We start from the raw sequence: 55,115 nt of genomic DNA on the forward strand, positions 1-55,115 counted from the left end.
AGCCGATTTGCTGCCCGATATAATGCCCAAAACGATAAAGAAAACATGGTGACAGTGTATTCGACATCACTTCTCTTTATGCTGAGTGTTGGCGTCTTCTTGTCCGTCATCTTCTTATTTTGGGCACTGTTTTTTCCTGGCAGCATTGCAGCACCTGAAAGTGACCATGCACGTTATGCACTGCTGCTCCTCATATTAGGAGCACAACTACTTGTTGTCTTTCCAGGGTATGTTGCAGTTAGCTTTCTTGAGGGGTTACAGCATTATCATGTCATGAACAAGGTGATGCTTGTTAACTCTTTGATTGGTGCTGCCGTGATCTATTCTGTCATCACACCAGAGAATGGCCTGATAGCACTCGCGCTCATTAATGCTATCGGCACCATGACAAAGTTTTTAATCTACTTTTGGCTTCTGTCTAGGCCTAAATATGGTCAAATCAAGTTTTCACCTAGTCATTGTAAGCTTGAAACGCTGAGAGAACTGCTTGGCTTTGGTATTAAGTCATTTATCCAAGGAGCAGCGACGCGCATTAGCCACAATGCTGACAATTTCGTCATCGCTGCGTTTATGGGGCCGGCAACCATTATTTTCTATGCGTTGCCTGCAAGTTTGATTCGCCATATACGTATGCTCACGATGAGCATAACCCATGCTTTTTTGCCTCTTTTTAGCGACTTACAAGCTAGAGACGACAATGAAAAAAGCCAACAATATTATCTCACCGCGTCCCGTTACGTGGTGGCTATTGTCTTGATGTTAAGCGTATGCAGTGCAGGATTAGGGCCTGACTTTATTTCGGTATGGATTGGACCTGAGTACCGAGAGCCAGCACGATATATACTTTACCTGTTGCTAGCTAACGTGATGTTACAACTACTAAATCCACTAGCAAGTCGCTATCTTACTGCGTTAGGTGAACACGGTATTTTGGCCAAGCTTGCTGTATGGTCTGCATCTATCAGCCTTTGCCTTAGCTTGGTTTTGGTTAATATTTGGGGGTTAGAAGGTGTCGCTCTTGCCGCAGCAATACCAACCGTTTTTATTCAGTGGCGAATTTTAGGTAAAACTTGCGAACAACTTGAGCTGTCCCGCTCCAGCTATGTAAGAATGGTTATTTTACCCCATCTATGGCCCGTGTTAGGTGCAGCCGGAATGATATATTTCATTCACTCCATTTGGGCATTTGATAGCTTCGCAAACATTGTGATAACAGGGGCCATCGGAAGTGTTGCCTACATCGCCATCATGGTGTGTTTTTTGCCCAGCCAAGATCGACAAATGATGGTGAATTTGATTAAACGGAAAGTTGTCAACAAGGGATAGACAATGTGTGGGATAGCAGGTTTTATAGATCCTAGTGCGACAAGAGTATCGGCAGAGTCAACCATTAAGCAAATGGTTGGCCGGTTGCATCATCGAGGACCGGACAGTGCTGGACACTGGTTTTCTGAGCATTCAGGTGTCGTACTTGGTCATGCAAGGTTAGCTGTTGTCGAATTGAGTCCCTTGGGTGCGCAGCCCATGCTTTCTTCATGTGGCCAGTACTCATTGGTGTTTAATGGTGAAATATATAATTTTCAGGAGCTTAGGCAAGAACTAGAGGGGGTGGGGGTCAATTTCATTGGCCACAGCGATACAGAAGTTCTACTCAATGGGTTTATTCGTTGGGGCTTTGAACAGACATTAAAGAAAACTGTCGGCATGTTCGCTCTGGCGCTATACGATCAGATGGAAGGGCGCCTTAAACTAGCTCGAGACCGCTTTGGTGAGAAGCCATTATATTATGGCGTTCAGCAGGGAGTGTTCCTCTTTGCGTCTGAATTGTCATCTATTCGCACGACGCCTTACTTCAACGCCCCTATATGTGAACAAGCCTTGGCTGAATACCTCGTTTACACTCGGGTCAATGCACCACGCTCAATTTTTCGCGATATCTATAAATTGAATCCGGGTCATTGGTTGAGTGTCGATGTGGGTACATCGGATCAGCAACCCACGAAACACTGTTACTGGGATGTGCACCAGGTGGCGCATGAAGCGAGAAAGCGCCCCGCTGCATCACGCCAAGAAGCTATAGCTAATGTTGATAGTTTGTTGCTTCAGTCCGTCAAGCAACAAATGGTGGCAGATGTACCACTTGGTGCGTTCTTATCTGGTGGTATAGATTCTTCATTGGTTGTTGCGGCGATGCAATCCGTTTCCACTAAACCAACAAAAACCTTTTCTATCGGTTTTCATGAACCAGACTTTAACGAAGCCGAACACGCTGCCAAAGTAGCAAATCATCTTGGCTGTGAGCACACTGAGCTATATGTAACAGCAGAAGATGCGCTGGCATTGGTGCCGAGAATGGCTCAAGTGTACGACGAACCTTTTGCAGATTCTTCACAGCTTCCTACTTTTTTGGTCAGTCAAATGGCGAGAAAGCATGTCACTGTTACGTTATCTGGTGATGGTGGTGACGAGCTTTTTGGCGGGTACTCGAGATATGAAACCCTTGCCAATCGCTGGCGGAGTATCAATAAGATCCCTCCATATGCAAGAACTATACTGGCGTCGCTATTAGGAGGCGCGGCCGCAGTAACAGGTTCCAATAAGTTTGACGTGCGCAAACAATGGCTGCAGATGCCTAATCTTATCACTCTGTATGAAGAAAGTGTTTACCCTAAGCAGATGCTATCGTTGATGGAGAATCCTGTTGCGCTGTCACCTGCCCTCACCCACCTTCCGCTAGATGAAAGCGCTATGCTGTTGCACGACATTGACAGTTACATGGTTGAAGACATTTTGGTCAAGGTCGATAGGGCAGCGATGGCTAATAGCTTGGAAGGACGTATTCCGCTTCTGGATCATCGCCTAGCTGAGTATGCATTCAGTATTCCTTATCAAATGAACCAAGCTGACGGTGTCGGTAAACAAGTTCTCCGCCAATTATTATATCGCTACGTGCCACAAGATCTTGTAGATAGGCCAAAACGAGGATTTGCTGTACCAGTCGCTAAATGGCTTCGCGGTCCCCTCAGAGAGTGGGCTGAAGCGCTTATTCACTCACCTGACGCACATTTAAATCAAACACGCGTGATCCAACTTTGGAAGTTACACCTTTCAGGGAAAGATATGAGTCGTGGATTGTGGACTGTGCTGATGTTTAGAGATTGGCTGCGATCTAGTACTGGGAGTGATGAACTTGCAATATCCAATGCCTGACATCATTCAAGTCCCCTATTCAGATGAACATATAGACGGTGTTACTGATCTCCTCGGAAATGCAGACTTTAAAAAGATCATATGGCGTTGGCAGTTTCAAGATAGGTTGAATTTTTCTCCCATCGTTTTGGTAGACCGTGATCGTCAGGTAACCGGATTTAACGGGGTCATGCCCGTTAAAGTCTCAATCGATGGTGAGATCACTGCAGCGGCTTGGAGTTGTGATTTTGTGGTCTCTCCAAAAGCCAGAAGAAAAGGTGTAGGGAAACAAGTTAAACTGGCATTGCAAGCTGAATATTCAAGAGTTATGTCTTTAGGGATCAGTGACTCTGCAGTGAAAGTCCTTAAACGAATGGGCTGGCGCAATGGTGGTCGTGTACTGGCGATGAGGCGTTTATCCCGCAAACGGCATAGCCGTGATCTGGTATGGCTTGCACTGCAAAAAGCGCTACAGTTCCTTTTTAAACGCGTTAGCAAAATAAAAGGTCAGATGGAATGGCTTGCACAACTGCCAGAAAAATCAGAAGTTGATTCGCTTAATGAAAAGATCCTGCCTGACTACCAACGTTGTGTTATTCGAGATTACGAATATTTAAACTGGCGTTATCAGCAGCACCCTTTGGCCTCTTACCAGTTTCTTGCACTTCGAAATGAGCAAGAGCTTGCTGCATTACTTGTCTTAAAAGTAGACAAAGAGCATGTGCGCATTGTGGACTACTTGGGGCCCGGTAATGAGCGCAATATTCGGCGACATTTACTGCGTGAAGTTGATGTGCGTTTTGGCAAAAAACATATGCTTAGTTGTACATCCAGTGATGTAGATTGGCTGATTGTACTTGCGCAGTCAGGCTTCTTACCCACAGGAAAACAACGTTTTTATATCTACAGCGAAACAGATTCTCAATCTAAGGGCTGGTATTTAATGGCGGGTGACTCTGATGGAGAGTTACTACAAGCGGCAAAAGGAGCAATGCGGCAGTGATAGAGTCTAAGTCACCTAAAGTTTCAGTCATTATCCCAACATATAATCGAGCTGAGTTCATTCTTGAAGCGATCCACAGCGTGTTCGCCCAAGACTACACAAACATAGAGATTATCATTATTGATGATGGCTCAACGGATGAAACCGCAGAGCTACTTGCCCCCTATATAGAGCAAGGCAAAGTGCTCTATAGATACCAAGAAAATCAGCGCCAATGTGTCGCTAGAAATAACGCGATGTCTATCGCAACGGGGGAGCTCTGGTGCTTCCTTGATTCAGACAACCGATGGTTGCCCGGAAAGCTTAAAACGCAAGTCACCTATATGCAGACTAATCCCTCTGTCGATATTGTTTATGGCGACAACCAACTTATTGATGACGAAGGCAAGATCACTAGCCAAAAGAATATGCGCCGACATAGTGGACGAATTTATCCCGAAATGCTTCGAGATAACTGCGTATCTATGAATACGGTAATGGCACGGGCTGAGTGCTTTAAACGACATGGTACTTTTGATCCTAGCTTTAAAGTTGCAGATGATTATGAGCTTTGGCTGCGGTTGTCTGCCCATTATGAGTTCATCTACTTGCCGATTTTTTTCGCACAGTACCGAGTCATGGAAGATCAAATTTCATCGGACAAAGAACGCCGTTTTCTTTCTAACGAACGCGCACTGATGAAGTTCCAACAGCAAAACCCTAATTTGTTGCGCCAATCAGAGTGGGATGCAGTATTCGCTTTCTTTTATACTCGCTGGGCGAGAGTACGTTATGTCAAATCTGATGTGTCAGGCATGAAGCAGATGCTAAATAAAGCTCTTCATTATCAGTGGCATAATAAGTACGTTTGGCGTGCCATTTTAAAGTGGCTTCTAAGAAGGTGAATAAATTCAACGACTCCTCCTATTTGTTGGTAGAAACTATAGATGAGCCCAGCTTTCATCAGTTAAGGGATGAGTGGGAGCGCTTGCATCAACGTTCTGATGCAGACCCTCTATTTTTGAGCTGGGCATGGAATTGGAGTTGGTGGGAATCTTGGAACCAAGCTTTAAAGCTCGAGCTCTTATTGATCACTGTTCGGACGATTGAGGGAGAATTAGTTGGTATTGCGCCATTGTATCGGCATAGCGTCAACTATATGGGAGTTTCTGGAGTCACCCGAATTCAAAGTGTTGGCAATGCATGGGGCATTTCTCCAACGGTAAGAAGTGAGTATATGGGGTTAATAGTTGACCCAGCACTTGAATTACAAGTTTACCAGTCAATCTGGCGCTACCTGCTATCAGAAGTGCACTGGGATGAACTGATTCTGTGTGATCTTGACAAAGAAACCCGCGGCTATCGAATTTTTGCCGCATTAGCACGAATGAATGGAATGGTATTTGAACAGGCCTCAGAGGACGTGGGGGTGAAGGTCAATATAAGTGGGACTTTCCGTAATTATTTACAGCAGTTAGGAAGGAATACCCGGCTTAAGCTATATAACCGCCGCAATAGACTCGAAGAAAACAGCATAACCGAGCATATTCGCGTCAAGCCAGAGCAATATCCTCAATTTTTCGAGAAGCTCAACGAGTTGCATGCTACTCGCTGGAAAAAAGGTTGTTACACGGGACTAAGTGAGCAATTTCATCTCAAGCTGCTATCGTTTTTACCTGATAGCAATGTACATTGTATGTTGATGAAACATGATGGTCAGATGATATCGGCACTATATGACCTTGAATGCAGAGGCAAGCGTTACAACCTCCAAGCAGGATATTTTGAAAACTATCACTCTAAGGTTTCACTCGGTACTTTACATTTGGGCTACGGAATTGAAGAGGCTTGGAACACTTCGAGCTGCGTTAGTTATGATCTCTTAGCAGGTTCTGGCAAACACTCTTTTTACAAAAAGCACCTTAGCAAAAAGCTAACCCAATTTGCGACCGTCAGGATAACTCGTCTAAAAAAACGGTTTGCGTTGTACAAATTTTTTGAACGCTTACCAGCGAAATTACGTAAAAAATTGCTCTGGCGCTAGAGTAGATCTGTACTGTTTAAGTCCAATTGAGCAGGATTTTGTAAAAAACCCTGGAGTATCATCCCGCCACACTTGTCATCATGTAGCTGTTCTTGGCTTAGCTGCAGCGCGATTTCAGATAATAAGTGCAACGTTTATGGTTGAACGGCGAGAGGTAGCCAACTGCTAACAGTGGTACGCTTCTCATCGCCAAAATCAAAGCAGTTGTACCATGAACTATCAGCAGTTGACTGAGGGCAAACGATACCAGATTTCAGCCCTCTTGGCGCAAGGTTGCTCACAAGCAGTTATCGCCAGAACAATTAGTGTTTCAGCATCGACCGTGTCTCGAGAACTTCAGCGCAATCGGACGACCGATGATGAGTATCAACCGGCAGAGGCTCAACAGCAGTGTCAGTCCAGACGTACTGGCGCGGCTAAGTATCGGATCCCCGTTGAGACGATCGACTTCGTTGAGTTGATGCTCTCGCAAGAGTGGAGTCCAGAACAGATCAGTGCTGTCAGTTCCCGTGTTGATATGCCAGTCAGTCATGAATGGATATACCAGCATGTGGCTAATGACAAAGCCCATGGCGGTAAGCTTTACAAGTCATTACGTCAGGGACACAAACGTTACCGAAAAGGGAAGAACAGCAAGCGCTGCGTTATCCCGGAGCCAGTATCGATAGATGAACGACCTTCAATTGTGGGTACCAGAGAACGATTCGGTGACTGGGAAATAGACACCGTATTGGGCAGACAAGGAACGGGCGCCATGGTCACTATTGCTGAGCGAAAAAGTCGGTTCTACCTAGTGAAGAAAGTTCAAGCTAAAACAGCCGCAGAGGTTCGTGATGCAACGATCGACATGCTTAAGCCCTATGCTGCTTTTGTTCATACCATTACAGCGGACAACGGCTCTGAGTTTGTTGAACATCAGGCGATCGCCAACGCATTGGATGCTGATATCTACTTTGCTCATCCCTACTCATCTTGGGAGCGGGGACTGAACGAGAGCTTCAATGGCCTGCTACGTCAGTACATTCCGAAAGGAACAGACTTACGGCTAGTGACAGATGAGGATGTGCTGCGAGCGCAGACGCGATTAAACGAGAGACCGAGGAAATGCCTCGACTTCAAGCAGCCCAAAGCAGTGTTTGAATCACTGTGTCAGGCTGCATAGGCGAACGTTGCACTTCGGAGTTGAATTCGCGCAGTACCTAGTTAAATCGCTACGGACAACGGCTTTCATCGCCGCAGTACCCCTGCACAGGACGCTCTGCGCAACAACAAGCTAAGATTGCTCAGGCGAAATATCAGGAGAATAGCCTTTACCAACGTTCATCAACTGCATTTCTCGCGGCGTATCACTTCAAAGCAGATAACGAGAATTAGTGCGCCGGCCTAAGCATTATCGGCAAGAAAATCAATTAGACAAAAAAATAGAAGGTCCCGAATAGGAAATTAGTGAGTTCAGTGTCTAAACTAAAACTTATGTATGAAAGCAAAAGGCCCTATTTAGATGGGAGTGCACATGAAATTTTTTCAACAGATTGGTTTAGTGCTGTTGTTAGCTACGCTAGCTGGGTGTGCTACTACAGATAGTGGAGCTCTACCACCAACGGCTTCAGGCCATGAGCCTACCGGAAAAGCCCAAGCCGAAGTTTGGGAGAATATAAGCGGGGGCCAATTACCTACACTCTATAGTGCACCAGACTACCCCGACGCCCCCACTCGTAATGTCGAAATAAGTCGACTCGAATACAAAGCCGCTATAGCGAATCACGGTGTTAGGGTCCGCGCTTACATTTATCCGCCAGAGGATGGGGAATACCTTTTCAAACTTTATGGAACTAAAACTGCAGAGCTTTGGGTATCAAAAAGTGAACTGAGCAATGACAAAGTCAAACTAGTTCAACTTCCTAGCCCAGAAGGGAGTACGGCTGAAGCAAAATGGAAGGTCAAACTAGAGGCCGAAAAGCGCTATTACATAGAAATTTTGCAATCGGGCACAACTAAGTACGAATCTTTTACTGCACGCTGGATCATACCTAGCAAAGGATATTGGACCAAAATCAACGAAATTTCTCCATATGTTCCCGAGTTAGAGCCCGAACTGGATGAAGAGTTTATTGCCGCATACAAAATGGGATACCAAGAAGGCTATGGCGACTCTGCAGAGGGGCTAGACTTTGATGATGATTATCCACCGATGGATACAGATGGTGATGGCGTTCCTGATAAGTGGGAGCTAATGTTCGGGTATGATCCAAACGACTATTACGATATGGGTTATGACGATGATCAAGATGGCTTGACTGGATATGAAGAATATTCATTCGGCACCTCACCGCTTAACGCAGATAGTAATGGCGATGGAAAGTTAGATGGCCAGCATGTGGCTGACGGAACCGACCCCACAGCCGGTGGTGATAGCCCTATACTCCCCACTGACCCAGTAGATCCCACTGAACCGGTAGATCCCACGGATCCCACCGAACCAGTAGACCCGCCCAGTGAAGAGGAAGCATCAATGCTTGTCTCTTGGGTTACGCCAACGACTAGAATTGATGGCTCGGACCTCCGTCCAGATGAAATAAAAGAATTTGTTATTCGTTACGGTACCTCAGAAGACACACTAACTAACGACGTAACAGTTCCAGATCCAGCAGCAACAAGCCATACAATTAAAGAGTTGACACCTGGAACGTACTATATCTCGATCACTGTCTATGATATCGAAGGTAATTCGAGCGTAGCATCTAATGTTAAAATGCTACAGGCTGAGTAACTGATCACACAGGCGAATAGAAAGGGGAATATTCCCTTTCTATTCTGTCAGTCGAAGCGATAAGGCTGCAGTATTGTTGGCAATGATCAATCTTTAGAACGACCAGAATAGAGAATTATACAGCTTAGTACTCCCCTAAGTTTAGTAGTCAACAGAGCTGAGAATAAAAGGTGTTAATCAATTAAGAGCAAAAGAATTTGGGGATAGGGGCCTTTGAAGTAGCTTGGCTTTCTGACTAGGCCAGCTTGAACCGCAAACAGCATCATCGTAAATAAACGTCGTTGACCCTGCTTTTCCAAACATAAAAATGATCAGCTCAAGCGCTAACCAAAAGAGATTTGATTATGCTCTTAATACAAACGCCACTACAACGAATACCTCTATAGTTCCAAGCTACCGCTGTCTACTTCGCTACTGCCAATATATTAGGCCCCACGTCGTAAGTGTCCTGCACAACTTTAGCACCATAAGGAGACAAGTGCCCCCAGTCCCGATAGACAATATCACCATTAACAAACATTGAGCATATATCGTCGCCGTCGCAAAGCACTTCTCTGAAATCAAAGACTCCCGCTTCCGAGCCCTTTATGACTTTTTCTAGAAATACATCTACTCGATTCTGAGGATGAGTGAAATTACAGTGCGATGTAGTTAAATCTCCATGTGCAGTATCTTCACTGCTAGAAACAAGCACTTTTTTTGCACATCTAAGTGTCTTGCTAGTTGAAGAGGGCATCGGACTAACGATCACAACCTTCTTTCCTGCCGCTCGTAAGCGCCTAACATCTTTCGATATAGCGTCTATATATTCTGAAATAGATACCTGTCGAACCGTTTCTCCATCATAAGTTAACCTCTGATTAAAAGGCCAACTGAATGTTGAAGAGATCACAACATATTCAATACTATCTGTCTCTAATACATATTTATAAGCGTCATTTGAAAATTTGTTACAACTTTCCGCCCATGCCCTATTATAAACTCCTGAGCTTTCAAAAGGAGTATAATTAGTATTAGGGAAACAAGAGGACATCGTTGCTTGAACTAGCCCTTTCTCTCCTTCAGAAAAGAACTGCGTCAAATGTGCTGCGAAAGAGTCTCCCCACAAGAATACTTGTGCATCCGGCTTTGTTCTACAAATAGAAAACTTATTATCAAAAGCATTACAACCTGGATATGGCAAACCGTAATTTGGCTCCAAGGCCCCTTTATTGCTTGAAAACTTAGAATAAAGCGTACCTTGCACTGAAACATTTGGATTAAAATGAAACATTAACCCGATAGCTATACAAGCAAATATACCTGATAAAGACCATGAAAATATTGCTTTTCTTTTTACTTTTTTCTTATCCCGAAAAGGAGCCTCAACATAACGCCAGCTAAGATAAGCCAATAATAGACTCAATCCAATACTTGCCACTTTCAATAAGAATGATTCTTCATTTAAGTCAGAGATTCTAAGAAATGCAAAAATTGGCTGATGCCAAAGATATAAGCTGTAAGAAATTAATCCTATGCTGACAAAAAACCTCGATGATAAGACGCGAGTAGTGATCGAGTTCTTACTTGAGAAACAGATGACTAAGCATGTCCCAACCACAGGGAGAACTGAGTAAAGACTAGGAAACGGCGTATTTTTATCATAAACGAAGACTGAAAGGAGGATAGCTAAAAGTCCAAATAAGGCCAAAATGCTTGACATCATACTGTCACGACAGTGTGATTTTATATTTGGGAAGGCTAACGCAGCACCAAGTAATAGCTCCCATGCCCTAGTAGGCAATAGATAAAAATTTGCTGTCGGATGGTATCGCCATAAATATTCAGAAGATAAAATAGACAAAATTATCATTATAAATATGACTATCAATATTTTGTCTTTAAATAACCGCCAAGCAACAGCTAGAAAAACTGGAAATATAATATAAAACTGTTCTTCTACAGCCAAACTCCAAGTATGAAGCATTGGCAACTCTTCAGCAGAATTAGAGAAATAATTGGTGGTAAGCCAAAAGTATAAATTTGAAGAAAATGTAGCGACAGAGAAAACACTTTGGCCAAACAGCTTAATCTCATCTGGCAACATCAAGTGCCAAGCTAAAGGAATACTAACTAGTATAACAAAGAATAGTGCAGGTAATATTCTGCGAGCTCGTCGTTCATAGAATTTAAGTATCGAGTACGTTCCTTGTTGATGCTCTTTAAGAAGAATCGAAGTTATTAAATAACCAGATATAACAAAAAAGACATCAACACCTATAAATCCACCAGAAAAAATATCAAAACCTGCATGGAATAAAATAACAGGGAGAACAGCAACAGCTCTTAAACCGTCAATCTCCGGCCGATAATCTATCGTATTTTTAGTATGTTCCTTCACTACTCACCTTGCTATCTATAAATACTACATAAGTCAGTCTTATAGTGGGCTTACCTATGCCTGCTTTAGCGAACTACTGATTGGCGCTTTGGAATGATGAGTCGTTTAACTAGATATCAGCACAAATGTCCTTATAAAATAAAGTCATCATTCTTCTTCCCGTACAACTTTCTGAGAACTAAACAAGCGACGAGAATAATTTTTTATCAAACCGATCATACGCCCAACGAAATAAACTTGATAAAGAACATAACGCTGAGTTGTGATTGCGATACCAGAATGGTTACTTTCACTGCGTGTGTTTTTTACCATAGTAGCTAGCGCCGGGATCCCCAAAATAGCGGCAAGTGCAGCGACTACGAAAAACAGCGATGGATAGCCAAATATCAAGCTAATAAGGAGTACTGGCAACACAAAGACAGCAAGACTATATATATGCACTAACCAAAGTAGCTTATCGGTCTTAGTTCTTGCAGATTCTATCTGATAACTACCATGCCAAATCTGACGTTTCATCGTTGCCATTAGCGTTTTAGGATAGCCCAAGTGTACAACTGCGCATTCCTTTAACTTAACAATGGTGTAGCCCGACAGTTTAACCCGATTTGATAGATCGTCGTCTTCACCCGCTGACATCGACTCATTAAATCCACCCAAGTCGTCAAAAATCGACTTTCGAACAATAAAACAGCTACCAGCTAGCGCTTTCACCACTTTACGTGGCACTGATTGGCTTGATGCCCATGCTTTCTCTACCCAACAGGCATCTTGAGCTGCCAAGCAGGCACCACCAACAGCACCAGTAGATTCATTCTCAAACTCTTTTACCGCGCTAAGCAGCCAGTTAGTGCCTACTTCACAATCACTGTCTACAAAGGCCAAAATATCACAGTCGCTCTTTAAAGCGCCGTAGTTTCTAACAGCTCCAACACGCACACCTGATTTCACCTCAACGTCAACGCCAAGCTTGCGACAGACTTTCACCGTATCATCGTCAGAACCATTATCAATCACACGGACATCGAACCTATCTTTCGGATAATCCAATTTTTCCAATGATAATAAGCATCGACCTATATATTCTTCTTCATTGAAAGCTGGAATAACAATAGAAACAAAAGGCAACAAAATGCTTAACTCCCTTTAATTTTTACAAGCTGCAAAGATCATTTTATAGACGCAAAGACTATACTGGCCTTATTGATGCCAATGTCTAAAGCTACGCCGAAAATAGCATTGGTGACTAATTAATTTCCGAAATCACAGTTTTAAACTTCCCATTCGCGTTCTTCGGAATACTATCTAGGTACTCAAATCGAATCAGCATATTTGGTCCAGTACGTTTCGTGATTTCATAACGCAGCGCATCTTCTGTGACCTGGTCGTATTCATCATTTTTCACTAGTCGAAACAGTAACTGGTTAGGTGCCTGCTGCACAATTTGAGTTTCATAGATGCCACGTAGCCCCTTAAATATAGAGCCCATACGTCCTAACGGTCGCCCCTCCGGCGAGACTAGAGCGTCGTCGACCCTCCCTTCGAGCCGCTCCAACTTAGGAAATGCCCGACCACAGTCACATCTACTGTCACTCGGGACCAAGCAGTCGCCTAAACGGTAACGAATTAGCGGCATCGCTCGATTAACTAAACCAGTACAGATGGCCTCACCAGTTTCCCCGGCATTGACCGGTACGTCGTCTGCGCCAAGCACTTCAAGGATCCCATGCTCGGGATGCACGTGCATATTTCCCTGTTCACACTGGGAGACAAATAGAGCCATTTCGGTGCAGCCATATTGATCAATCACTGGTGCGTCAAAACTAGCCTCAATCAAACTACGCTGATGGCATAAGAGAGTTTCCGCGGTCGTAAACACGACCTTTGCCTTAACTCGTGGAAGGTTGTTCTGCGCAATATACTTGGCGATCGGATAGATACTCGACGGATAGCCAATAATTTCATCCGGTTGATAACGGATCAATTGCTCATAATAGGCAGGTAGATTAGCGTCAGCGAGGTGATGTGAGGACATTAACAGGTTGTGCTGGAACCGATCATAGCGCCAAAAAGGTCCTGACGTCGCCGTTGGAGACATGATCACACGGCCAAACAGCGTCGCCCTGCGGCCAAGCGGTCCAACACCGAACCAATGTCTTAAACGACTCCAAAAAGCATAATGTTCAGTCCGGCTATCAATATCAGAATAGATCGTAATCGGCGAACCGCTACTTCCGCTAGTATTTAGAGTAAAGTAACGACCACTAGCCAATATCCGCTCATCCACCAAAGATTGTGGATTTTCCCTCAATACCGATTTTTCCAGTACAGGAAACCAACTAAGTGCTGTGAGATCTTTAATATCATCTGCATGGATCCCTTCAGCTTGGGCCCATTGCCGATAGTGGGGAACATGGGCAATTGCCATCCTTGCTAGTGCGACAAAGCGTTCACTCTGTAACGCTCGAACACCATCAGCATCAAGCTTTTCACTAGTAAGTAAATCCTGAAGGTGCTGTTTTGCGGCGGGACTAAAGCGCTCTTGGCGGAGCTTCAACCCATAAGCAGTGACCAGCAAATTTTGGCACCATACAGGCGCCTGATAATAGAGCTTTTCCATCCAGGGAGACACGTCAGTTACCCCTAACCATGTTTCGATATAAACGGAGATACGCGGTCCCCATGGCGTCAACGCTATAATGACGCTGCTGCCTTTCTCGGCCACACTCACCCAACAACGCAGCTTCTTCTGAATCGGCCAATAATAGCTGCATTGACTTGGTCAGTTCTGATACATTAGCCGCAGGCACTAACTTCCCACATCTGCCCTTATCTAATACCTGCGGTATGGCACCCACTTCAGATGCTATAATCGGCACACCCACCGCCATCGCCTCCAACAGGGCCATTGGCAACCCTTCAGTCAATGAAGGCATAACAAATAATTTTGCCTGTTGCAGTAGTAACGACACCTGCTTGCAGAAACCAGGCAACATCACCACATCCTTTAACCCCTGCTCAGCGATAAGTGACTCAAGCTCGGCCCGTTTTCCGCCTTCCCCTACGATTAGAATACGACAACCCGTATCGTTTCGGTAAACATCGGCAAATGCCTTAAGCAGCGTATCAAAGCCTTTCTCTCGCGATAGGCGCCCAACAGCGACAATTAGCTTATTAGTGGCACCAACAAAATCTTTAATAGCACCACTTTCCAACTCAGTATCTAAAGTGAGACGAGTAGACGTATCTAGGCCATTTGCGATCACCTGCGAGTGCGCCAAACCCAAGTTTTTCACTCTTGGATGAGCCAGAGTTTGCTCACTCACAAATACCACTTGTTCTAATCGAGAAAGCATTTTTCGGTCTAGCCACTCATAACACCACATACGGCTGCCGACAGGAGAGTGCACATAGCCGTGCACCGTCGTTATACAAGGCAAACGCCAACGCGTTGGTATAAGACCCATCAGAATATTGAATTTGTAGCCATGGCTGTGCAGCAAGTCCGCTTGCTCGGACTTGGCTAACTCGATAATTTTTCTTGCACCGGACAAATTAAGTCCGTTCTTCATTCGCAAACAAATCAACGGTAAGCCCGCGTTTTTAGCCGCTAGCTCCAATGCTTTTTCAGGCACACCGGTATCACCAACACTGACTATCGTTGCCTTGGTATCATGTTGATTGCAATAACGAACCAGCCCAAGCAACACCTGCTCGGCACCATACAGTCCGCCACTGTCTATCAGGTGCATTACATGCATCGGCTATCCTACCCTGGGCTTCCAAAGCACCACTTTTTCACCCTTAGCAAAACGCAAAAAAGCATGCGCTGAAGCCACGTTGATCAGTGAAAAATAGTAAGGAATACTAAATAGGGCACCGCTTCCAGGCCGATAATGCCCTAGCAAGGCCAAGCCATAAAAGCCAAGCTGTAACAGCAACATCATGGCAAAGAACCCACCTTGCGATGCTAGCGGTAGATTGACTAGAAGTAACAGTACTTGCGGAATAAACGCTAAATAGCGTAGCAATTTATGGCTAAATAGCTGCCATCTAAACAAACCGTCTTGACTGCCGCTAAAAAGTTGCCGCATGTCCCACAAGCCCCATAATGCGCGTAACCCAACTCTGACACGCATTCTGTACTCTCTTCCACTGTCGTCGAGAGCGTCTTCGCCGAGTAAGGCCCGAGCCTCATACACCACCCGATATCCTTGCTCCACCACTTTGAGCGGCTGCACAAAGTCAGGCAACTGGTCGGCATTCATCGGCAGGTATAATTCTCGACGCATGCAATCAATGCCGCCATCAACACCAACCACAGAGCCGATATCAGTTTCCCACTGGCGCAGCGCATTTTCATATTTCATGTAGGCGCTGCAACCTTCCCCTGTCATACTACTTTCTGGATTACCGTAGATCATCTGACCGGTGACATAGCCGACATCAGGATCGGCAAAATTTCTCACCAAGTGCGCAATCGCATCCTGCTTGTAAACGGAGTTGGCGTCAGAGAAAACAATGATTTCTCCGGTGGCTTCTGGTATGGCCATATTCAATGCCGACGTCTTCCCCGCCCTAGGGGTTTGTACCAATAACTTAACGCGACTATCTTCGGCAGCGAGTTTCAACACCAGCTCATCAGTACCATCATCAGAGCCATCAGAAATCACTATCACTTCCAGCTTTTCAGCCGGGTAGGTTTGCGCAAGCTTGTTAGTAACGGTGGCCTCAATATGCTCCGCTTCATTAAATGCAGCGATGAGGACCGTCACTGTCGGTTCGTTATCGTCTTTAGCTACCGGCCTCTGCTTTAACTGTGCCATCCAAGCAACAACCGTTGGATAACCAAAATAGATATAAAATAACAACGCCAGTAGTAACCAAAATATTAATATCATTCTCTACTTATCTCTCTAATATTCAGGTTGACTGATGACCTGCCAACGCCCTGAATTTTGCTGTTGTAGGCGTGCACCACTTTCTGCCAACAGCTGATCTAATGCTTGCTGAGCTCGTTCACAATCTATCATGCAAGGCAGTTGCACGGAGACCAGAGCTGCATCATAGCGACGCGCCAGCAGAGCCGGAAGTTCAGCTAGCTTAGCCAAATAAGCACTGGTAAACCCTTTTCCCCCAACACTCATCCAATAAGCGACTAACCAGACTTGGCGGCGTCCCGCTCTCGGCTCCACCTCCTGCACCCAAATCTCAGTGCCATCAGGCAACTGGCGCCGTTGACTTTCCAAAGTCACCCAATGCTGACGGGCATACAGCCAGCGGTAAGGCATAAAGTCTTGCTTTACTTCCTGTTGCCAATAGAAAAAGCGTTCAATACGTACTGGTTGTCCTTCAATAGACAACAGTTGCTGATGATGTTCAGCACGCTCAATGTCCCGAAAATAGGCAGGGGTCATCTCGGGCACCAATGTCTCCTCTACATTATCAAAATGACGTAATTCTTCAGGAGGAGAAAACTGAGCCGCCGGCGGAGCCGACAATAGGTAGCCGATGGATGCTGGCGCGGATATAAGCAGCACAGCACCCACTACTAAGGGTCCAAATGTATAACGGTTTTCTGGGGCAAGGCCTTTTGGCGCGACAGGTGCGCTGTTATCTCCCCGCCAACGAACTAAGAAGAACATCGCACTAAAAATGATGCCAAAGAGGACAAAACCATAAAGCTCGTGGTCCGAGAGCAAGCTACTTTGCATTTCTGAGAAATAACCTATCAAGACCAATGAATAGACACGTAGCCAGTTAGTTATCAAACCTAGCGCAACCCCCAATAACAGCAAGGCCAAACGCCATCGCCAATCTCGGAAGAAAAGCTGCCCACTCAGAAATGAAAACGCAACACCGATAATCAGATAGCGCAAACCAGAACAACCATCCGCAACAGTAATAATCCCACTAGGGATATGGATTTCATTTCCTTGAATCAAGATCGGCATCGACAAAAGCGACAGCAGCTCTGTGGTGACATATACCGTCAGCTCAATCAAGTAATCATTAAGATGATCCCAAATCGGAACAGCAAAACAAAACAACAGGGCAGCAAAGAAGGTGTAACGAGCTAGCGCTTTACCTGCAAATAGCGCGACAGAAAGCCACCATATCCAGGCAATCAACACTTGTTGCACAACAAGAATATCCGTAGCTGCTGCTACCCACCACAGACCAAGCATCAAAAGTAAAGGGAACGCTGCGGGCAACCATGGCCCTACTGGCAACGAGCGAAATACAACACGTTGATCATGAAACCACCAGAGGATAACGGCCATTAATAGCAAGCCGTGACCATAACTCTCATCAAACCGCAACCAGCGATGCAGTAGCGTCCCAAATGTCGACCAATACAGGGCGGCTACCAACAATGCTAAGGCGCCCGGTACGAGCAAACCTAAAGGTAATTTTTTTGCCGTCTCCATGACCGCACAACTCCATTTGTCACTTTAATTAAGGCCAATGCCACGCATTGACCTACGAAGCCTGTTTGACGCTGCGCCAATCTACCACCGGATAGGTTTTATCTGGCGTTAGATATAAGTCAGCCATGCTCTGCCACTGCAAACTATTGAGCAGTTTGGATAAGCGGGGCTCCATCCGGTCTAGGTTTAGGTAGTGCCTGAATTTAGATTTTCTAGAGGCGTCAACCATGCGAGGCTGTTCTGTATCCAGCTCCCACGGATGAAAATAAAACACCACTTGCCCATGGCGCTTAGCATGTTGCTTCAGTGCCCATTGCGAAATCATTAACGGCAATAAGCGAAAATAACCGCCACCTGAAATGGGCAGGTTTTTTCCGCCCAAGGGCAAGGTGCTCGCAGGTATCTCAAGCAGCCCATTAGGCAACCGAAATGGTTCAGTCGGCGCGTTTGGCACACCATAGAGATCATGCTTAATCGGGTAGATGCTTGAACTGTATTGATGACCCGTCTCCATGATGATCTCATGGGCCCAATGATTGTCCTGGTCAATAGAGAAGCAGGGCGCGCGGTAGCCTTGTACCGCGCAGCCGCCAATATCCTCTAGGATCCCCTTGGCGCGAACAATATCTTCACGAAATTGCTCGGGCGTTAACCCGCAAACATGTTGATGGGCATAGCCGTGACTGGCCACTTCATGTCCCGCAGCAAGGATATCTCTTACCAGCTCAGGTTCACGTTCAGCCACCCATCCTAAAATGAAGAATGTTGCTTTCGCATCATGCTGCTGAAATAGGCTGAGCGCCTTGCGCGTGCTACCCGCCACCCTGCGCTCATAGCTATCCCACTTGTTACGATCAACGAGCTTAGCAAAGGCTTCAACCTGAAAGTAGTCCTCGACATCGATGGTCATCGCACCCTGTAACTTAGACATCAAGCTATCCTTTGCCACGCACTTTTTCGAGCAGAGCCAACGCATCTTCTCGCTGGGCAAATTGGGCTGCCGCAGGCTTAGCAAGCAGATTATCCAACACTTTTTCCGCATCCGGATTCTGCTTATTCGCTGCTAACGCTTTCGCATAATTAAACTGTATGCCTAAATCGTTCGACGCCGTTGTCGCAGCCTTCGCTAACAACTCGACCGCTTCAGCATTTTTGCCTTGCGCCAATAAAACAGATCCCAAGGTATCCTGTACCATAGGGTTATTCTCGGCCTGGGCTAACGCTTGACGGGCAAACGATTCTGCCTCTTCTAATTGCCCTTGTTCAGAAAGCAGCCAAGCCAAGTTATTCAATGCGATCACATTTGCCGGGTTCTGTTCAACCAAAATTCGATACTGCGCAATCGCTTTGTTTTGATCTTTTGCCAGGTAAATTTGCGCCAACAAACTACGAGGCCCCTGATCTTTTTCGTGCTCTTTCAACCAGGCTTCCAGGTGACTCTGACCCTGCTCACTGTTGCCAGAGCGAACATAAGCGTGACCAAGATAAAGTGCTCTCTGCGTTGACGGGTGCTCCCTTTGCACATTACCTAATAATCTAATGGCAGTGACCCACTGCCCCTGATGCATCGCCAGCCGTCCTTCCAGCTCAGTTAGATAGGGTGTATCAAGACCATCCGCTTTTAATGACGCAATCTCCTGCTCAGCAACCGCGATCTTGCCTGCTTTCAACTGCAAGTTCGCCATCATCATGCCGAGTAACGGTTCATTAGGTGCCTTAGTCATGGCACCACGAGTGACGTTAATCGCTTTATCAAACTGCTGCTGATACTCATAAGTTTCAGCCACAAACAGTGCGGCACGGAAGTCGTCTGGTTTCTCTTCCAGCCACTGCTGATAGAGTGCAAGCGTCTCATCAAGCTTACTGGCTCTGGTTAGCATGCGCCCTTTGGTCATGACCGCATCAGCGTAGTAGGGGCTGTCTGGAGCGTAACCATCAAGTAAAGCTAATGCTTGATCAGTTTTACCTTGTGACAACAAGAACTGTGCTTTAACCAAAGGACCTTGAGTAAGTTCAGGATTAGCGGCGATAGACTCGTCTAGATATTTACCAACCAAAGTTGGGTCGCCACCTTCCCGCTCCACAAGAAACCACTCACGTAATAAGCGCAAGTTCAGTGGCGCATCAACCAACAGCCGCTGATACATATCGCGCGCCTTCAACACATCCTTTTGTTCCGCAGCAATCAACGCCGCTTGGTAATAAGTATTGCGTTTATCCCCTTCCAGCAACAACGCACGATCTAATTCAGCAGTGGCCTTATCAAACTCTGACATACTGCGATACACCGTAGCCAACAGGTTGGCGGCGTCTATCGATTCAGGCTCTTCTTGCACCCACTTTTGGGCGACTTCTAACGCTTCTGCCTTGCGCTCGCGTTTGATCAGATTTAATGCCAGCAGCAGCTTGGCGCTCTTCATATCTGGATTCTCATTGAGCACGGCTTCAAGGTCAGCCAAGCCCCCGGTATCATCCATTGAGAGTTTTGCCATGCCTAACCGCAACATATTGGCCGGATCGCTGCTGTTTCCTAATGCCCGCTCAAACAACTCCTTTGCCTGCGCGTGCTCACCACTTTTCATAAACTCGTCTCCGAGTTGGGAAAGCAAAGCAGCGCCTTTCTCATCGTCAATTTCTAGACCACGCAGGGTGTCAGCGGCTTGCTCGTGGTAACCCAGGCGGAACTGAGTGATAGCCAAAGTTTTGCGCGCTAAATGATTCGCTGGTGTTAACGGCGCGATAGCGCTTAACAGTTGATAAGCTTGCTCATTGTTGCCATCGAGGAAATGACAATAGCCTGCAATCATTCGACTATTAAAATGTTCAGGAAGCGCTTGTAACACCTCGGATGTGCGTTCCAGCGCTGTTTTGCAATCTTTGCCCTCAAACGCGATCACGGCCTGGTAATAGACAGGTACCGGATGATTTGGCAAAACTTTGCGTATTTTAGTCAGTACCTCTGTCGCCTGATCGAACTGCTTCGCCGCAATCAAAGCTTCGCTTTGCAGCAAGCGATAGCCCATAATATTGGGCTCAACCTGCACTAACTGGGTAAAGATATCTGCCGCCGCTTGTGACTGACCATCGGCCAACAACAGACGGCCTTTTAGCAGCAACGCCTCAACAAAGTCAGGTTGCTCCTTTAACAGAGCATCCAGGCTGCCAAGCGCCGCAGACATCTGATTGTCCAGAGTCTTTAGGTAGGCATCACCCAGCTGCCCAAACGGGGCACGCGGATCCATCTCATTCGCCAACTCGAACTCAAGACGAGCATCTTCCGGCTTATTTTGATTAATCAGCGCCTGGCCGCGAAATATATGCAGGAAGAGACGTTTATCTGCGGGAACCTCCGACAGATCTCGGGTTAACTCCAGTAGCTCATCAATTTTTGCGGTTTGATTAAGCACCTTGGCCAGCGGAATTAACACATCATTGCGATCCGCACCCAACTCCAACGCACGCTTTAGCTCTTTCTCTGCACCTTGAGCGTTTCCTTCAGACAGATAAGCGAGTCCTAACGCTAAACGAATATTGGCATTTTTAGGGTTCAGCTTCAGCGCGTTTTTATACTCAATAATGGCCGCTGCAGCTTGGCCTTCATTTAAGTACGTTTCCGCCGATGTCAGATACTCAGCCTCTGTTCTGTTGTCACCACAACCGGCCAACAGCACCGCTGTGGTCAACACACCCACGCGCCATAAATTACTCTTACCCATACCTAACCAAGCCGCCATTATCTTCCCTCGTTATTATTCGTTATCTGCTCTGCCTACTGAGCTCTTTTATTCCGTTCATCAGTGATGTTGTATTTGTCCATCAAGGAGTAAAGCGTTGGACGGGTGACTCCCAGCAATTCAGCCGATCGTGAAATGTTGTAATCGGTGTAACTAAACGCTTTAAAGATAAGTTTCTTTTCTGCCTCTTCACGAACCGCTCGCAGATTAAATGCCATATCTTTCTCAGCTAACAGATCCAAGCCAAGATCTTCGGCGCTAATCAGCTTGCTATCAGCCATGATGGCCGCGGACTTCACCTTATTCTGTAATTCACGGATATTACCCGGCCAGCTGTAACTACAAATCGCTTTAAGCGCGGTTTCATTGAACCCCAGCAAATTGCGTCCCAGCTCGCTGTTGTAATTGTGGAGGAATGAACGGGCAAGCAGGACAACATCGCCTTCACGCTCACGTAGGGCTGGCAATTGGAAAGTAATTTCAGAGATCCGATAGAACAGGTCTTCTCTAAACTCGCCGCTCTCGACCATCTCTTTTAGATCACGGTTGGTGGCACAAACGACCCGAACATCGACGGGGAGTTCTGTCCTGCCGCCGACAGGCTCAATCACCCGCTCCTGCAAGAATCGCAGTAGCTTGGCCTGCAAGGCTCCAGGCATGTCACCTATTTCGTCGAGAAACAGTGTGCCACCCTGAGCACACTCAATTTTTCCCTGCGTCTTCTTGTGAGCGCCAGTGAACGCGCCTTTTTCAAAGCCAAAAAGCTCACTTTCTAATAGATTTTCAGGGATAGATGCACAGTTAATTGCGATAAAAGGCGCATTACGACGAGGGCTCAGCTGATGGATCGCTCGGGCAAAAACTTCTTTGCCGGTACCGCTTTCACCAAGCAGCAATGCCGTCGCTTCGGTCGGAGCGACACGCTCGATTAGGCGCAACACCCGCGTCATTTCAGGGCTATTGCCAATAATTCCTGCTGTTGCAGGAGATTTCGACTCAACCAAACGACGATTTTCATCTTCAAGACGATGAAGTTGGAACGCACGATCGATGATGATCTGCAAAACATCCGGGTCAATTGGTTTGTGATAGTAATCGTAAGCACCATCAGCCACGGCTCTAAGCGCATTGTCTTTATCATCATTACCGGTAACGACAATCACCTTAGTCGACGGTGACAACGCTAGAATCTCTGACAAAGCCATGAGACCTTCAGAGGCGTTTGCGGGATCAGGCGGTAAGCCTAAATCCAAGGTCACAACCGCAGGTTCAAAGCGGCGTAACTGCTTAATTGCAGACGCTCTGTCTTCCGCAAAGACTAAGTTATATTTATCCAGGCTCCATTTAAGCTGCTTCTGGATGCCGGGATCGTCGTCAACGATCAACAGATATTCTTTTTTAACCACCAAAGCCTGTACTCTCCATGTCTACTGGGCAAAGTTAGTATGACAGATCCACACTAGCTGTGAAGGGGCAAACGCAGGGTAAAACAGCTACCTTCCCCAAGCTCACTTTGCACCGTTAAATTACCACCACAGTTCTGCACAAACTGGCGAGCATCGTATACCCCGATACCCATACCAGCGTTACCCTTAGTCGTGTCAAAGGGTTTAAACAATCGCTCGTTTATAAATTGAGCAGACATGCCGGAGCCAGTATCACTGACGCAGATATCCACCCAATCGTTATTAGTTGTAAGGCTCACCGTCACGCTACCGCTTTTGTCGGTAGCGTCTTGCGCATTTTGGATCAAATTACCAATAATGGCGGAAAAACGCTCGCTATCTACTCGAATTGTGGCATCAGTTACACATGATAATTCAGGTTGCGGTTGTTGTGACTGATGCCGTGCGACTTGTTCTTTTAGCAAGGCGCACAAAGCGACCTGTCGCCGAGACTCAGGGGAGGGCGCACTCTGCTTCAATTGATTCATAATGCGCTGCATCTTTGACACCGCATTGGTCAATGTATCCAGGCTGTCATCAATAAACTCGGGATTATGTTTATGCCTGACAGCGTTAACCACAATGAGATTTAGCTGCGCCACAATGTTTTTCAAATCATGCACTAAAAAAGCAGACATGCGGTTAAACGCATCAAACTGTTTGGATTCTGCTAAGGCTTCCGACGCTTCATGCAGACTAAGAAAAGTCGCAAGCTGATGGGTCACCGTGTTGAAGAGATCCCTGTCTTCCCAATTGATTTCAGGTTCCCCCTCTAGCCGACCTAAGGCAAAAAATCCGGTCAGCTCTTCCCCCTCGATCATCGGCACTAAGGTTTTGATTCCGTACTTGTGCAGCAACGGTACATCGAGCGTCAGTTCCGGGTAACGTTCAGGGTGCTCGGAAAATTCATGCAGGTCGATAATCCAGCGACTTTGCAAACAAAACGCTTCCGCACGGATCACCTCGCTAGCAATAAGTTGCGCTTGTTCCGCAGTAATTGTTCCCAAATGGGCCTGAATAGACAACATACGGTCTGAACGACGTAAAAGGATGCCGGCAGGTGCCTTGGCAACCGTGGCCATTGCATCAAGGGCAGTCTGGTAAATACAAGCGTCATCCGCTCGCTCTGCCAATTTCTGGTTAGTTTTCAACCACTCAATTCGATAATCATAACGGTTGGCATAAAAATGTTTGGTTATAAACACTTGCACTTGGCGGCGCAGTGATTCAGACAAGAACAGAGAAGCCAGCAGAAGCAAAGCTAAAGCAAAAAACAGCACTTGCCCGAGTGTTCCCCACTCACCACCAAAAAAGCGAATGTAATAGCCAACAGCAGCCATCAACAGCAGATACAAACCGGCGCCAAACAGCAAGGTGCTGTGATAAACCACCTGACGAGATACGAAGATCCGCAACGATAGCTGCTTGATGCGTCGAGCAGAGATAAGTAGAAACGGCACAGTAAGGGCAAAGACGACACCTCGTCCGACCCACATCATGAGATCGAGATGATTAAACAGTGTCGCTTCCGCAAACATGGCAAAATCAAATGCAAACTGTGCCCCATAGGCCAAACACAGTGGCTTTAATGCCCACTTTTGCTGCCGATCACCAAAGCGAAAGACTTGCTCAACAATCATTAGACCAACCACAGCAAGTGACAGATGTGCACTAAACAGCACGGTCACTGGCGGAAAACCTAGCTCAGGCATAAAGAGATCCATCACCACCAGCAACAAAGCTAATGGCACAAATATCCGCAATAGCCGACTTTGGGCAATCAGTTGATTCAAATTATCAGACGTTTGTAACAGGCTGCCCAAAAATAAAATGCAGGTAATATAGCGAACGGCGTCCAGCGCTAACATCAAGTGATAGGGAGGGCTTGCAGTCAAACTGGCCACCGCGAGCACTAATGACCAAATCCCGCTAACCAGCGTTGCAACCACCAACAATCGTGCTGGCAACCCCTCTCTACGAGCGGTCAGCTGAAGCCCAAAAAAGAGCAGAAATGCCAAGGCGGCAAAGAGATAGCTGGCTAAATTAATATGAGCCATATCCATGCTGTCATCAACCTCCGATGTATCACAGCAAAACAGCAACGTTAAACGACGTCGATACTAACAGTAATTACTTACCAGCAATATGAGAGCATCTTAGAAACGAGAAGCAATCGTAAATAAACCACAAAATACGTGATTCGAGCGCCGAACCAATAGGTTAGCTAATATCCCATAGCGCCGAAGTCTGCACTACACTGGATATATCGACAAAAAACTGCAGGCATTCTGTGTCGCTCCCACTGTCAAATATCGCAAAAATTGCCATTTTTCTATGCGGTTTACTGTTAATCGCATCTTTGCGTTCAGATGACTTCCTACAAATTTTTTCACCAGCACTGTTTACCAAAGTCAGTGAAGATTATGGTGACGAAGCAGCAGCACGGGTGCGAAAGTTAAAGCGTTTGTTAGAAAGAGGGCAAAATTTAGCCGAAAGGGATAAATTGAAGCTGATTAACAAGCATTTTAACAAAATTGAATTTCGCAGCGATCAAAGCCATTGGGGGAAAGTCGACTACTGGGCCACCCCTATTGAGCTGATTGCGACAGGGGCAGGGGATTGTGAAGACTACTCCATCGCCAAATATTTTTCTCTCCGTGCACTTGGTGTCGCCCCGGAAAAACTGCGGCTAATGTATGTAAAAGCCGTGCGTATTAATCAAGCACATATGGTGCTCACCTATTATCCTGAACCCGACTCAATGCCACTGGTTCTGGACAATTTGACCGATAGTATTTTACCCGCCTCAAAGCGTAAAGATCTTATCCCTGTGTACAGCTTTAATGCGGAAGGGTTATGGCAAAGTAAAGCTTTAAACCAAGGTAAACGTGTTATTGAGAACAGTCAGGCTCCCTGGCACGAATTATTAAACCGAATAGAATCAGGTTATTAAGAGGAATACACCATGTCAGCCACTCCATTAATCAAACGGTTGTTCCTCGGCCCGACTTTTCGCGGTCAGGTGATACGCCTGCTTATCGCCACCAGCTTGCTTGGTTCCGTTGCTTACTTTGCTGTACAACTAAACCAAACCCAACAGTACCTAAAAGCACAGCTCAGCACCCATGCTCAGGACACCGCATACTACTTCGGTATGTGGTGCCGTGACTATGTGGCTGCGGGGGATCTGGCGATGGTAGAAACGCAAGTCAGTAGCTTGGTTGATTCGAACTATATCGTTGAGTTCACCCTAACCGACAAAGCTGGCAAAGAGGTATTAAAAAGGGTCGGAAGTAATCAAATAGAGGGCGTCCCCAGTTGGTTTGTGAATTGGTATGTACTTGAACCCGGCGTAGGTACATCAGAGCTTTACGCCTGGGAAAAACTGGGAGCGATTGAAATAAAAAGTAATACTGGTTTGGCTTACGAATACCTATGGAAATCAGCAAAAAAGAGTTTGTTAGTCGCCCTACTCATCGCCGCTGTTGCATCGCTGATTGGCTACGCTTTGTTGTTTTTCATTGTTCGTCCACTGCGTGCAATCGAAGCTCAAGCCAATGCCATTGCGGCACGCGATTTTTCAAAAATTAGTCAGCTCCCTGGCACGGAAGAGCTTAGAAGTGTCGTTGTAGCGATGAACCGCATGGCGAAAGCGATAGAGAAGAACTTCAAAGCAGTCAGCGAACGTGCCGATAAACTACAAGCCGAAGCCTATATTGATGGCTTAACCCAATTAGGTAATCGTCGCGCCTTTCTCGCTCACCTCAAACAACTACTGAATGATCCAGAGCAACCCAGTGGCGCTTTATGGTTCGTTCACTTAACCGGACTTGAAAGCTTGCAGCAAAGAGCTGGAGCCCCTATTGCCAAAGATCAGGTAAAACGAGTCTGCGAACTGTGTCGCGAGCTCGCTGAGCATTTCGAAGGCATGGCATTTCGCACATCAGAAAGCGAGATAGCAATGGTTGTACCCAGACTCCATCAGCTAGACCAAGACGCCAATAGCCTGAGCACTTCATTGGATGCGCTAGCCCACCCAGAACAGACACAGGGCGTCGCCATCCTTGGTATCTGTGAATATCGTCCCGGTATGGAGTTGAAACAACTACTTGCCAACGCCGACCATGCATTAACACTGGCGGGACAACCAGGCGAGCAGCGATTCCATATACTTGCACCGGAAGAGAATCTGGCGACTGACCAACTGGATATTAGTCAACGACGGGCCAAAATGAGCAGGCTCATCACACCGCCGCAGCTAAAGCTAAGCTGTCAGCCAATTCTTGCTAAAGATGGTCAGCAAGTGCAGATGTTCGAATTACTGTCACGATTCTTTGATGACCAAGGGGCGGCGATGAACACGCCAGATCTATTCGCCGAACTAAGTCGACTGGGTTTGATTGAACAACTTGATCGCGCAGTGATCAAGGAAGCTCTGGAAGTGGCGCGTGTGCATCAAGGCGCTCGGCTAGCCATTAACCTGTCAATGCAAACGATACTCAGCACAGAATTTCTAGCTTGGTTGGCCAACCAGCTTCCCAAAGCCAGAGGTCTTCGTAAACGAATCACCTTTGAACTCAGTGAACATAGTATTCAATTACACATGAAAGCTGCACAGAGCTTTATACAAACAGTCAGAGCACTTGGTCTCAAAGTCACCATAGAGAAATTTGGTGTCAGCACCTTACCCTTTTCCTACCTAAAACAGATCCGCCCCGACCATATTAAAGTGGCAGGTAACTACGTCCATGACATCAACAAAGATATTGAAAACAAAGATTTTATAACAACCCTAATACAGCTGGGACACGGTCTTGACATTGCGGTATTTGCCGAGCAAGTTGAGGATGAGGAAGCGGCGAACACCCTCAAAGAGTTAGGTATCGATGGTCTGCAAGGCTATCTGTTTGGGCAACCTTACTCGGTCGATGAAATAGGCAAATAACCTTATCATCTGCCATAAGTGGATGCGTAAGAAGCCTCCACTAGTTTAATGCTGATGTCCCTGCACCGTTGTCGGAAGGTAACAAGTCATCAGGAACTCGCTTATAAACAACTTCAGATTGGTCGCTGGCTAAACTATCACTGTCAACGACGGTGACAGCAAAAAAATAGTAACCATCATCCAACATATCAACCACTAGTTCTGGTCTTTCGTCGCCGCCAGGCACTTCATCGAGTAGCTCAAGTTTATAGCGGCTTTTGCCATACCAAACTTGATACTTAGCGATTTCCCAGCTTTGTAGCGGTATATGATCTGTACGTGTAGTAGGCGCATCCCAACTTAGTACTGGCAGCTCAACAGGTTGGGGATCTTCTGGCGGCGCAGGATCAACAGGAATAACCACGCCGGGTGAGTTCTCTTCCGGAGTATCAGATCCCCCCCCACCACAGCCAACTAAATTCAGACACGAAAAAACTAATACCGCGGGTAACAGCGGTTTCATCACATTCACAACCGACTTTCCCTGTTAAAAGCCAACAATGGCTAATCTAAGAAATAATAACTATTGCGGTTGTCGACAGCAGGACAAAACACGCTCTACTTCATACAACAGCGCGACCTACCTTCACATGATGCGGCGTTAAATGCAACGCGCCTGAAGATTCGTATCGCTCAAATTGCCACGCATACTCTGGCAAACTTGGAACCACTGTTGATGATCTAGACCCCAATACTGCAGCACCGCACGGCTCATATCATCACTGCTATGTTGCACCAACATGTAACCCCTTTCTCCGTCGTCGCCATCAAGCAACTGTTTTTGATAAGGAGTTGGTGAAATAGAGCAGCTTATTGAAGTCAACTCGCAGTCTTCACAGCGGGTGACCTCAGCAATAAAATCTTTCAACGTATTACGGCATCCATCGAGAGGGTTAAGCTGGAATAGCAATAGACCTTCCCCTTCAATCCCTTTCACTGAGTAGCGAACTCTGGCTTGTGCATAAAAAGGAGTTTGATTTGCCCAGGCAAGTACCCGATCCATAATCAATGCTTCCCCTTCGCTGGAATGCTGCAACGCAAACAACGCGGCCACACCTAGCACACCGTAGACTAACTTCTTGATTTTCATGCTGACATCCTTGCCTAGCCGGTTTTATGAGAGAGATTAAATTGGCAGACGCTCAATTATTCGCCAATTCTATGACCATTGTCCAGCGTTATCACTTATAGGACGGGAAACAGTTGATACAGTCAACATAGGCTTCAAGTTGAAAATATCTTTCCCGCTGCGCCACAAGCTCCAACTCCGGTAACTGCACCTGACAAGCAGCGCTGCCGTTACAGCTATTTTGCCACTGCGTGGCAACCAACTTTCGATACGCTAAAAAATTCGTCTGTGCTTGCTTGATCAGTTTGGCTTCCTGATAACGCTTCTGTGCAACCTTACGCTCCAATACGAAATCGTAAACTCGCTCGACCTCATCACGCCACTCATCGACAACATCAATATAACATTCTGCTAATGAAACTGGCTGCGGATTATTCAAAGGACACGCAGCTTGATATGCATCTAAAGGGTGTGATGGCGGTTGTTCACTATGAAGTAACCCTGAATAAAACAGCATATAGATGCCAAATAACCGAATTAGAAAGTTCATTGCTTATTCCGTAAACAAAACGAGCCATATTTTAGCAAGTTGCGAACACGTGTCACTGATCGCAAATCACGAATTCATATAAAATGTCTGGCACACAAAATGCTTTACTTACCTGACCAGAGGCGGTGATTGACGGTTTTCCGACACCAGTCAATCACCGAAAAAGATGTTAATTTTAGGCCTAAAGTTTGTTTTTTTGCGATGAACTTCAAAATTAACGCGGTTCGATCCTCTGATAGGCGATAGAAAATGTCGGGTTATTGTACAGTTTACGGTAATATTCGTAACAACCTGGCAACACGCGTAATAACTAGAACCATATTCGAGGAGTCTTCCCGTGGTTAAACCGATCTATTTGCTGACATTGCTCTCATGTCTGTTCAGTTTTGCTGCACAGTCGGCGTCGGTATACCGCACCGTAAGTGGCAAAAACGTTCTATCTATCGAACTACTCGAAGATGATTTGATTCATCTAGAGTGGGCGATGAACGGAAATGCATCTTCCGGTCGTATCTATACGTCACCCATGGTGCTGCGCAACGACCATAAAGCTAAACCGATCCCTGCTGGTGGTAACACCTTAAAAACAAAAACACTCTCTATTCGTGTTGATACCTCTTCACTGTGCGTAAAAGTGACGGACATTCGTAAACAGCCAGAATATGAGCTGAGTAATTTTTGTCCGACATCAACCAAGCCTGACAAACTGAGCCTGCAGTTCAGTCGTGAAAATTTCTATCATATCTATGGCCTTGGTGAGCAACATAAGAAACTTGGTGAGATCAACGGTGATCTCAGTGGTCAACGCCGCACACCAGGCAGTGAGTTTGGTAACAAGATGGTCAATCAAGGTGGTGGGGCTGTTGGCAACATGCAAGTTCCCGTCGCCTATTTCCTTGGCCAGGGTATGCAGAACTACGCCCTGTTTCTGGATAACACCTACGCCCAAACTTGGGATTTTTCTGCCGACCCATACAAAGTAGAAACCGGTGGCGATGCGATCCGTGCTTACGTTATCGGTGGCCGTAACTTACAAGACCTGCGTTCTGGTTACCTTGACCTGACAGGGCGCCCACCGGTGCCACCACGGAAGATGTTTGGTTTGTGGATGTCAGAATACGGTTTCGACAACTGGAAAGAGATTGACGTCGCAATGCGCGACCTGCGTGCAGCCAAATTCCCAGTTGATGGTGCATTCCTCGATCTACAATGGTTTGGTGGTATTCGCGAAGGCTCTGAAAACACGAAAATGGGCTCCATGCGTTGGGACAAAACTAACTTCCCTAGCCCCAAATTGCGGATCAAAGAGTACAAAGAGAAATATGGTCTGGGTGTCGTCACCATCGAAGAACCCTACGTTGGCAAACGTCTACCTGAATACCTGACCATGGCCACCAAAGGTTATTTGGTTCGCCAATGCCCCTACCCTTGTGATCCCGTCTATCTGAATTCACAGCCATGGTGGGGTAAAGGCGGCATGCTTGATTACACTCATCTGGAAGGTGCTAACTTCTTCCATGATTGGCGCCGTGAACAGCTAATCAAAGATGGTGTCATGGGCCACTGGACAGATTTGGGTGAACCAGAGCAGTTTGACGTCAACGCTTGGTATGCTGGTGTTGGTATCGGTACTGAAACTCAACACGGTCATCGAGACGTTCATAACCTGTACAACTTGTTCTGGAGCCAGAGCATCGCTGAAGGTTACGCCCGCAATAAGCACACTCAACGCCCATTCATTTTGAGTCGTTCAGGTACTGCTGGTAGCCAACGTTTTGGCACAGCTATCTGGTCCGGTGATATTGGCTCCAACCTGAAAAATCTGGCCGCACACATCAATACCCAGATGCATATGTCGATGTCTGGTTTCGACTATTATGGTTCCGATATTGGCGGCTTCCATCGCAAAGCGCTTGCTGGCGCCAACGCCGATGAGATGTACACCCAGTGGTTAGCGGTCAGTGCAGCAATTGATATTCCAATGCGCCCACACACCGAAAACCTTTGTAACTGCAAAGAGACCAGCCCTGCCAAAATTGGCGATGTAAATAGTAACCGCGAGATCATTCGTCAACGTTACGCACTGTCTCCTTACTACTACTCGCTAGCACACGAAGCCTATCAACGTGGTGCGGCGATCTTCCCTCCGATGGTTTATCACTATCAGGATGATCCCGGCGTTCGCACACTGGCTAACCAGAAGATGATCGGTGATCGGATGATCGTTGCGACCGTTGCTGAAGCCGGTGCAACAGAAGCCTTGGTGTATCTGCCTAAAGGTGAATGGATTGACTTCCACGATCACGAACGCTACCAAAGTGCTGGCGAATGGTTTGGTCCATTCCCACTCTATCGTGAAGGCATCTATCGCCTACCGACCTTCGTTAAAACCGGCACCGTTATTCCACAGATCGTGGTTGATGACACTCTGCTGAATATCGATGGTCTCCGTGGCACTGGCCAGAAGCAAAATACTTTGCTGGTAGTCGCTTATTTAGGTGATGGCAAGCTGAAGAGTAAATTCACACTTTACGAAGACGATGGCGAGTCAGTTAGCTATAAGAATACAGGCAAAGGAACCGTTAACACTGACCTTATCCTCAAGCAACGGAATAACTCGGCAGAGCTAACCATTGCTGAAGGTCGTGGTCGTTACGATGGTATGAAGCCGGGACGCGAAGTAAACGCTATGTTTATTACGCACGGTCAGGAGATCGCCTCCGTTGCCTATCGTAAAGAGCGTTTAAAGCGCTTTGACAGCATGCAAGAGTATAAGCGTGCGGCTCGCGGCTGGTTCCAAGACGGCAACCGTGTCTACGCCAAAGTCGGCGTAATGAAGCTCGCGTTTGTTAATCACATTGAAGTTCGTTGGAAGTAATCCTTTTTTAGGAGCTTAAAATGGCCTTTAAACTAACTCCGCCGGCGCAAGCCGGCGAGTTTGAAGAAGCGAAACGTTACTTCTCCGAGCTCGGAATATGGCATGAAGTAAAGCAACAAAGCGTGGACGGCATTGTCTATTGCTATCGTTGGCGTACTAAACCGATCTCTTTGTCCGAGTCATTGGCTGACGTAACCCATGATCCTGGTGATCTGTATCCCCCTATCGCCCAAGGCGAAATGGAGGCGGCTAAGCACTATTTTCAGGAACTAGGCTTATGGGAAGAGGTCAAACATCAAGATAACAGTAGCTTGGTCTACTGTTATCGGTGGCGAAACGCCCAAAACAAATAGCAATTTTAATAAGGGTGCCATCGGCACCCTTATTTCTAGAGCATAGGGAGAGCAGAATGAGCGAAGGGGTCTGGGGTAATTTCAATATCATGTTGGTGGATGATGAACCGATCACTCGCCACCTATTGAATAGCCTGTTACAGCAATTGGGCTTTCGCTCTATTACTGTCGCCAGCGATGGTGATGAGGCTATTGCCTGCCTAAAAGAGAGCGAATATGACCTCATTCTCACCGATATAGAGATGCCAGGTGTAAACGGTCTAACGCTACTACAAAAGATCCGCTGCGGCGCAACAGAACAACCCAGAAACACCCGTGTCATGGTCATCACCAGCCATGATGAGATGGCAGTGCTTGGCACAGCCATCGCATTGGATGCCGATGCGATCATCAATAAAAGCATTGGTGCTGACCAGTTAAAAACCCGCATCGACCATCTACTACTCGGCCCACAGCCTGAGCTGCGTCCAGCGATCGCTTATGAGATATTAGATACAGAGAAGCCATTACAAATTGATGCCAGCGTAGACGGTATCAACGATGTAGACGGACCAGGCAAGAAGGTTGGATTCGACGCATTAGTGGAAGGGATGCTATTGGCGCAACCGATCCTAAGCGATTCAGGCTATGTTCTCGTGCCCTCCGGCGAGCCGCTCACTTTAGGAAAAATCGGCTTACTGCAGGATCTTCGAGACTACCTGCCAGCATCACACGCTTACATTGTCGATTAACACGCCAGCCAATCATCTAATCGTCCCAGCCTAATCCTTTGGGAATAGGCTGGTGCTTCTTACCTTGAATCGGTTTGAAAAAAGCCTCAATCGCAGCCGCATCGGTGCTGCGATCCCCCGTAAGGTACATAGGCTCAGACAAGCATAAGCGTCGATTACCAAAGTCTAACCCCAATAGAACTAAAGGTACTTTTGCGCCGAGCGCTATGTGATAAAAGCCAGATCGCCAATGGCCAACATGCTTTCTAGTACCCTCTGGTGCCAAACCCAAGACAAATTTCTCATGACGGTCGAAAAGGTCAACCGCGTCCTGCACCACATTACCCCGCTGATGGCGAACCACAGGATAGCCACCCAGCGCACGAAATATCCATCCGAATGGCGGTTTAAACAGCTGATGTTTACCCAGGAATTTAATCTCTAAGCCCAAAGCAAAACGCGCAATGATACAAACAACAAAGTCCCAATTGCTGGTGTGAGGGGCACCTATTAGTAAAAACTTAGGGATGCTTGGCAGATCACCATCAATTCGCCAACCAGCCCGTTTCAATAACCAGCCGCAAAAATTTTGCCACATCAAACCACCCTCACTTCAAAGTCAGCAACAAAATGCTGCTACAACAATAACTTTAGACTTTCTCCAGCCATGTGCGCTGCTTTAACATACACAGTACTTACAGTATGGAGCCGGAAAAATGCGTGACACCCTAACCCATTGGCTAATAAACGCCAACTTCCCAGTGAATCCGTTACTCATTGATGCTCTGCTGATCACTCTGTTATTACTGATAGCAGTCGTGGCGGATCTTATGACCCGCCGCATACTCCTCAAAGCTGTCAGGCAAGTGATCAAACGTAGCCCGATGAAATGGGACGACCTACTGGTCGACTTCAAAGTAATGGAGCATCTGGCGCATCTCGCACCCGCCGTGCTAATGATCTCACTGATACCCAATGCCTTTGCGGATCGGCCCAATAGTGAGCGAATACTCACACTCGTCGTGTCGCTCTATCTATTGTTTGTCATCTGCCGTGGCCTCATGGCTCTACTCAGTGCGCTAGAAGCATTGGCCAGCCGTCATAGCAATAGCAACAAATTGCCATTACGCAGTATTGCTCAGTTAGCGAAGCTGTTCGTATTGCTACTATCACTCATCCTGGGCGCGTCAATGCTAATCGATCGCTCCCCCATGGTACTGCTTAGCGGTTTGGGCGCATTTACCGCAGTGCTGCTGTTGGTATTCAAAGATACGATCCTGGGTTTTGTTGCCGGTTTGCAACTAGCCGCTAATGATATGGTGCGCTGTGGTGACTGGATCGAGGTGAAGAAATTTGGCGCTGACGGCGCAGTACAAGATGTCGGCCTAACCACAGTGAAGGTACAAAACTGGGATAAAACCATCACCACAGTCCCCACTTATGCGCTTTTTTCAGATGCGTTTAAAAACTGGCGCGGCATGGAAGAGTCAAGTGGCCGGAGGATCAAACGCTCACTGCACCTTGATGTACAAAGCATCAAATTTCTTGATGAAGAGACATTCAATGCCCTCAGTGAGATCTCGGTACTCAGCCCCTACTTGGAGCAGAAGCGGACGGAGATAGGCCAATGGCACGACAAGCATCCGTGTAACCATCGGCAATTGACCAATATCGGCACCTTCCGCGCCTACCTTGAACAATACTTAAAGCAACACCCCTTGGTAAACGGTGAACTGACCCTACTTGTCCGACAACTGGCTCCTACCAGTGAAGGCTTACCGATAGAGCTCTACCTGTTCAGCAACGATAAGCGCTGGGCACACTATGAAGCGCTACAGGCTGATCTTTTCGACCATATCTTTGCCATCTTACCTGTGTTCGGACTGAGAGCGTTTCAAGCACCCAGCGGACAAGATTTTCAACGGCTCACTAACTAGGCTTAGCCAGAGCATGGCTCAGTGCTTATGGTCGCCATCATGATGGTGGTGACCATGGTCAGCATCATGATGGTGATGATGTTGATGTTGATGAAGTAACTCACTCGGCAACAGCTCAGCAATAAATGCCCGTGGGCCGTTCCGCAGCAATGAGATCGCATATAGCGCCACCAAAACGCCGAGTGCCAGCCATTGCCACACCGTGGTTTCAGTGTCAGGCAGCCATGGGGGAAGTACCAACCATGGTTGTGCAAACCAACTAATCATTGCCGACAAGCACACCATGGCGACGACCATCGCAAGCGCAATACCCCGACCATGGCTGTGAATAAGAAAGCGCACCAGCGTTAGATTTACCATGGGCCCCAATAGCAAGAACAATAGACCCGCAGCAGGCGAAAGGCCTACAGCCAAGAGCACGGTTACCACAGGCGTTAGCCCGGTAGCACAAAGATGTAACGGTAATGCCAGCAACATCACTAACAGAAACTGTGCCCACAACTGCTCAGCCAGTAGATCCCATCCAGGCGTTGGCGCTAACGTGGCAGCAACCACCAAGCCGACGATCACCCAAGGCGCCGTATGATCAATCAGGTGGGCATAGCCATCAGTAAATGCCTGAAATAGCCGTTTGGCACTATGCTGACGCGGCTCTTCAACCGAAAGCTCCGTTTCAGGCATAGCAACGTTGCGAACAAAACGCCCAACGATCGTCCCTACGAGCAGTGTCAGCGCCAACGCGGCCAATAAACGTATGCCGGTGAACTCCAACCCAAGCAGTGGCAACGACACCAGTAAAGCATCAAAACCAAATACAGGTGATGCGACCAAGAAAGCCAGCGCAAAGCTCGGTGTCGCCCCCTGCTTCAATAACATCGGATAGATACGTGTGGCATCGGGAATACAAACCGGCAACGGTAAGCCCAACAAGGCACCACGCAGCGCCTCAGGCAAACGTCCCGGCCGCGGTGAAAGCCAAAATGCACGCGGGAACAGGTAGTTAATCATCGCCGCAATGGCATAAGCGAGCAATAGCCAAGGTGCGACGCTCAAAGCAAGGTAGAGAAAGCGCCATTGTGCTTCCGGCGCCGCGTCCTGTAAGAGATGATGTATCTCTTCATGATGCTCATGCAGATGGTATCCCAGCCAGCCTGGAAGCAGGATCAATAGCAGGGCAACCACCCCCAGTAGACCACCAACACCGGTCATGGTTGGCGTCGGCTCGGCGCTTTCAACGTGATAGGGCCGATGAAATACCACATGCAAAATGGCGCCAACCACAAATGCCTGGAACCAAGCAAATTGATGACTATCAAGTGCGGTAACCAACTGCTCACCAGCAGCAAACCCAGTGTAAGTGGTCACTGACATAAGGATAATCACCAACCATGCCAGCACTCTCCCGTACTGTGGCCGTAACAGCCACCACACGGTCAAACCCACGGGGATACGATGCAAAACGACACTCAGCGCTAATAACCCATGGGTTTCCGCTTCACCATGATCCACCAGTGCAGCCCCATCACCGAGTGCATGCAACGCTAGGCCAAGCACCCCGACCAACAGGGTGGCATTATGCATCTGCAGTGCAGCGCGGCGAAATAAGTTCTCAAATAGAGTCGGACCGAACAGCCCAAGAGCAACCAACAGCAGTACTTGCCAGCCGCCAGCATGGATAACCTCTGGCAGTATATGGAACAACACCAGACCGCCGACCACAACAAACACGAAGCTGTCCGTCAATGCCAGCCAACCGGGATGACGTCGTACCCACGCATACAAAGGTGGGCCGGCCAATAGCGCCAATATACTAATAACCAACATCATGATTCGTCTTTGAGACCTTGAGCGCTTGCGCTATGAGATATTTACAGGGGCTTGGAAAGGCAGTTCCAGGGTGAATGATGAACCGAAGCCCTGACGCGTTTCCAAACTTAACTTACCACCCAGCGGACCTGCTGCCAGATTATAGCTAATACTGAGGCCGAGCCCCGTACCACCAGCAGCGCGGGCAGTGGTAAAGAAAGGATCAAAGACTTGAGCCGCCACCTCGGCTGACATACCGCAGCCATCATCCTGCACTTTGAGGCGCGCGCGCTGGCTGTGATCATCAAAACTCAGCACCAAACGGATAGTGCCTTGTTGGCCAGCTTCATAGCCATGCTTCTGGGCATTCAATACCAGATTAATAACCGCTTGAGCTACCGCGCTGGGATAACTATCAATCTCCACATCGCGGTCATAATGAAACTGCAGTTCAACCTGCGAATCGCGGAAACGGGGCTGAATGCTATCGAGAACTTTCTGAATATACTCCGCAAGCAGAAAGCGTCGACGCTCCCCTTGTGTCTGATCGGCAGCAACCTGACGGAAGCTCTGCAACAGATGCACAGCGCGGTCGGTATTAAATTGGATCAGATCCAGCCCCTTCAGGCCATCTTCTAATGCTTGCTCCAGCTGGCCGGGAGACAAGCGTTGCTCCTTAAACTGATATTGCATCCGCGTCATCTGCTCCCGCAAATGGGACACAGCCGTCACCACCACGCCCATCGGCGTGTTCACCTCATGGGACACACCAGCCACCATACTGCCAAGGGCCGACATTTTCTCCGACTGCACCAGCTCGCTTTTTGCCAGTTCAAGATCATCTAATGCTCGGGATAACTCGTCGCGCTGCACGACCAGATCCATCTCTACCTGTTCCATAGGACGGGTAAATCGTGCGCGAATAAATCGATCAGTTACGGCACCAATAATGGCGACTAACAGCACCACACTGATGTTAACAACTAATTGCCAACGCAATTCATCCAGCATCGCTAGCGGACTGGAGCTATAAACGAAATACCAAGGCGCATGTTCAAACTGACGCAGCATCACCAAATCACCGTCCATCCGCTCTAACTTGCGGGTACGGCTGGCGGCCATCTCATGTAACTGCAGTAACTGACCATCATCAAATAGCGGCGCATCGGGATCATCGTCCAGTTGGCGTCCACTGGCCAGCAGTTGCACGGGCGGCTGCAGGTTAATCACGCTCAAAGTGGATGCTGGCCCTTCCAATGGCGAAACAAAGCGCTCCAAGAAGTCCAACGTTACATCAGCTCCCACCAAAGCAGGATAGCGGCCACCAGAATTCACTGGCTGCAAATAACTAACTCTCAGATCCTGCGCACGAGAATCAAGATAGGGACGTGTCCAATACGCTTCAGCACCTTGTTGTAACCAGACTTGGGGGGGGCGGAGCACACTGTTGATCAAACGATAACGAACCTCACCATCACGGGGGCCCGGTTGAAAATCATGCCAGTCCAATGGCGGATAGATAAATGAAAATCCGGCATCAGGGTTATGGTAGAAGGCTTGCACAGCTGCCGGCTCTACTAGAGGGGCAGACACCAAAAGATCGGCCATCTTTAATGCCGCATTGGCTTCTTGTAGGTATTCCGCGTTATCCGCTTCAAACTCGCCCGCACCAAAAAAGCTCCAAGGACGGTTGTAATACTCTTTGTTGCTAAGCTGAAAATGCGTAGAAGATTGAACCAGATGAGACTCAAGCTGATGCAAAGGTAAGCCTACCGGGGTTTCTTTCCCTAACAGGTATTGCTGACCTAACGCACGCACGTAGTACGTGGTGTTTTCCAATCGATTATTGAGAGATAAAAAACGTTCTTGAAAGGATGATTCGACCGAGTGGCGCAGGTCCTTAATATCATTGCGAAAATCAAACCAAGAGATAGCCACAGTAATCAATACCAGCACGGTATAAGCCATGCGGTACATTCTTAACTGTCGACGACAAAGGCGCGCTAACGGCGCCGGATCCTTGATCATAATTAGAGCCACATCACATTCTGGTCAAGGAGTATAACGCTATCAGCAGAAGCCTCAACTTTTTGCGCAGGCAAAAAGCGTAACTTTGTTTGATAAAAGAGGTTCAACAGCACTAAGCACCCAAACAAGAGATTATTAACATTTTAGCAACCCCATACTACGGCCAACAACTTGATTTGGCGATACCTAATGTGGTGCAACGAAATTTGAGATACAGCAAAAGCGTGTAATTCAACTCCAAGCCCATCAGATAATGCGGGAAAATTGCCGCTGTCTGAGCTGTTGCTGCATGTAAGCATCAAAACACATGCATATACTTCGGATAAGCAGTCTTCCCGGCGGTTTAACAACCATTTTCTGCTCAGAAATAGCAAGCAAACCATCATCGGCTAGCGGCATCAATGCAGTCAGTGCGGTGCTGAAATACTCAGTGAAGGCAATATCCCAACGCGCTTCAATATCGACGAAGTTCAATTCAAAGTTACAGATCAGCGCTTTGATAACATCGCGCCGGATCAAGTCGTCTCGGTGCAAAGACACGCCTTTATGTAGCGCGTCCCCACGCTCATCAAGTTGCTGATAATAATGCTTTAGTTCACGCTGATTCTGGACGTAGCAATCGCCGATCTGACTGATTGACGAAACCCCCAAACCCAAAAGATCACACTCACCATGGGTGGTATAGCCTTGAAAATTTCTATGCAATGCACCGCTACGTTGTAATTTCGCCAGCTCATCATCAGGTTTCGCAAAGTGATCCATGCCAATGAACTGATAGCCTTGCGCCGTTAGATACTCGATGCTTTGCCGAAACATCGCCATCTTTTCTGCTGGCTCAGGCATGGCGGTCTCGTCGATCTTACGCTGTGCCGCAAAGCGCTCTGGAAGGTGCGCATAGTTAAAGACAGACAAACGATCTGGATCCATCGCAAGCGTCTGCTCTAATGTCTTGGCAAAACTCGACGCCGTCTGATGCGGAAGGCCATAAATAAGATCCAGGTTTACCGACGACATCCCCTGAGTTCGTGCTTCAGCCACTAACGCATGAATAAACTCATTGTCTTGCTCTCGATTAACCGCTTGTTGCACCACAGGATTAAAATCCTGGACGCCAATACTGATGCGGTTAAATCCTTCTGCTGCCAAATGAGACATCATAGAAAGTGGGATCTCTCTGGGATCGACCTCTATTCCCTGTTCTATCGATGGCGAAAAAACAAAATGTCGCCTTAACATCGCCATCAAGCGACTCATCTGCTCAGCAGATAAGAAGGTCGGCGTCCCCCCGCCAAGGTGTAACTGTTTCACCTCATAGTGCTGAAACTGAGGACCACGAGTTGCCATTTCTCGCTCGAGGAAATCGAGATAAATGTCAGCCTTATGTGGGTGGCGAGTGATCACCTTATTACAGCCACAGTAGTAGCAAAGCTTATGACAAAATGGGATATGCACATAAAGTGACAAGCTGCTGCGTTCACTGCGCGCGATCGCTTTCACCAAGTCATCCGCGGCAAACCCCTCTTTAAACTCCAATGCGGTTGGGTAAGAGGTGTATCTAGGACCGGTCAGATTATACTTGGCAATCAGGGCTTGATCCCAAATCGGGGTTGGCGTGGTCACGGATCTTCTCCAGCTCTCAGTAAAACGATATCAACGATTAATCTTCTGCCAGCCACAAGACTCTAGGCGTGCAGCAACTCCGCAGGTAAGCCTCGCAGCATCGAAAGTTCAGGCATTATCGCGTCAGCCAACGATTCCTCGTCCCGCATCCGCTGCAGATCCATACGCATAATCTCGTTACGCTTGTACTTCTTCCGCGCCTCATGGGTAGGCAAGTGTTTCACTCGATCATACAAGGCATGCAAATTTGGATAGCGCTCAACAAAATTGATCGTAACGCCAACGGGGCGCAAATGATCCAACAGCACGCAAAGGCGAATGGCTGCCTCCGACAACTCACACTGCTGCTGTTCTGCGGCCATCGCAATCGTATAAATACTCTCAAGCAAACGTGCATTTTTTCGCTCAACAGTCTGGCGTTGTTCATCCTGTTGCTGCTTCAGCAAATAGAGCAGGCGCCCCGCATAAACCGCCAATCCCAAAATAATCAACAGGCCAACAGCACCTGAAAACCACAACATCAGGGACATTAATCCTCATCCTTCTGAAACTGTTTTAACAATGACTCACCCTGATTAAAGTTATTCCACAGCTCGTCTTCCGAAGAGGCCGGTGCTGCGCCGGTATCTTCCGGTTCCTCTTCGTCGGTGATCCCAAGCGCAGCACTGAGGCGCTCATGTTCGGCGACATAATGATCGAAATTCGTTTGTTGCTCGCCAGATAGGGCTTTACCTTCATCAACCAGATCGAGCAGCTGGTTAAACACCGGATCTTGTTCCAACAGATCCAACGCAGTCTCAAGCTCATCCAGAGATAAGCTCTCAATATCAACAACCTCACGGGTCTGCGTATCAATTACCGGCACAGCGGGCTTACTCGGTTTCTTCACCGCTTGCGGCTGCTGTACTGGCTTAGTTTCCGCAGGAGCTAGAGCAACCGGCTTCTTACTTCCCAGTTTTTCAGCCACGGCATCATCTAACTTGGCCTGTCCACTACCCGCGCCTTTGCTGGCCTTATTTGACTCTAAGACCTGCCGATGGCCCGCTTTTAAGCCTTTGCGGTTTTTCGCGCGTTTTTGTAGCTTACTTCGCTCCTCTTTGGCGATCGCTTTCGGTTTCAGCGATGGCGCTAGGGAACCAACTTTTCTCGTTTTACGCTTACGGCTCATGGTGCTCTCAACACAGGGAAAGAAATACCAGCGTATTGTAACCGATCAGCCGCAATTGCGGTTACTTTGAAATGGGAACGATAAAGGAGAAACATTTGTTGCGGCTAAAACAGGAAAAATTCGAGGGTAACGACTTGAAAAACAGGCAATAAAAAAGGCGGAACGCCCGCCTTATTAATCGGCCACGTCAGTATGGCCAAACAATCTTTATCAACAATCCTTGCTGTATATGGGAGACATCCTGGTCACATCCCTATTTTTTTTGTCGGCTTCCATGCTTTGGTTCTTTTTCTTCTTTTTAAATGCTTCCTTTCACGTCTGAGCAAACACAGTGTGCCGCTCAAAAACCGTGTGGGTTTAAATAAACCCGTGTGCAGCGCTTCCCCGCTTGCTGGTCATGCATTCTTCATTGATGCTTTGACCTGAATATCTTTCAAAGATCATCCTGATCTGATTTTGTTTCCCTGAGTCGGGTAATACTGTAGTCCAGTTGAGTAATAACTCAAGAATGAAACGCAACATTTCCATAACATTGATTACATTTTGCCACCTAGCGCACACTTTCTGAACAACACAGGTGCAAACGGCTATTTAGCCTCAACTGTTGGTACGGGAAGCGCCAACAAATAACTGACCGTTGCGTCGTATCTATCAACAGACTTATGCATGCCGGCATGCAGCAAATATTTCCCACGGATCAACAGCGCCGGTACGCCAGGAATAGGCAGCGCTTCAAGCACGCTCCGGTCGGCTTCCAGCTGCTGATTGGTATGGGTTGCCAGGTAGCTGCGCCTTACATCATTTTCATTAAAGCCACGCTCTGCAAACCAGGTTATCACCCCCGCTTCATCGGCGAGTAGTTCGGGGAAATCTCTTGCTTGTTCAAATAGCTCAAGGTGCAAGCGTTCGAACTGTTCACTCTCGGCGGCAATGTAAAACGCTTTCGCTGCTGGTCGCCATTCAGGGCGCATCACTACCGGCATATATTGCCACTTAAGCCCAGGCGAACCCGCCAGATGCGCCTTACGATAAGGAATATATTGCTGCGACGATGGCGCACCGTACCAAAAAAACTCCACCACATCGGCATCCAGAGTGATGTTGTCCGGCAAATTGACTGTCAGATAGTCCTGGCCATTTTTTGGCATTGCCGTCACCCCGAAAGAGAGCAACCCAAGCCACACAGATAAAGCGTATACAGTGATCAAACGTCGCACATGCTGCTCCTTATTTAAGCCTGTCATACGTCATAGCAATGGTGTCAGACGATGTAGCCAGAATCAAAAAAGGCGACTCAATGCCGCCTTTCAATCAATCGCTGCAACTATTTAGCTTAATGCAAGCCAGCCAGATATTTGGATAAGATCTCGATCTCTTCATCTGTCAGCTTCATTGCTACATCGCGCATCATGGCATTCATATCGTTAGCACGATCCCCTGAGCGGAATTTTTCTAACTGCGCTTTCGTATAATCGGGGTGCTGTCCAGAAATCGCAGGGAACTTAGCTAGACTAGAACCAACACCACGGGGGCCATGGCACGCTAGGCACGCAGGCAACCCACGCTCAGGATCGCCACCACGAAAGAGCTGGTGACCCACTTCAACCACATCTTCAGGGGTCGCACCAGGTGTTGCTGTCAGACTAGCAAAATAAGCAGAAAGGTTGGCAATGGCGGCATCATCCAATGGCATCGCCATACCACTCATCACTGGGTCATAGCGCCCCTCTTTACCCGCGCTCTGCATGCCTAACTTAAATTCATGCAACTGCTTCTCCAGGTAGCTGGCATGCTGGCCCGCTAGTTTCGGGTAGATAGCGACAGTGGAGTTACCATCAACGCCATGACAAGCCGCGCAAGTTGCAGCTGCCGCCTTGCCCGCTTCAATATCACCCTCTGCATAAGCTGCAGAGATGGAACCTACCAGAGCTGTAAAAACTATCAGGAATCTTTTCATTAGTGACCTAATCCATCTTTCTCGTCCGCTAAAGCTGCGGGACGTGGTACACTTTGCGTGCTTATTATCGTAATCCGGTCATTTTACACCAAATTCACAAAAAGTAACCCGTTGCCCGGAGGCCATTTGTGCAGCCCTTCAAGCTAAATTTTCGTAATGCCAGTTTTATCACTAGTGCCGCCAAGATCAGTCAGTTGACTTCAGATGGCGGTGCCGAGGTAGCATTTGCTGGCCGTTCCAATGCTGGCAAGTCTAGCTCAATGAATACCCTCTGCGTGCAAACAAATCTGGCACGCACCAGTAAAACACCTGGCCGAACCCAGCTGATTAACCTATTCGACATCGGCCAAGACTGCCGTTTAGTTGATCTGCCAGGTTACGGCTTTGCCAAAGTGCCACTGGAACTTAAAGAGAAGTGGCAGCTCGCGCTAACCGAATATCTGGAGAAACGCGAATCGCTCTGCGCTGTGGTTGTGCTGATGGATGTTCGCCATCCGCTGAAAGAGGTCGATCAAATGCTGCTACAGTGGGCGGTCGCCAGCGATCTACCGGTACTGGCCTTGCTAACTAAGTGCGACAAACTCAAGTCAGGCGCTCGCAAGGCGCAGCTGTTGAAGGTTCGCGAGGCGATCACTGTGTTTGGTGGCGATATTCAGGTTGAACTGTTTTCATCACTGAAAAAACTGGGGGTAGAGCACCTATCACAGTTTATTGAAACCCAATGCTACAGGCACTTACATGGTGATGATGAAGCTACAGGGGAAGAGAGCGTATCTGCCCAGAGCAATGAAACCTAACCAGCCCAGACAGCCGCGACTCACGCGCGACGCATAAAAAAAGCCCATCCGAGAGGATGGGCAGCTAATAAAAAGCTAGGGAGTCTTGAAAGGAAGCACTTTCCAATGCACTAGTTGAGACTCACTCCTATGAAAAAAGTTCTGCTTTTCACCTAAAAAAATGATGTTTTTTTAACCGCATTCACGCCGCCTTACTCCACACATCTTTAATCACCCATAAAATCAATGAGCTACGCAAGATCGTCATATTAAGGACATAAAAATGTAATTTAATTACATAAAAGATGCCCAATAGACACTATTTAGGCAAAAAAAAGCCGGTTGCACTGAGTGCATCCGGCGAATAAAGCTTTGGGGAGAAGCTAATGTTCCCAGACCCCTTAGGGTCAAAGCCAACAACAAGGTTATTAGCTTGAGAGCACTATAAAGGCGCTTTTTTTCAATTTAAAGTTAAAACTCTAACAGTTGAACGCTTGTTTGATATAGCGCAATTTATGGCTATAGAATGGCTTATAGCGGGGGGTTTCAGGCAAAAAAAACTCCGACACTGACGTATCGGAGTAAGAATTCAACAGTTTCAACAAGCTGAAACCAAAAGGTCTGTAAGAATGAACATCTTACCTCTGTACCCTACGCCTACTAATGTACCAAACGCGCAGTTAACATGAAAGTAATTTATGTAATAAAATTCCTAATATTGCTTTATTAATAGCCAAGCAATAACTAATGTGCTTGATCCCAATTATCACCAATCCCAGCTTCAACCAATAGCGGCACATCCAGCTCAACAGCATCACTCATTAGCTGACTCAATGTTTTTGCCAACGCATCCGCTTGCGCTTGCTCCACCTCAAACACCAATTCATCGTGAACCTGCATCACCATCACTAACCGTTGTTTACCTTCAGTTTGGATCCAATGGTCCACCTTCAGCATCGCCAGCTTGATGATGTCAGCTGCCGTTCCCTGCATCGGCGCGTTGATCGCCGCACGCTCAGCCGCCTTCTTTCTCGCCATGTTGCGCGCCTTAATATCAGGCAGATGTAAACGACGACCAAACAGGGTTTCGACATAGCCCTGCTGCTCCGCCTCTTTTCGGGTGCGCTCCATATACTCAAGTACGCCAGGATAGCGTTCAAAGTAGGTATCCATATAGGATTGTGCTTCATGTCGCGGGATCCCAAGCTGTTTACTCAAACCAAAAGCGGACATACCGTATATCAAACCAAAGTTGATCGCTTTCGCCCGCCGACGCTGTTCAGTAGTCACCTCGTCAAGCGTGACACCAAACACCTCAGCGGCAGTCGCCTTGTGCACATCCAGCCCCTCTTTGAAAGCTTTGAGCAAGCCAGCGTCTTTCGACAGGTGCGCCATGATCCGCAGTTCAATTTGCGAATAATCAGCCGCGACGATCACACGACCGGCCGGGGCGATAAACGCCTGACGCACCCGGCGACCTTCAGCGGTACGAATAGGGATATTCTGCAGATTAGGATCGGAGGAGGAGAGGCGCCCCGTGGCTGTTACCGCTTGATGGTAAGAGGTATGGACCCGGCCGGAGCCAGCATTCACCATCCGCGGCAATTTATCGGTATAGGTAGACTTCAACTTAGCAAGACCACGATACTCGAGGATCAGCTTTGGTAAGGGGTAATCCAACGCCAACTCTTGTAGTGTCTCTTCTGCTGTAGAAGGCGCCCCCTTCGGGGTCTTTTTCAGTACTGGCAAGCTCAGCTTATCAAACAAGATCGCCTGCAGCTGTTTCGGCGAAGACAAGTTAAACTCTTCGCCAGCAACGGCAAACGCTTCTTTTTCTAGTTCCGCCAAGCGAATACCTAGTTCATCGCTTTGCCCTGCCAACATGGCACTGTCAATCAGCACGCCATGGCGTTCCATCCGCGACAATACCGGTACCAATGGCAACTCAATATCATTGAACACCTTGGTCAACGATGCGTCTGCTTCAACCTTTGGCCAAATAGTCTGATGCAAGCGCAACGTGATATCAGCGTCTTCCGCCGCATAAGGAGCGGCCTGATCCATCTCAATCTGATTAAAGGTAAGCTGCTTCGCCCCTTTACCAGCCACCTCTTCAAAGCTGATCGCTTTATGACTGAGATACTTCAGTGCCAGGCTGTCCATATCGTGCCTGCCGGCAACACTGTTGAAGACGTAGGATTCAAGCATGGTATCGAAGGCGATCCCCGCCAGCTCGATGCCATGATTAGACAACACCGCCAAATCATACTTCAGGTTTTGCCCAACTTTCAGGATCTTGGGATCCTCCAGAACCGGTTTCAGCAGCGGCAGGATGTCAGCCAACGAGAGTTGCACTGGCGCCCCCAAGTAATCATGTCCCAGCGGCAGGTAAGCCGCTTCGCCAGGCGCAACGGCAAAGGAGATACCCACCAATTTCGCTTCTTGTACATCAAGACTGGTTGTTTCGGTGTCAATGGCAAACAAAGGCGCTGCGGCAAGTTTCTCCAACCATGGCATTAGATCAGCTTTCGTGAACAGGGTCTGATAACCACTGCGATCAATCGCTGCCGCACTGGATGCCGGACTATCAGTCACTGGATTGGCTTGCTCACCCTCACCATCGAGGATCTCAGCCAACCAGCGACGAAACTCCATCTGGCCAAACAATTTTACCAAAGCATCTTTGTCTGGCGCTGTCCGCGTCAGTTGTTCAGGCAGTTTTTCTAACGGCACATCAAGCTTAATGGTTGCCAACTTATACGACATATCTGCCGCCGCCTGGTTATCACGCAGCTTAGTCGGCATGGTTTTGGCACCACGGAAACCAAGTGTGGCCACCGCATCGGGATCGGCATACAACGCATCAAGCCCGCCAATACCTTGCAACATGGCCAGTGCCGTCTTTTCACCCACACCTGGCACACCCGGTATGTTATCGACCTTGTCACCCATTAAGGCCAGAAAATCGATGATCAGCGTCGGCGGAATACCATATTTCTGCTCCACTTCAACAGGACCCATCACGGTGTCAGTCATGGTGTTGATCAGTGTGACGTGCTCATCCACCAACTGCGCCATATCCTTATCGCCAGTGCTGATCAAAGTATGTCGCCCTTCGGCTGCAGCTTGTCGGGCAAGCGTGCCAATGACGTCATCGGCTTCGACCCCATCCACCATCAACAGCGGTAGCCCCATATTTCGAATAATTTCGTGCAACGGAGCGATCTGGCAGCGCAAATCATCTGGCATCGACGGTCGCTGGGCCTTGTATTCCGGAAACATATCATCACGGAAAGTTTTACCCTTGGCGTCAAACACCACAGCAATATGCGAAGGATCGAACTGTTTCAGTAACGAGCGCAACATATTAACCACACCATAAACCGCTCCCGTTGGCTCACCGGCTGAATTGGTCAAATGCGGCGGCGAATGATAGGCGCGATAAAGGTAAGAAGAGCCGTCAACAAGAACAAACGGATTGGCCGGGATCGTGGTCATGGGTCACTCTATAGTTTGATGGAGAGCAGCAAGGATGCCATAGCTTGAATAGTCGTTGTAGTTTAACAAGGCTTTGGCATGAAATGACGATTGAAATCGCTCGCTGCGCAGGAAATTTGTGGATAACTCTGTGTGGGAAATAGTAAACCCTCCGTCGGCATGGCCTACAGAGTAGCTATAAAAATAAAAAATATACGACTAAAAACAGCAGCTTAGGTAAGATGATCGAGCAATTCCTAGCTCTCGATGTGATTCCGTTTTTGCTGTGAATAACATTTTATTAGTACTGCGGAGAAGGCGGTCAATAATTAACCAGCATCACAGTAGCGAAAGAGATTACCACATCAGATTTTCATTGCCAGATCCTAATGGAGGTTTTTTAATAGAAATTTGAGACGTGTCATATCGAAAAATTACATACTAAAAACTTGCGTTATCGGAACAAGGAATTAGCAATGAAAAAAGTAGCAGTTATTCTCAGTGGATCTGGTGTTTTTGACGGTGCCGAGATCCACGAAACGGTGATCAGTCTTTTAGCGCTCAGCCGAGCAGGAGCTGAATACCAATGCTTTGCACCTAATATCGCCCAGCATCATGTCGTTAATCACCTGACCGGCGAAGTGACAGAAACAGAGCAGCGAAATGTGCTGGTTGAAGCCGCTCGAATAGCCCGTGGCGAGATCCAAGATGTTGCGCAACTAAACGCTGCCGATTTTGACGCATTACTGTTACCCGGCGGCTTTGGTGCCGCGAAAAACCTATCGGACTTCGCCTTCAAAGGCGCTGAGTGTCAGGTAGATGCAAACGTACTAAAAGCGTGTCAGGCGTTTGCCACTGCCGGCAAAGTAGCGGCCTACCTGTGTATCTCGCCGATCCTGATCCCACAAGTCTATGGCCATGGCGCTAAAGGCACCATTGGCACAGACAGTGAAACGGCTAAAGCCTTTAACCAGCTTGGTGGTGAGCATCAAGCGTGTGCGGTAACCGAGATCTGCGTTGATCAAGAACGAAAAGTGATCAGTACACCCGCTTATATGCTGGCAGAAAACATCGCTGAAGCAGCGGTGGGAATAGAGAAAGCTGTAGACCAGTTACTGGCTATGGCCTAATCCTAGAGCCGCTTAGCCCACCAGTGTGGCGTAGTTTGCTAATAGCTAGTAAACCACGCCATATCTTTTGCTATGGAAATTTATAACCTAATGTAATTGTTAGCTTTATATCTTTGGCACGACTTCTGCTTTTTATTGCTCAGCAACCGCTAAGCCAACATCAATGCAAATAAGAACAGGAGTCAACATGGGCATGTTTCTACCAACCGTTATTCTCGCCAGTCTACTGGTCTCGACCCAAACATGGGCTGAACAGCCCACTCGTACCTTTGAGCAAACGCTATCATTGCAAGGTGTCCAGACCCTGGCGATCGGCGTGCATGTTGGCTCGATCAAAATCTTACCCACCGCAAGCGATGAGCTGCAGTTTACGCTGCAAGTTGACGAGCGCGATGGCTGGTTTACTGAGGCGGTAAATAACGCCAATCTGCTTATCGAAAAGAGTGATGGCGTGCTCTCAATCTCCCTGGCTGAAGATAGCTATCAGGAAAAGTGGGTGCTGTACCTGCCTAAGCAGATAACACTAGATCTTGATGTCGGTGTAGGTGCCGCTGACATCGCCGATTTAGCGCAAAGTGCCGAGATTAACGTTGGGGTAGGAGATGTCGCGGTGTCTCTGCCCATCGCTACCTTTCAGCAGGTCAAAGGCGTCAGTGGAGTAGGTGATATTGATATTGAAACCCCAGATAACTCCGCCAGTGAAGAGCGCCATTTAGTGGGTAATGAAAGTCATTGGCAGGGAACAAATACCGATGGTTACTCGCTGTCGGTGGAGGTCGGTGTGGGTAGTGCTGAAATAGAGTTACGCTCAGGACAGAGCTAGTATCAGACTTAACAGGGAGAAAAATAAAGGCTCAATCAATGAGCCTTTATTTTTTGTCACTCAATTGACGTATCAATCAAAAACCACAGTGCGATTGTTATGGGCGATCACTTTCTGATTAATGTGACGCCAGATAGCGCGGGAAAGCACCACCTTCTCCACATCGCGCCCCTTACGTACCAGGTCATCTACCGTATCGGTATGACGCACATGAGCCACATCCTGCTCGATAATTGGGCCAGCATCGAGCTCCGCGGTCACATAGTGACTGGTGGCACCGATGATCTTCACCCCGCGCGCATAGGCAGAATGATAAGGCTTTGCGCCAGGGAAAGCCGGCAAGAAGCTGTGATGAATGTTAATCACGCGATTAGGGAACTGCTGGATAAAATCGTCAGACAAGATCTGCATATAGCGAGCCAGCACAATAAAATCGACATCATGGGCCTGCAGTAAAGCTTTCTGCTCCGCCTCAACGTCTGCTTTTGTCTCTTTGGTGACAGGCAGGTGATAAAACGGGATACCAGCAGCCTCTGCCGCGGCCTGCATCTTGGTGTGATTACTGATAATCAATGGGATCTCGAGATCCCATTCACCGCTCTGATAACGCGCCAGCATGTCATATAAACAGTGCTCATGCTGCGACACAAACACCGCCATACGAGGCTTACGATCAGAGAAACTGAGTTGCCATTGCATCTCATAAGGATTCGCTAACGCTTTCTCAAAAGCGCCAGACAACGCATCCACAGGAATAGCGAAATCACTCAAATCCCACTCTATCCGCATAAAAAAGCGGTTATCTTCCCGATCCACATGCTGCTCAAGATCAATAACGTTGCCGCCATTGCTATAGATGAACTGTGTAACTATATGTACCAAGCCTTTACGGTCTGGGCAGTTAATTAGCAAAGTGGCAGACGCTGCCGCAGTATTACTCATTGATCCCTTCAACCCTATCTTTATAAGCCGTTCAACTTCAGAGCGTAAGCATACCTGATCCAAATAGATCTGGGCACCGCTCTCATCTCCGACCAGATTGTCATACTAAAGCTGCACAAAACCAGCGACTTGCCTTAGACTGACAACCTAGTATTCCATCAAGTGCCATTAAGGACAGCCATTATGCGCATACTGTTAGCCTTAACTTTGTTTTCCATCATATTGCCGGCACACGCAGCCAGAGAATGGGTGTGGGAAGCCGCACTTATGGCTGGTACCAGCGGCAGTGATAGCTTCACCGAAAGTGACGACAGCGATTACACCCTAGACACGGATAGTGGCGACACCATTGCCTTCACACTTAACCTGTTAGATGGTCACAAAAAAGGCAATAAACTGCAGTATGAGCTTTATCTCGCACAAACAAATACCGATCTTGAACTATTTGATAACAACGGCACTCGTACCACCAGCGACATGGATATTAATTATTACCATTTCGGTGGTACTTATGAGTTTGTCGTTCGTGATACCGGGTTACGTCCCTATATCGGCGCAACCCTAGGGGCCACCTATTTTGATCCCGAAGAGTACAGCTCTGAAACCAACTTTTCCATGGGCTTTGCCGGTGGCTTAAAGTGGTTTGCAAATGATTATGTCGGCTTGCGCCTAGATGGCCGCGCCATTGCTACCGCCATGGACAGTGACAAACAGGTCTTTTGTAATGGCGGCTGCCTGGTAAAAGTGGATAGTGAAATTTGGTGGCAATATCAGGTCACCGCTGGATTACTGGTTAAATTTTAAGGAGCCACCATGGCTAAAGGGTTACAACAATCTTTCTTAGTAGTGCTGCTAATGGCAATGGTTGCAGCCTGTGGCGATACCGGAACTGCCGCCAAAGATGACGCCAATGCAGTCCCCGATGAACTACGAAAATCAGTGGCGGTTTCTATTCAAAGCCCGGAATTGTCAGTTCCCGCAAGAGCCATGGTCACCTGGTCAGATCGTACTGGTGGTGTTTTAGGGGAAGTAGGAAAGAACCCTGAAATTGAAGGCTTATTACGAGAGTCCATCGTCAAAAACATGGATCAACAGGCTTATCACTTCACCGAGCACCATGAGCAAGCGTTCTTTAAAATCAGCTATGTGCTGGCATTAGAAAAAGATCTTAACGATGCCGATCTAGAAAAATATTTTGGTTTATCTCTCGGCTTAGCCGGTGACAAAGGTTTTGATAAAGGCACCTTGGTCATCGACATTCAAAATAAAGAGGGACAATCAGTATGGCGTGGTGCCCTGCAAGCCAATGTCGGCAAAGGGCAACAATCAGAAGAGTTACGTAATGCCCGTCTAAACGGTGCCGTGCAAACCCTGCTCGATAGCTTCTTTCGCCATAAAGCCGGCTAACAACATCATTCTGTGAAGCTGGCCTGCAATGCAGGCCAGTCAGCCTCTCTCAACGGCTCCAGCCAGATCGTTTCAGCTAATCCCTCAAATTGCAGCAGCAGATCAAACCCATTACCTCGGCACTGCCAGATATGCCGATCAGCACCGCTATCTTTCACTATCACCTGGATCCCCATCTCCGCACAGAGCGCCTCGCCCCACGCCGGAAACAGTTCCCAAGCCAACACATCACCTAGATATAACCAGTGCTGTTCCGCTTCTCGCCACAACGGGGGTATCGGTCTATTCATCTCAATCAAACTCAGCCTCTAAAAACAGTACCTCGATGACACAACGCCGCCAAACTGGCGACAAGGAAGCAAAATAGCACCTGAACCTAAAGCCTATCGCGGCCGTAAAAGCTATCACCTACTGCGCTGGAAACAGGCGCACTTCACGCCATGGGATGATACAGTCTCCCATAGGCAATCTAAATGATTCGTTTTCGCCACGGGGCTATGTGTGAAAATTTCTAATACGTATTTACAACTGGGTACTGCTTTCTCTGAATCGATTAATCCGCTTCCCGTTGCCGATCCCCATCTATTACTCTGGAATCTATCTCTGGCAGATCAGCTAGCCCTATCGCAGGGGCTACCCGACAACGAAAACGCCCTTGCTCAATTATTTTCTGGCAACGACCTACTGCCAGAGGCATCACCCATCGCCTGCGTTTATGCAGGTCATCAATTTGGTCAGTTCAATCCCCAACTGGGGGACGGCCGCGCCCATCTGTTGTGCGAATTTGTCGATGACCATCAACAACGCTGGGATCTGCAACTCAAAGGCTCTGGCCCTACCCGTTATTCCCGCCGTGGCGATGGCCGCTGCGCCCTCGGCCCCGCCATACGGGAATACCTGATGAGTGAAGCGCTGCATGCTCTGGGCGTACCCACTACGCGCTGTTTAGCCGTGGTCACCACTGGCGAAACCGTCTACCGCGACTTACCCAAGCCCGGTGCCGTGGTCACCCGTATCGCCAGCAGCCATATCCGCGTGGGCAGCTTTCAATACTTTGCCGCCAAGGGGGATGTCGTTTCCCTAAAAACATTGACCGACTATACGATTGACCGCCATTTCCCCACATTAAAGGCAGCCGCCAACCCGGTGCTGGAATTACTTGGAGCGGTGATGGATAAACAGGTCACCCTGATCGTCGAATGGATGCGTATCGGCTTTATTCATGGTGTGATGAATACCGATAACACCGCGATCTCAGGCGAAACCATCGATTTTGGCCCCTGTGCCATGCTGGGCATCTACCACCCGGGGACGGTCTACAGCTCTATCGATAGTGGTGGTCGCTATGCCTTTGGTGCCCAACCGTCGATCTGCCGCTGGAACATGGCCCGCTTAGCTGAAGCTTTACTGCCGCTCATCGACGAAGATCAGGATAAGGCACTGGCTCAGGCAGAGGCGCTGATCGCCGATTTTTCTCCTCGCTTTGAACAGGCATACCAAACCATGTTGGGTGCCAAGTTAGGACTCGACGAGATCCAGCAAACAGATGTTGCCCTGATCACCGAACTCCTCGAGCAGATGCAGGAGCAACAGCTCGATTACACCCAAACCTTTCATCAGCTGACTCGCTCACTCACCGAGCAACAGATAGCAACCAAGTTACAAGACACATTAGGTAATTGGTATGGCCAATGGCGGCAACGCATCGGTAACGACAGTAAGCAACAACAAGCAGCACAGGCTTTAATGCAGCAATCCAATCCTGTCGTGATCCCGCGCAATCACCACGTAGAAGCGGTGCTACAGGCGTGTGAGTTAACCAACAGCAGTGCGCCAGCAGACGCCTTGCTCAAAGTGTTACGCTCACCCTATCAAATGCTTGCCGAAACCGCTGACTATCAGGATCTACCCACAGACAATGACCGTCACTACCAGACATTTTGTGGTACTTGAGCGGCTGGATAAGGAGAAGAGAGGCTTGGCGTTCAGAAAGTTGAACGCCGCAAGCACGGGCAACGGCTTGCGGCGTCGTGTTCGTTGTCCCCGAGGAGCAAAGCGACGAGTTAGTGACTTGCATTGTTATACGCTAGTGCTCAGGAGGCCACACTTCCGGCCAACCAGGATAGCGTTGCTTTACTAGGTCAACAAATTGCCACAGCGGCGTATTTATCGGAGCTGGCAAATCCCCTTTAAAATAGAAGCGAATTTTTTCCTCGATCACTTCAGGCAGCTGCGCCGTGACGTCATACAAAGATGCGAGATCTGATACAAAACAGGGTTGAAACTCAGGATCAGGTTCAATTACATTAATCAGCAACTGAACCTCTCTGGCACGTTTTTCTGTTTCCATTGTATCAGCAAGTCGCAATACGTTATCCATTCTTAACATCACTTAGTGGCGTATAGACAATATGACTCCCACAAAAGGTGCTGACCTCCGCCTTCGTGGGTTAGCTAAAAGCCAGAGCCATAATGTATGTGTCAACAATACAAGCTGGAGGTCAGCATGAATTACAGTAGCATACTTT

Annotated in this window: 44 protein-coding genes (1 of these 44 only partly in view); 19 read left to right on the forward strand and 25 right to left on the reverse strand. The window is 47.7% G+C overall.

Features of this window, described 5'->3' with window-relative positions; genetic code table 11:
* From DU002_RS17150 to DU002_RS17180, 7 genes are all read left to right on the forward strand, one after another.
* Positions 1-1,326, forward strand: the 3' portion of a protein-coding gene (locus DU002_RS17150) for a lipopolysaccharide biosynthesis protein (RefSeq protein WP_114339675.1). Its footprint begins 162 nt before the window's first position; only the last 1,326 of its 1,488 coding nucleotides appear in the window; its start codon lies beyond the left edge, outside the window; its stop codon occupies positions 1,324-1,326.
* Positions 1,327-1,329: 3 nt separating this feature from the next.
* Complete coding sequence (asnB, locus tag DU002_RS17155) at positions 1,330-3,210, forward strand: asparagine synthase (glutamine-hydrolyzing) (RefSeq protein WP_114339676.1); 1,881 nt, start codon at positions 1,330-1,332, stop codon at positions 3,208-3,210.
* The gene (locus DU002_RS17160) at positions 3,185-4,192 is read left to right on the forward strand and encodes a GNAT family N-acetyltransferase (protein ID WP_114339677.1); all 1,008 of its coding nucleotides are present in this window, start codon (positions 3,185-3,187) and stop codon (positions 4,190-4,192) included. The genes asnB and DU002_RS17160 overlap by 26 nt, the downstream gene beginning before the upstream one ends.
* Positions 4,189-5,076, forward strand: coding sequence for a glycosyltransferase (locus DU002_RS17165; RefSeq protein ID WP_233496533.1), 888 nt, complete (start codon positions 4,189-4,191; stop codon positions 5,074-5,076). Before DU002_RS17160 ends, DU002_RS17165 begins: the two co-directional genes overlap by 4 nt.
* Positions 5,073-6,215, forward strand: a complete 1,143-nt coding sequence (locus DU002_RS17170) for a GNAT family N-acetyltransferase (protein WP_114339678.1) — start codon at positions 5,073-5,075, stop codon at positions 6,213-6,215. The genes DU002_RS17165 and DU002_RS17170 overlap by 4 nt, the downstream gene beginning before the upstream one ends.
* A gap of 211 nt (positions 6,216-6,426) precedes the next feature.
* A complete protein-coding gene (locus DU002_RS17175) occupies positions 6,427-7,377 on the forward strand; it encodes an IS30 family transposase (RefSeq protein WP_114339679.1) in 951 nt (316 codons plus the stop codon).
* A gap of 351 nt (positions 7,378-7,728) precedes the next feature.
* Positions 7,729-8,985, forward strand: coding sequence for a PA14 domain-containing protein (locus DU002_RS17180; protein WP_158538125.1), 1,257 nt, complete (start codon positions 7,729-7,731; stop codon positions 8,983-8,985).
* Positions 8,986-9,388: 403 nt separating this feature from the next.
* Here DU002_RS17180 and DU002_RS17185 read toward each other — a convergent pair whose 3' ends face one another.
* From DU002_RS17185 to prsK, 10 genes are all read right to left on the reverse strand, one after another.
* The gene (locus tag DU002_RS17185) at positions 9,389-11,365 is read right to left on the reverse strand and encodes an acyltransferase family protein (RefSeq protein ID WP_114339681.1); all 1,977 of its coding nucleotides are present in this window, start codon (positions 11,363-11,365) and stop codon (positions 9,389-9,391) included.
* Between the two features lie 147 nt (positions 11,366-11,512).
* Positions 11,513-12,493 (reverse strand): glycosyltransferase, encoded by a 981-nt coding sequence (locus DU002_RS17190; protein ID WP_158538127.1) that lies wholly within the window; start codon positions 12,491-12,493, stop codon positions 11,513-11,515.
* Between the two features lie 115 nt (positions 12,494-12,608).
* Positions 12,609-13,994 carry a phenylacetate--CoA ligase family protein gene (locus DU002_RS17195; RefSeq protein ID WP_147271893.1) on the reverse strand — a complete coding sequence of 462 codons (1,386 nt, stop codon included), beginning with the start codon at positions 13,992-13,994 and terminating at the stop codon, positions 12,609-12,611.
* Between the two features lies 1 nt (position 13,995).
* A complete protein-coding gene (locus DU002_RS17200; protein ID WP_114339684.1) occupies positions 13,996-15,123 on the reverse strand; it encodes a glycosyltransferase in 1,128 nt (375 codons plus the stop codon).
* A 3-nt stretch (positions 15,124-15,126) separates the two neighbouring features.
* A complete protein-coding gene (locus tag DU002_RS17205; protein ID WP_114339685.1) occupies positions 15,127-16,263 on the reverse strand; it encodes a glycosyltransferase family 2 protein in 1,137 nt (378 codons plus the stop codon).
* A 15-nt stretch (positions 16,264-16,278) separates the two neighbouring features.
* On the reverse strand, positions 16,279-17,793 hold the full coding sequence (locus tag DU002_RS17210; RefSeq protein ID WP_114339686.1) for an exosortase C-terminal domain/associated protein EpsI: 1,515 nt from the start codon (positions 17,791-17,793) through the stop codon (positions 16,279-16,281).
* A gap of 52 nt (positions 17,794-17,845) precedes the next feature.
* The gene (locus tag DU002_RS17215; protein ID WP_199405267.1) at positions 17,846-18,724 is read right to left on the reverse strand and encodes an XrtA system polysaccharide deacetylase; all 879 of its coding nucleotides are present in this window, start codon (positions 18,722-18,724) and stop codon (positions 17,846-17,848) included.
* Positions 18,725-18,728: 4 nt separating this feature from the next.
* Complete coding sequence (prsT, locus tag DU002_RS17220; RefSeq protein WP_114339688.1) at positions 18,729-21,527, reverse strand: XrtA/PEP-CTERM system TPR-repeat protein PrsT; 2,799 nt, start codon at positions 21,525-21,527, stop codon at positions 18,729-18,731.
* Between the two features lie 35 nt (positions 21,528-21,562).
* Positions 21,563-22,936, reverse strand: coding sequence for a PEP-CTERM-box response regulator transcription factor (gene prsR, locus DU002_RS17225; protein WP_114339689.1), 1,374 nt, complete (start codon positions 22,934-22,936; stop codon positions 21,563-21,565).
* A 50-nt stretch (positions 22,937-22,986) separates the two neighbouring features.
* Positions 22,987-25,035 (reverse strand): XrtA/PEP-CTERM system histidine kinase PrsK, encoded by a 2,049-nt coding sequence (prsK, locus tag DU002_RS17230; protein ID WP_114339690.1) that lies wholly within the window; start codon positions 25,033-25,035, stop codon positions 22,987-22,989.
* Positions 25,036-25,262: 227 nt separating this feature from the next.
* Between prsK and DU002_RS17235 the strand changes: the two genes are divergently transcribed.
* Together DU002_RS17235 and DU002_RS17240 are read left to right on the forward strand one after the other, a co-directional pair.
* Positions 25,263-25,925: a transglutaminase-like cysteine peptidase gene (locus DU002_RS17235; RefSeq protein WP_233496534.1), complete on the forward strand. Its 663-nt coding sequence runs from the start codon at positions 25,263-25,265 to the stop codon at positions 25,923-25,925.
* Positions 25,926-25,937: 12 nt separating this feature from the next.
* The gene (locus tag DU002_RS17240) at positions 25,938-27,917 is read left to right on the forward strand and encodes a bifunctional diguanylate cyclase/phosphodiesterase (RefSeq protein ID WP_114339691.1); all 1,980 of its coding nucleotides are present in this window, start codon (positions 25,938-25,940) and stop codon (positions 27,915-27,917) included.
* Between the two features lie 40 nt (positions 27,918-27,957).
* Here the strand turns inward: DU002_RS17240 and DU002_RS17245 are convergent, their stop codons facing one another.
* From DU002_RS17245 to DU002_RS17255, 3 genes are all read right to left on the reverse strand, one after another.
* Complete coding sequence (locus DU002_RS17245) at positions 27,958-28,428, reverse strand: hypothetical protein (RefSeq protein WP_114339692.1); 471 nt, start codon at positions 28,426-28,428, stop codon at positions 27,958-27,960.
* 129 nt (positions 28,429-28,557) lie between these two features.
* Positions 28,558-29,046 (reverse strand): hypothetical protein, encoded by a 489-nt coding sequence (locus DU002_RS17250; protein WP_114339693.1) that lies wholly within the window; start codon positions 29,044-29,046, stop codon positions 28,558-28,560.
* A gap of 91 nt (positions 29,047-29,137) precedes the next feature.
* On the reverse strand, positions 29,138-29,575 hold the full coding sequence (locus tag DU002_RS17255; RefSeq protein ID WP_114339694.1) for a hypothetical protein: 438 nt from the start codon (positions 29,573-29,575) through the stop codon (positions 29,138-29,140).
* A 337-nt stretch (positions 29,576-29,912) separates the two neighbouring features.
* Between DU002_RS17255 and DU002_RS17260 the strand changes: the two genes are divergently transcribed.
* The 3 genes from DU002_RS17260 to DU002_RS17270 are packed head-to-tail and all read left to right on the forward strand — an operon-like array spanning position 29,913 to position 33,537.
* A complete protein-coding gene (locus DU002_RS17260; RefSeq protein WP_114339695.1) occupies positions 29,913-32,453 on the forward strand; it encodes a TIM-barrel domain-containing protein in 2,541 nt (846 codons plus the stop codon).
* A gap of 20 nt (positions 32,454-32,473) precedes the next feature.
* Entirely contained in the window at positions 32,474-32,806 is a 333-nt protein-coding gene (locus DU002_RS17265) for a hypothetical protein (protein ID WP_114339696.1), read from the forward strand.
* A gap of 56 nt (positions 32,807-32,862) precedes the next feature.
* Positions 32,863-33,537 (forward strand): response regulator, encoded by a 675-nt coding sequence (locus tag DU002_RS17270; RefSeq protein ID WP_114339697.1) that lies wholly within the window; start codon positions 32,863-32,865, stop codon positions 33,535-33,537.
* A 16-nt stretch (positions 33,538-33,553) separates the two neighbouring features.
* Here the strand turns inward: DU002_RS17270 and DU002_RS17275 are convergent, their stop codons facing one another.
* Positions 33,554-34,114: a lysophospholipid acyltransferase family protein gene (locus DU002_RS17275; RefSeq protein WP_114339698.1), complete on the reverse strand. Its 561-nt coding sequence runs from the start codon at positions 34,112-34,114 to the stop codon at positions 33,554-33,556.
* Positions 34,115-34,232: 118 nt separating this feature from the next.
* Here DU002_RS17275 and DU002_RS17280 point away from each other — a divergent pair, with 118 nt between their 5' ends.
* Positions 34,233-35,453 carry a mechanosensitive ion channel family protein gene (locus DU002_RS17280; RefSeq protein WP_114339699.1) on the forward strand — a complete coding sequence of 407 codons (1,221 nt, stop codon included), beginning with the start codon at positions 34,233-34,235 and terminating at the stop codon, positions 35,451-35,453.
* A gap of 18 nt (positions 35,454-35,471) precedes the next feature.
* On the opposite strand, the gene DU002_RS17285 is transcribed toward DU002_RS17280, so the two are convergent.
* From DU002_RS17285 to DU002_RS17315, 7 genes are all read right to left on the reverse strand, one after another.
* Positions 35,472-37,280 carry a permease gene (locus DU002_RS17285; protein ID WP_114339700.1) on the reverse strand — a complete coding sequence of 603 codons (1,809 nt, stop codon included), beginning with the start codon at positions 37,278-37,280 and terminating at the stop codon, positions 35,472-35,474.
* A gap of 30 nt (positions 37,281-37,310) precedes the next feature.
* Complete coding sequence (locus DU002_RS17290) at positions 37,311-39,287, reverse strand: sensor histidine kinase (RefSeq protein WP_114339701.1); 1,977 nt, start codon at positions 39,285-39,287, stop codon at positions 37,311-37,313.
* 246 nt (positions 39,288-39,533) lie between these two features.
* Positions 39,534-40,874, reverse strand: coding sequence for an oxygen-independent coproporphyrinogen III oxidase (hemN, locus tag DU002_RS17295; RefSeq protein WP_199405270.1), 1,341 nt, complete (start codon positions 40,872-40,874; stop codon positions 39,534-39,536).
* 95 nt (positions 40,875-40,969) lie between these two features.
* Positions 40,970-41,437 (reverse strand): DUF2489 domain-containing protein, encoded by a 468-nt coding sequence (locus DU002_RS17300; protein ID WP_233496535.1) that lies wholly within the window; start codon positions 41,435-41,437, stop codon positions 40,970-40,972.
* A complete protein-coding gene (locus DU002_RS17305; RefSeq protein ID WP_114339703.1) occupies positions 41,437-42,075 on the reverse strand; it encodes a GTPase-activating protein in 639 nt (212 codons plus the stop codon). The genes DU002_RS17300 and DU002_RS17305 overlap by 1 nt, the downstream gene beginning before the upstream one ends.
* A gap of 587 nt (positions 42,076-42,662) precedes the next feature.
* Positions 42,663-43,292 carry a thioredoxin domain-containing protein gene (locus DU002_RS17310; protein ID WP_114339704.1) on the reverse strand — a complete coding sequence of 210 codons (630 nt, stop codon included), beginning with the start codon at positions 43,290-43,292 and terminating at the stop codon, positions 42,663-42,665.
* Between the two features lie 116 nt (positions 43,293-43,408).
* Positions 43,409-44,032, reverse strand: coding sequence for a c-type cytochrome (locus DU002_RS17315; RefSeq protein ID WP_114339705.1), 624 nt, complete (start codon positions 44,030-44,032; stop codon positions 43,409-43,411).
* 128 nt (positions 44,033-44,160) lie between these two features.
* Here DU002_RS17315 and yihA point away from each other — a divergent pair, with 128 nt between their 5' ends.
* On the forward strand, positions 44,161-44,829 hold the full coding sequence (yihA, locus tag DU002_RS17320; RefSeq protein WP_114339706.1) for a ribosome biogenesis GTP-binding protein YihA/YsxC: 669 nt from the start codon (positions 44,161-44,163) through the stop codon (positions 44,827-44,829).
* A 723-nt stretch (positions 44,830-45,552) separates the two neighbouring features.
* Here the strand turns inward: yihA and polA are convergent.
* Positions 45,553-48,306, reverse strand: a complete 2,754-nt coding sequence (gene polA, locus DU002_RS17325; protein ID WP_114339707.1) for a DNA polymerase I — start codon at positions 48,304-48,306, stop codon at positions 45,553-45,555.
* 455 nt (positions 48,307-48,761) lie between these two features.
* Here polA and elbB point away from each other — a divergent pair, with 455 nt between their 5' ends.
* Positions 48,762-49,415, forward strand: coding sequence for an isoprenoid biosynthesis glyoxalase ElbB (gene elbB / locus DU002_RS17330; RefSeq protein ID WP_114339708.1), 654 nt, complete (start codon positions 48,762-48,764; stop codon positions 49,413-49,415).
* Between the two features lie 187 nt (positions 49,416-49,602).
* Positions 49,603-50,238 (forward strand): hypothetical protein, encoded by a 636-nt coding sequence (locus DU002_RS17335; RefSeq protein ID WP_114339709.1) that lies wholly within the window; start codon positions 49,603-49,605, stop codon positions 50,236-50,238.
* Between the two features lie 72 nt (positions 50,239-50,310).
* Here DU002_RS17335 and purU read toward each other — a convergent pair whose 3' ends face one another.
* On the reverse strand, positions 50,311-51,180 hold the full coding sequence (gene purU, locus DU002_RS17340; RefSeq protein WP_114339710.1) for a formyltetrahydrofolate deformylase: 870 nt from the start codon (positions 51,178-51,180) through the stop codon (positions 50,311-50,313).
* Positions 51,181-51,363: 183 nt separating this feature from the next.
* Here purU and DU002_RS17345 point away from each other — a divergent pair, with 183 nt between their 5' ends.
* Both DU002_RS17345 and DU002_RS17350 read left to right on the forward strand, forming a co-directional pair.
* Positions 51,364-51,984, forward strand: coding sequence for an outer membrane beta-barrel protein (locus DU002_RS17345; protein ID WP_114339711.1), 621 nt, complete (start codon positions 51,364-51,366; stop codon positions 51,982-51,984).
* Positions 51,985-51,993: 9 nt separating this feature from the next.
* Positions 51,994-52,587 (forward strand): DUF4136 domain-containing protein, encoded by a 594-nt coding sequence (locus DU002_RS17350; RefSeq protein ID WP_114339712.1) that lies wholly within the window; start codon positions 51,994-51,996, stop codon positions 52,585-52,587.
* A gap of 5 nt (positions 52,588-52,592) precedes the next feature.
* Here DU002_RS17350 and DU002_RS17355 read toward each other — a convergent pair whose 3' ends face one another.
* Positions 52,593-52,877, reverse strand: a complete 285-nt coding sequence (locus DU002_RS17355; protein WP_130566070.1) for a DUF3630 family protein — start codon at positions 52,875-52,877, stop codon at positions 52,593-52,595.
* A gap of 211 nt (positions 52,878-53,088) precedes the next feature.
* Here DU002_RS17355 and DU002_RS17360 point away from each other — a divergent pair, with 211 nt between their 5' ends.
* A complete protein-coding gene (locus tag DU002_RS17360; RefSeq protein WP_114339714.1) occupies positions 53,089-54,540 on the forward strand; it encodes a protein adenylyltransferase SelO in 1,452 nt (483 codons plus the stop codon).
* 133 nt (positions 54,541-54,673) lie between these two features.
* On the opposite strand, the gene DU002_RS17365 is transcribed toward DU002_RS17360, so the two are convergent.
* Positions 54,674-54,967, reverse strand: coding sequence for a hypothetical protein (locus tag DU002_RS17365; RefSeq protein ID WP_114339715.1), 294 nt, complete (start codon positions 54,965-54,967; stop codon positions 54,674-54,676).
* Between the last annotated feature and the right edge of the window lie 148 nt (positions 54,968-55,115).

It is taken from the genome of Corallincola holothuriorum (assembly GCF_003336225.1).
In the GTDB taxonomy this organism is placed as follows: Bacteria; Pseudomonadota; Gammaproteobacteria; order Enterobacterales; family Neiellaceae; genus Corallincola; species Corallincola holothuriorum.

What these genes read in the sequence shown, in the direction of transcription:
- DU002_RS17315 (WP_114339705.1), bottom strand. Translation starts at nt 44,032, where the DNA reads ATGAAAAGATTCCTGATAGTTTTTACAGCTCTGGTAGGTTCCATCTCT.
- polA (WP_114339707.1), bottom strand. Translation starts at nt 48,306, where the DNA reads ATGACCACGATCCCGGCCAATCCGTTTGTTCTTGTTGACGGCTCTTCT.
- DU002_RS17180 (WP_158538125.1), top strand. Translation starts at nt 7,729, where the DNA reads ATGAAATTTTTTCAACAGATTGGTTTAGTGCTGTTGTTAGCTACGCTA.
- DU002_RS17280 (WP_114339699.1), top strand. Translation starts at nt 34,233, where the DNA reads ATGCGTGACACCCTAACCCATTGGCTAATAAACGCCAACTTCCCAGTG.
- DU002_RS17160 (WP_114339677.1), top strand. Translation starts at nt 3,185, where the DNA reads ATGAACTTGCAATATCCAATGCCTGACATCATTCAAGTCCCCTATTCA.
- DU002_RS17200 (WP_114339684.1), bottom strand. Translation starts at nt 15,123, where the DNA reads ATGCATGTAATGCACCTGATAGACAGTGGCGGACTGTATGGTGCCGAG.
- asnB (WP_114339676.1), top strand. Translation starts at nt 1,330, where the DNA reads ATGTGTGGGATAGCAGGTTTTATAGATCCTAGTGCGACAAGAGTATCG.
- DU002_RS17355 (WP_130566070.1), bottom strand. Translation starts at nt 52,877, where the DNA reads ATGAATAGACCGATACCCCCGTTGTGGCGAGAAGCGGAACAGCACTGG.
- elbB (WP_114339708.1), top strand. Translation starts at nt 48,762, where the DNA reads ATGAAAAAAGTAGCAGTTATTCTCAGTGGATCTGGTGTTTTTGACGGT.
- DU002_RS17270 (WP_114339697.1), top strand. Translation starts at nt 32,863, where the DNA reads ATGAGCGAAGGGGTCTGGGGTAATTTCAATATCATGTTGGTGGATGAT.
- DU002_RS17250 (WP_114339693.1), bottom strand. Translation starts at nt 29,046, where the DNA reads ATGAAAATCAAGAAGTTAGTCTACGGTGTGCTAGGTGTGGCCGCGTTG.
- DU002_RS17335 (WP_114339709.1), top strand. Translation starts at nt 49,603, where the DNA reads ATGGGCATGTTTCTACCAACCGTTATTCTCGCCAGTCTACTGGTCTCG.
- DU002_RS17215 (WP_199405267.1), bottom strand. Translation starts at nt 18,724, where the DNA reads ATGTCTAAGTTACAGGGTGCGATGACCATCGATGTCGAGGACTACTTT.
- prsT (WP_114339688.1), bottom strand. Translation starts at nt 21,527, where the DNA reads ATGGCGGCTTGGTTAGGTATGGGTAAGAGTAATTTATGGCGCGTGGGT.
- DU002_RS17290 (WP_114339701.1), bottom strand. Translation starts at nt 39,287, where the DNA reads ATGATCAAGGATCCGGCGCCGTTAGCGCGCCTTTGTCGTCGACAGTTA.
- DU002_RS17255 (WP_114339694.1), bottom strand. Translation starts at nt 29,575, where the DNA reads ATGAACTTTCTAATTCGGTTATTTGGCATCTATATGCTGTTTTATTCA.
- DU002_RS17210 (WP_114339686.1), bottom strand. Translation starts at nt 17,793, where the DNA reads ATGGAGACGGCAAAAAAATTACCTTTAGGTTTGCTCGTACCGGGCGCC.
- DU002_RS17345 (WP_114339711.1), top strand. Translation starts at nt 51,364, where the DNA reads ATGCGCATACTGTTAGCCTTAACTTTGTTTTCCATCATATTGCCGGCA.
- DU002_RS17265 (WP_114339696.1), top strand. Translation starts at nt 32,474, where the DNA reads ATGGCCTTTAAACTAACTCCGCCGGCGCAAGCCGGCGAGTTTGAAGAA.
- DU002_RS17240 (WP_114339691.1), top strand. Translation starts at nt 25,938, where the DNA reads ATGTCAGCCACTCCATTAATCAAACGGTTGTTCCTCGGCCCGACTTTT.
- DU002_RS17365 (WP_114339715.1), bottom strand. Translation starts at nt 54,967, where the DNA reads ATGGATAACGTATTGCGACTTGCTGATACAATGGAAACAGAAAAACGT.
- DU002_RS17350 (WP_114339712.1), top strand. Translation starts at nt 51,994, where the DNA reads ATGGCTAAAGGGTTACAACAATCTTTCTTAGTAGTGCTGCTAATGGCA.
- DU002_RS17305 (WP_114339703.1), bottom strand. Translation starts at nt 42,075, where the DNA reads ATGAGCCGTAAGCGTAAAACGAGAAAAGTTGGTTCCCTAGCGCCATCG.
- DU002_RS17285 (WP_114339700.1), bottom strand. Translation starts at nt 37,280, where the DNA reads ATGATGTTGGTTATTAGTATATTGGCGCTATTGGCCGGCCCACCTTTG.
- DU002_RS17175 (WP_114339679.1), top strand. Translation starts at nt 6,427, where the DNA reads ATGAACTATCAGCAGTTGACTGAGGGCAAACGATACCAGATTTCAGCC.
- DU002_RS17275 (WP_114339698.1), bottom strand. Translation starts at nt 34,114, where the DNA reads ATGTGGCAAAATTTTTGCGGCTGGTTATTGAAACGGGCTGGTTGGCGA.
- purU (WP_114339710.1), bottom strand. Translation starts at nt 51,180, where the DNA reads ATGAGTAATACTGCGGCAGCGTCTGCCACTTTGCTAATTAACTGCCCA.
- prsK (WP_114339690.1), bottom strand. Translation starts at nt 25,035, where the DNA reads ATGGATATGGCTCATATTAATTTAGCCAGCTATCTCTTTGCCGCCTTG.
- DU002_RS17205 (WP_114339685.1), bottom strand. Translation starts at nt 16,263, where the DNA reads ATGATATTAATATTTTGGTTACTACTGGCGTTGTTATTTTATATCTAT.
- DU002_RS17300 (WP_233496535.1), bottom strand. Translation starts at nt 41,437, where the DNA reads ATGTCCCTGATGTTGTGGTTTTCAGGTGCTGTTGGCCTGTTGATTATT.